We start from the raw sequence: 57100 nt of genomic DNA, 5'->3' as shown, positions 1-57100 counted from the left end.
CGGCGTGGTGCTGGTCTCGCTGGTTGCCATCGCCATCGGTTATGTGATCGCCTCGGCCGTTTTGACGTTTCGCGACCTGGGCTTCAAGGCCGAGATCGACTTCTTCTACATCGCGCAGAACTACCGGGCCATTGGCGCGGTTCGTCCAGACGATTTCCGGCTGATCAATATGATCATGGGCGCGGCTGGGGTGGTGGGCCTCATGATGAGCCTTGCGATATCGGGCTCCGCGCTCACCCGCTTCGGGTACACCCATTGGCAGACCCGCCGTGAGATGAAAAAGAATGGCTTCTTTGGTAAGCCGGGTACGGGCTTTGTGATCGGTAAGCTCGGAAAGCCGGGCTCTCGCGCGCCATTCCTCTGTTCCAAGACCTTTCCCCATGCCCTGATCGTGGCCCCGACTGGACGCGGCAAGACGACCGGCTTTGTCATTCCGAACCTACTGACGTGGCAAGGATCGGCCGTCGTACTCGATGTGAAGGGCGAATGCTTCGAGGCCTCCGCGCGCCACAGGGCGGCGCAGGGCGACACGGTCTATCGTTTTGCGCCGACCGATTGGGAGGACAAGCGCACGCATCGCTACAACCCGCTCCTTCGGATCTATGAACTCAAAGACCCCGCACGCCAGCAGATGGAGTTGCAGCTCCTGGCCACGCTTTTCCTGCAAAACGACAACGACCGGGTGCAGGGGCTCCTGAAAGGAGGCATTGATCTCTTCGTTGCCGCCGGACTACTGGCTTTCCAGCGCCGTCGGCCAACCCTCGGCGAGATTTACCGTATCGCCGCCTCGGGCGGGAACAAGCAGAAGGAATATCTGGCGCGCTCCCATGAGGTGAACAACGCGTCCGCAAGGCTGATCTTCACGCGGCTGGCCTCCACCAACAATGACACGCTGACCTCCTATGTTTCGCTCCTGATGACCTCGGGTCTCGATCAGTGGCAGAACCCGGCGATCGATGACGCGACGGCAGTGTCGGATTTCGACTTCCGGACAATCCGCAAGAAGCCCTTCAGCGTCTATCTCGTCGTCCAACCGCTCATGGTGAAACCCCTGGCGCCACTGATCCGGCTCTTCTTCTCAGACCTTCTCTCGGCGTTGCAGGACAAAGACCCCGGCCCCGATGAACCCTGGCCGGTCATGATCATGCTTGATGAATTCAACCGCCTTGGGAAGATGCCGATCGTGGCCGAGAGTATCGAGGTGCTGCGGCACTATCGCGGGCATCTCGCTGTGGTCACCCAGACCATCCCCGCCATCGATGAGATCTACGGGGAAAACACGCGGCGGGCATTGCAGGGCAACGCGGGCATCAAGCTCTACCTAACGCCATCTGATGAGAAGACCGTCGAAGAGTTGAGCAAGGCGGTTGGAAAAACCACCAAAACCGTGGTCACACGCTCCCGCGCGGTTGGGAAGAACCCCTTCGAGGGGCGGAGCCAGTCCGAGCGGACGGAAGAGGTCTCGCTTTTGCCAGAGGACGAGGCGCGGCGGCTGCCTCTTGATGAGATCGTCGTTGTCGTCGATGCGCAGATGCCAGTGCGCGCCAAGCGGGTGGTCTACTACGAGGATCCGTTCTTCAAAGGTATCCACGCGGCGCAGGAGGGGGAGTTACCGTTTCCTATAAGTCCAGTTCCTCCGATGGGTACGCTGCCCCTCAGCGTTCAGGCAATGCCAACGGCGCCGCGCGGGTCAGGTCTAACAGAGCGTGATTTTGAGGCCAGGATGGGGATAAAGGAGCCTGGTGGGAACGTCACCATCGACCCACGACCGGCCGGTGAGGTCGGGCGGGTCCGTGCTGCAGTCCTCGCTGAGGATCAACGCCAGTTCGAGATGGATTTTGAAGGCCAGCCGGAGCTTGAGGTTGAAGCCGCGAACGAGGAAGAGGTTGGTCAGGTTCAGGATGCGCTAAGCGATCTGGAACGTTTGGAGGGGGAGATGTCGGCTGGGGCGACTACGAGCGATGGAATGGCAATGAGCAGGTGAACTGCCGTTCGACTAGGGCGCTGTGAATGGCCGGTGTCGAGCCTATATCTAACGGATGCTGTGCTGCTAACGAACTTCGGTTATTCCGTTGATGAAATGATCTGGACGCCCGGCGTTTGTAGCCCTTTGGTTGAACTGGTGAATATCTCAAATCCAGTGGCTGTCACGCCAATCGAATGCTCGAACTGAGCGGACAATGATTTGTCGCGTGTCACTGCCGTCCAGTCATCTGCCAGCACTTTCACATCGCCGCGCCCCAGATTGATCATGGGCTCAACTGTAAAGATCATGCCCTTGCGCAACTCCAACCCCTCATTCGCTTTGCCAAAGTTCAGAATATTGGGGGAGTCGTGAAAAACTTGCCCAATCCCATGGCCGCAGAAATCTTTTACAACCGAACAGCGTTGTGATTGGGCGTAGGACTCGATGGCATGGCCGATGTCGCCCAGTCGCGCGCCTGGGCGCACGACCTCAATCCCGCGCATCATCGCTTGATGAGCGATTTGGATCAGGCGCTCTGCCGCCCGCTTTGGTTTGCCCGCAGTATACATCCGGCTGGAATCGCCATACCAGCCATCACAAATCAGCGTCACATCCACGTTGACAATGTCGCCATCCCTAAGCCTCTTCTCGTTGGGAAAACCGTGGCACACAACATGATTTACCGACGTGCAACAGGCATATTCATACCCCTTGTAGCCAAGGGTTGCAGGCTTTGCATCGTGCGCTGACGCGAAATCCAGCACAAATGTGTTGATCTCAGACAGTGGCAGGCCGGGACGGACCAAATCGGCCACACCATCCAGACAAGCGGCAGTCAGCGCACCGGCGCGCCGCATCCCCTCGAAGGCATCCGGGCCATAAAGCTTGATGCGTTCTGTCCTGCGCGCGTCTTTCGCGGCAGGTGCCACAGGCACATTTACATAGCTGTTCATCCGGCATCCCACCTCTATACTCGACTTAGACAGTGGTTAAACGAATCGTATACATTTCGTATATTGATAGCTTGGAGGCGCTTCAATGGGTATCGTAAAGATTGGAGACGAACTGCACGAAGACATCCGCAAGGCGAGCACGGCTATGTGCCGATCGATCAATGGGCAGGCTGAATTCTGGATAAAGATCGGGATGCTGGCCGAAACAAACGCCGATCTCAGTTTCAACCAAATTATCGCACAACAGCTCAAGGCCGCTGACGTAAAGGTGCCAGAAGTGGACGCGGCATAAGCAGCCTTTTTGTCTGACGTCAGCGCCAATGGGACAGTTTAGGGTGATTTGATAAGAGAGGGTTTCTGGCACATCGTAACCACCAAGGAGTGGAGATGAGACAGAAACCCGGAACCAAGCGGAGCCACGGCGAGAAAGTTGTTAAGGACATTCGCCGTGCTACCCGCAAGCAGTATTCAGCGGAAGAGAAGATCAGGATTGTGCTGGACGGCCTGAAGGGCGAGGACAGCATTGCCGAGCTGTGCCGCCGCGAGGGCATTGCGCAGAGTCTGTATTACAGCTGGTCCAAGGAATTCCTTGAGGCTGGGAAGAAGCGCCTGGCGGGCGATACAGCGCGGGCGGCGACCTCGACCGAGGTCAAAGATTTGCGCCGTGAGGCGCGCGATCTGAAGGAAGTTGTGGCCGAGCAGGCGCTGGAGCTGCGTCTTCTCAAAAAAAGCATGATCGCGGATGGGGACGACGACGAATGAGATATCCCGCATCTGAGAAACTGGAGATCATTCGCCTCGTCGAAGGGTCGCATCTCCCAACGAAACGAACCCTGGACAAGCTGGGTATCCCCAGGACCACCTTCTACCGCTGGTATGAGCGATATCAGACTGGCGGTCCTGAGGCGCTTGAGGACCGCAGCCCCAAGCCGTCACGGGTCTGGAACCGCATTCCCGAGCCGGTGCGCGAGAAGATCAAGGACCTGGCCCTGAAGGAATGCGATCTGTCGCCCCGCGAATTGGCCGTGCAGTTCACTGATACGGAAAAGTATTTTGTATCAGAGGCTTCGGTCTATCGCATCCTTAAGTCCTACGACCTGATCACCAGCCCGGCCTATGTGGTGGTGTCCGCAGCCGACGAGTTCCGGGACAAGACGACCCGGCCAAACCAACTCTGGCAGACCGATTTTACTTATCTCAAGGTCATCGGCTGGGGGTGGTTCTATCTCAGCACGATCCTGGACGATTACAGTCGCTACATCATTGCCTGGAAGCTTTGCACGACGATGAAAACAGGCGACGTGACCGACACGCTGGACCTGGCACTGCAAGCTTCGGGTTGTGATCAGGCGACGGTTCTGCACAAGCCAAGACTGCTGAGTGATAACGGGTCGAGCTACATCTCCGGCGAACTGGCCGATTGGCTGGAGGATCAGCAGATGGATCATGTCCGAGGCGCCCCGTATCACCCACAAACTCAGGGGAAGATTGAGCGCTGGCACCAGACCCTGAAGAACCGCATCTTGCTGGAAAACTACTTCCTCCCGGGCGATCTCAGGCGACAGATCGATGCCTTTGTCGATCATTACAACCACCGGCGCTACCACGAGAGCCTGCAAAACCTCACCCCGGCCGATGTCTACTTCGGCCGCGGCCAGGCCATTCTGAAACAACGCGAAAGGATCAAACGAAAGACCATCGAAACGCGACGCTTGCTTCATGGCAAATCCGCCGCATAATCAAAACAACCAGATGAGCCAGACCCTCTCTTAGATCAGGCAGCCATCTGTCCCAAAATCCCTGACGACGGACACGAGGGTATCCTCGACCATATCCATTTTTCTCCTCCCTTGCTTCCGCGCTTTTCGCGCTATCTCATTATCTTTGCGACAAGATTTCCAACCGCGGGCACTATTAGTCAACGCATTCAGTTGGGCAGACACTTGCTTTTCACATATGTGAAATTCTTGAACTCCGTGTTATCGCTTGCGATCAAGTCTCCACTGTCCTGGTACGTCTACCTCTGCATCGAGGTCAAAACCGTCTCTAGTAGCGCCCGGAAATTACATAGATGTCTAATATTAAGATCGCCTACATCCATAAGCAAATCCCTATTGATTTCACTGCACCTGAATAGGTGTTTACAATTGGATGCAATTTCCGATTCTGGGTCGTGCTCCCCCGGTGAAGAACGCGTCTGTCTTGTTCGACACCCGCCCTCCGCACTGCGAAGCAAGTGGGACGTATTCCCGCGTGCCACGCTGCTCGATATTGACAAAAAAGGTTAGATGTCTAATATCAATGGGCATTATTGCATATTGGCTCACGCGTACGGCGCCGACCGGGGTGTGGTGGAGAGGTCGGGGATGGCGAAAGGTCTGGTCAAGTCCGCGGAGCGAGTATTCCTCATTTTGGAGTTCTTCTCGGAGACGCGGCGGCCGTGTCGATTGAGCGAAATCGCGACTAACCTTGGCCTACCCGTTTCGAGCGTCAGCATGTTACTTCAGTGCATGGTAGAAAAGGGGTACATGGACTTTGACAGCAAGACCTATGGTTACATGCCAAGCGGCCGGATTGGGCATCTGACCTCTTGGATCGGTGCGGGCGACTATGAGCAGCATCTGGTGCTAGACGAGATGTGGCGGCTTCGGGAAGCCACGCAGGAATCCGTCGTTTTAGCCACACCGATCGGCATTTATCTTGAATACGTGGAAACAGTGCAAGGCTCGGAAAGCATCCGGATGAAACGTGGCACGCGGCGCTTGTTGGTGCAGACCGGCACTGGTTGGTTATTCCTGTCGCGCATAGGCGAAGACGAAGCTCTGTCGATCTACTGGCAGACCGTGGCTGCCGAGTTGCTGGATCGCAGTAAGTTCAGTGAAACCCAGTTTCTCCAGAAACTCGCCAGCCATCGCGACACGGACCTGTCGTTCGTACATGCGCGAGAACTGGTATCTCCGACTGCACATTGGGGAGCTGCCATGCTTTCGATGCTCATTCCGATTCCGCCAGGACACCGAAAACTCGCAATTGGTGCACACGGGCTCTCCGAAAGGCTGACGGAAAAACAAGATCAAATCTCGGCCGAACTAACCCGGATTTCGCAAACCCTCACGGACCACGTCCAACAGCTACACTGACTAAGGGGACTACCGCGCCGCGACTTTGGTCTGTCCGCCCCCAATAAGAGGGCGGACCGTTTGATCATTGTTAGAGTTCATATGGGATCTGAACAGGACCCTTGGTCTTGTTGATCTTGCCCGAGTCTGCCTCGTAGAAATTCTGAAGGAAGTCACCGACGCGGTGATCGCGGAAGATGATTCCGACGACCGGCTCTTCGCCGGTATGCTCGACGTGAATTTCGTAAGGGCGAACGAAATCGATGTAACCCGGCTCGACGTCATGTTCCCCCAGTACCTTCAGATCCGCCTGTTCTTCGCTGCTGCCGTCATCCGCGCGCTCATAGCGGATAACCTTCTCTTTCCCTCTGAGCACGCCGTACATCGTCCAGACGTGGCCGTGATCGTGAACGGGGGTGCTTTCCCCAGGTTTTTTTAGAAGCGAATTCAGAACGAAACCATAATCAGGATCTTCGTAGAACAGGAGGTTCTCAATATACCCGCGTTCTGGTTCGTTTCGGAATGGCCAAGTCTTGGAAACCTCGCGCAATTCCTCATCCTGAAGCAGTTTTTCGAGATGAGGCTGAATTTCCTTGAAACGCTCTTCTGGCGTGTCGACGCGGGAATAGATATCGCGAACTTCGCGAATGAAATCTTCTGCAGCTGGCAACATGGATGTGCTCCTCCTATTGGATCAGGGCCGGTGGCGGAAGGGGTTCCGATATCGCTACCCGCCCAAGGCAAGACTATTTTTGAGCCCTGATCCAAACAACATGCATCACGCGGGCCGTTGCAGTTTACACATATATGAAAAGCTTGAAGGCCACCGGGTCATCTGTGAACCTGGACAGGCCATCATTGCATCACAAAGGGATTCTTGGTTTCTGCCTCGTAGGAGAGCCAGACCGATTTGGTTTCCAGGTATTGCTCAATCGCCTCGATCCCGTTCTCGCGTCCGAAACCGGATTTCTTGACCCCGCCGAAGGGCATCATCACGCTAGCCGCCCGGTAGGTATTGACCCAGACCGTTCCCGCGCGAAGCCGTCGTGGCGCCACCGTCGCGCGCTTGATGCTGGAGGTCCAGACGCCGGCGGCCAAACCATATTCGGTATCGTTGGCAATGGCATAGGCCTCCTCGTCTTCCGAGAACGGGATAACCGAGACTACGGGACCGAAGACCTCCTCCTGCGCGATGCGCATGTCGTTGCGAACATCTGCGAAGACTGTGGGTTCGATGAACCACCCGTTGCCGCACTCGGGTCGGACTGCTGGGCCACCGCCGAGAGCACAGCGAGCGCCCTCCTCCTTGGCGATGTCGATGTAGGACAGGATGCGGTCAAACTGGGGTTGCGTCGTGACCGGACCGACTTGTGTCGTCAGCTCCATCGGATCTCCCATCTGCGCGGTTCTGGCTGAAGTGACGAACCGTTCCAGGTAGGCGTCATAGATGCCTTCATGTACCAACAGCCGCGACCCGGCGATGCAGGTCTGTCCGGTAGCGGCAAAGATCCCGGCGATCCCGCCCGAGACAGCAGCCGCAAGATCGGCGTCGGGGAACACGATCTGAGCGGATTTCCCGCCAAGTTCCAAGGTTAGCCGTTTGAAGTCGGCCGACGCATTTTCCATGATCTTTCGTCCGGCGCCCTCGCCCCCGGTGAAGGCGACCTTGGCTACTTTTGGGTGGCTGGTCAACGGATCGCCAACCTCCTTGCCGAAGCCGGTAACCACGTTGAAGACCCCCTCTGGGAAGCCTGCCTCACGCACGAGTGCCGCGAATTGCAGGGCGGAGGCCGAAGTGTATTCCGACGGTTTCAGCACAAAAGTACAGCCCGCCGCCAGCGCCGGGGCCAATTTCCACATCATCAGCATGAGTGGGGAGTTCCAAGGAACGATAGCGGCAACGACCCCCACAGGTTCCCGTAGTGTGTAGGTGAACATGTCCGGCCGGTCGATCGGCACGACTGAACCGGTGACCTTGTCTGCGAGGCCAGCATAAAAGTACAACCATTGTGGCAGAAAACTGACCTGACCGCGGACCTCCGCCAACAACTTGCCGTTGTCGCGCACTTCCACTGTCGCCAACTTGTCCGCATCTCGCTGGATTAGCTCCGCCAGTTTGCGCATCAACGCGCCGCGCTGCGTCGGCGGCATCTGCCCCCAGGGCCCGGAATAGAGCGCATCATGCGCCGCATCCACGGCGGCGTCGACATCCCGCGCATCGCACTTCGGGATCTTGGCCCAAGGCTCCCCGGAATAGGGGTTATAGCTTTCAAAGGTTTCCTTCGTGGCGCTGTCGCGCCACTCGTTGCCGATAAATATCTGATACTTTTCCAGGTCGTTTTCCATGTAGAGCTTCTCCCTCTTGTCGGTTTTTACATCGGGGGACCGGAAGCTGGTGCGCTCGAGACACTCGGTCGCCGGTCCATGTCCTCGGGGCCGCCGCCCTAGAGCTTCGACGGCAGATACGTCGTCAGGCCCGGCGCCACAGCAAGAATGATCATCCCAAGTATGAACAGGGCAACGAACGGCCAAGCTGCAGCGAACACGGTGGAAAGCGATCCCTCGCTCCATGCGCTTTTCAGGGCGAATAGTGTGTAGCCGAACGGCGGGGTTATCCCTCCAACCGTGATGTTCACTAGGAACAGAAGCCAGAACCAGATCGGGTCGTAGCCGAAGCTATCTATGATCGGTAGGTAGATCGGAATGACAATCAACATCAAAGCGATTTGGTCAATGAACATGCACAGGATGAATGGAAGAACCATCAGGAGCACCAGCATAAGCCAAGGGGAGACATCCAGTCCCACGATCCACGCGGTGAGTGCCGAGGCGCCACCGGAAAAGGCCAAAAGTTGACTGAACAACTTCGAACTGGCCATGATGATCAGGATCATCGCCGAAATCTTCACCGACCCGCCTAGGGACTCGAGAACCATCTTCACTGAAAGATTGCGATAGATCGCGGCTGTCATAAGCGCGCCCAGAACGCCCATCGCGCCGGCCTCCGTCGGAGTGGCAACTCCGGCGAGTATCAACCCCATGACGGAGACGATGATGATAGTGAACGGCAAGAGACGCGCAACTGCGATCAGGGCGTCCTTGAACTCGACCCGGCGCGTCGCCTCGTCATTTTGCGGAGCCAGAGACGGATTGCGCCATATACGCAGGAAAACATAGGTCGTGAACAGCCCCGCGAATATCAGTCCAGGGATGATCCCCGCGATCAGCAACCCGGCGATGGATACCCCGGCGAGCGTGCCGATGATGATGACGAGTACGCTAGGCGGGATTAGCGGAGCGAGGCTGGCGCCGGCCAGGATCGTGCCGACCGACAGCCGCGCGTCATAGCCGCGCGCGATCATTCCTGGCAGAAGCGAGCGACCCAACATAGCCGCCACTCCCATTGCCGCGCCGGAGAGCGTGCTGAAGACAGTCGCAAGGACGATGGAGAGTACATACTGGCGTCCGGGCACCCGTCCAATCAACGTGTCTATCGACTGAAACAACACATCGACCGCGCGGCTTCGGAACAGGAGTTCCCCCATTAGGATGAATAGCGGGATCGTCACTAGGGTGGAGTTCGTGGCGGTCTCGTAGAAACTGCCGGAAAACATCCCGAAGCCAGCAGGTCCCAAAACCAGCAGCGTGGCGCCCATGTTCACCGTCAGGAAGGCGACAAAGACAGGCATACCAGCGGCCATGAACAGGAGCAGAAGCCCGACTCCGGCAAGTACGGCGGGAATACCCTCGATCATATCGTTGCCTGCGTCTCTTGATGGGATTTGCCGCTGAAGGCGAGCCTTAGAAAGGCGAGGCCGGCATTCAACATTCCGAACACGAGGAAGGCGAACAAGATCCATTTGGGAAACCGCACGCTGGTGAGTGTGGCCGTACCCCGGTCCATCAACCGCAGCGTTTCGTCCAGGAAGATGTAGCTGGCCCAGAGGCAGACGGCGGCACCTAACACAAACCCTAGGCGCCGCATGAAATCGGAGGCGCGCCGTCCGAGCACGTTGAGCAGGATCGGAACGGACACGTTACCGTCAATCCGCGTTACGTGCGGCAGGACTAGAAAGATCGAGATAAGTAGCAGGAACGACACGAAGTCGCTGGCCCACTTGGTCGGCGCGCCCATCAGATAGCGCGAGAAGACCTCATAGGAAAAAATCATCACGATCAGGCCCAGGGCCCCAGCCCCTAGCCAGTAGCTCAAAGTGACCAACGCATCGTGAGCCCACAAGAGCGCTCGGCCCAGGCGGCGCAAAACCACTCTCATCCCTGTCTCCGTACCCGATTGGAACTCTGTGGGGCCGCCCCGAGACCGGGGCGACTACCGGGGAGGATCATCATTCGCCGATCCCGGCGGTTTCGGCGATCTCGCGCATCTGCGCGATCTCGTCGGGATTCACGGTCGCAGCCAGATCCATGACCCCGTTATACCAGGCGCTCTTGAGGTTGGCGACGACATCATCCTCGAACCGGGTCTCTTGCATCCCCTCGGCGACGAGGGTCTCTTCCTCGGTGCCCGCGAGGCCGTCGAAGGTCGCCGAGGCTTCAACCTCGTAGGCACGTGCGGCGGTTTCGATCTCGGTGCGGGTCTGTTCATCCAGCGCGTTCCACGCGTCGAGGTTCATCAAGAGCATATGCCCGACCTGACCGAAGGTCGGCCGCACGAAGTAGCTCGACACCTCGAACCAGCGGTAGTTGACCGCGCCCACTGCCGGCCAGGCCGCGCCGTCGACCACGCCACGTTCGAGAGCCGGATAGATATCCCCGCCCGGTAACACCACCGGGGAACCGCCAAGCGCTTCGATCACCGGATGATAGAGAGGGGTGCCCCGGATGCGCCGGCCGGTAAGCCCGTCGCCGGTCAGGGGCTCCTTCAGGATCATGTGGAAACCGTTGGTATCGTAGAAGATCGCGATGAGCTTCAACCCGGCTTTCTGGTATTCCTGATCGACGAAGTCCCACATGCCCGACTCGTGGATCGTACCAATGTCGCCGCTTAGAGAATCGAGCGCCATGCCGAGCGCGATATCATTGTAGTGATATCCGCCATTGGTATAGAGCATGTCGAACAGGCCCTGGGTCACCGGGTTCAGCTGTTCGAACGGCGGGATCGTCTCGGGCCCGAACCGCGACAGGCCGAGCTCGGCGGTCGTCTCCGCCTCCAGGTATTCCATGAACGGGTCCAGCACCTCGCCGACGGCGGCGTAGCTCTGGTCCCAGCTCGCCAGGATCTTGGTATCCGCCACCGCAGCGGTCGCCAGCGGCATTAGTGCTATGGATGCGGCAAGACTACGCAATAGTTTGTTCATTCTCTTTCCTCCTCTGTTTTCCGGCCGCCTCCCGGCACCCTGCCCGGGCATCGCGGAAGCAACGACCAATCCGGCTTAAAACTTACGGGACTGCAGCGCGCGGCCCCCATCTCAAAACACGATTACTCCCTTTCCCCCGACCTGCTTGTCGAGCAGGTCGTAGGCTTTTCCGGCGTCCTCCAGCGCCCACCGGTCTGAGAAGATTGAACCGACGTCGATCCCGCGATCCACGGAAAAGACGCCGCAATCCTCCATCAGGTTAGTGGAGAAGGTGAACGATCCCGCCATGTTGATCTGGCGAAAGATCACGTCTGACGCGAGGTTGATTTCTGTCGGCTGTCCCAGTCCAACGAAGACCGCGGTGCCCCAAAGCCGTAGGCATTTGACTGCGTCGTTGATCGCTTGTGGTGCGCCCGATGTTTCCAGCGTGTAGTGCGCGCCCCGACCGTGTGTCAGTTCTCGGATTGCCTCCACAGCGTCGGTTTCAACCGGGTTGATTGTTTCGACGGCGCCGAAGCGGCGGGCCATTTCGAGCCGCTCGGGGCTGATATCGAGAGCGATCACCCTCGCCCCCATTGCCGCGGCGAATTGTGTGCCTGATAACCCGACAGGGCCCTGTCCGAAGATCGCGATCGTATGGCTGCCGTTGGGCTGGATCTTGCGCAGTGCGGCGTAGGAGGTGCCGGACCCACAGGCAATCGCCGCACCCGCTTCGAACGACAGCTCTTCGGGCAGCGTGACCAGCGTATGGGCCGCGCATTTCATGTATTTCGCGTGCGCGCCATGGGCTGTCCAGCCGTAAATGTCAGGCACCTTGTTTTCGCAGATTTGGGGCCACCCGGTGCGGCACTGATCGCAGATGTGGCAGCCGGAGTAGTGATGGATCATCACCCGTTGCCCGATCCGCGCAATGTTCCGATCAATCCCCGGCCCGATCGCTACGACGACCCCGCAGGGCTCGTGTCCGGCGATTATGGGTCCGCCGTCGCGCATCGTCTCGTAAGGTTTGCCCTTGGCCAATTTGCGAAACGCCCGGTCGTCGCTCGGTGCGCGGTAGGCGTGCAGATCACTGCCGCAAAGACCCGATGCCTTGACCTCGATGACCACTTCGCCCGGCCCTGGCGTCGGATCGTCGAACTCCATGATCTCGACCCGCTTGTCTCCGGGAAATGTCACACCCCGCATATCGCGCTCCCTTTGCACTAAAATTCACCTGCCCTGCCGAATTACCGGACACGTCGTTTTCCGCTTCTCGTTTCCTTGTTCGAACTAGCTAACGTTCAAAGAGCGAACGGGATCGATCTCTTCGAGCCAGGCCAGGAGGGCACGCAATTGGGCGTCCCGCGTCTCGACTACCGCTTCGGGGCTGTTGTTGAACTTGTACCAACCCTGCCCCGTCATCGCGCCGAGGTTGTTCTGTTCGACCAGATCCTCAAGCACCTTCCGGCCCTTGTAATTCTCGTCTCCGGTCTGCTCGTAGATCGAATTAGTGACGGCGAGCGCGGTCTTCTTCGAGACGATTAGATCTTCAGTCAGGAGTGGACCCCATAGCGCGAGCCGCGGCCCGAGACTTAGCCGGACGGCATCGTCGATATCGTCGCGCGTTGCCAGGCCTTCGTCCATCAGACGATAGATCTCGGTCAGCATGGCGAACTGGATCCGGTTCACAAGAAAGCCCGGACGTTCGAGGATCGCGACACCGACATGTTCGATGTTCTGCACCAGCATGCGGCTCCATGCCACCAACTCCGCTGGCGTATCGGCCGCATGGATCAACTCGATTACGGGAACGATATGACCCGGAGTAACATAGTGAATGCCCATCATCCGCTCTTTGCGTGTCATTTGAGCGGCGATGTCGGAGATCAGGAAGGACGAGGTGTTGGTCGCCAGCACCACGTTTTCCGGACAGATCCTGTCGAGTTCCGCGAACAGGGCCTGTTTGACTTCCAGGGATTCCTGCACTGCTTCATGCACGAGGAAGGCCCCTTCGACCGCGCTCGCAAGATCCGGCTCAAGTGTCACTCCGGCTAGCATGGCCTCCGATTCATCCGAATCCTCGATCAGTCCTGCCGCGATCGGGCGGGCCCGCTCCACGTAAGTGTCAAGCATGGTCTGATTGCTGTCGCAGATCACCGCATCATAGCCGTGATGCGCATAGAGTGTCGCGATGACACATCCCATGAATCCGGCCCCGACGATGCAAATCCTACCGGACCCGGGCGGCTCCGTACCGAACGCAAATTCCTTCAAACTTTCCTCCTCCCTTCAAATGGTATGAACCTTCGACTCTTCTGGACGACAGGCTTCTAGCCGACTGTTTCACTCGAGCCGCTGCGATAGCCGCGCAAGGATCAGGAATGTTCCGATTGTGCGATGCCGAGCGGTCTCGCGTCCAATACGCAAACGTCGACAATATATATGGCTACGGTTATGATTTAATGCCGGGCACTCAATCAATAGAGTTGATTCCTGAACTTGCCCGACTGATTTATTGTGGTTTTGGTATGCTTCCGAGCCATCAAACCGGATGCCTGACACAGGAGAACAGGAATTGCGCAAAGATCGGCCAGAAGAACCGAACGACACGCTGTCGAAAGACTTGCTTCGGTCGCGCAACCTCACGCTGCACAAGCTGCACGTCTTTTGCACGATCGCCAAATTCAACAGTGTAACCCGCGCGGCGGAATATTTGAATATCGCGCAACCCGCAGTAACCGCCCACCTGCGCAGTCTTGAGAAGAGCCTTGGTGTCAAGTTGGTGCGCAAGGCCGGGCGCAACATCGAACTGACACAAGCCGGGCGTCGCACTCTTGCCTGGGCGAAGGAAACTATTCAGCGCAGCTCAGATATGTTTCTTGACCTCGCAGACATCAAGAAAGGCTTGATTGGCCGAACGCGGATCGCCTCGTCGATGGTGGCCGGGACTTACAAGTTGTCTGAAACTATAATCGCGTTCAAAAAGGAATATCCATCGGCCAGGATTTCGGTGTCGATGGCCAGCCCCTACCTTGCCACGGAATCAGTACTGCTTGGGGATTGCGACTTCGGGATCACTTTGGTTGATCACAATCGCGACACCTCACGGTTGGAGATCGAATTGCTCTGGCGCGAGCCGCTTTATCTGGTGGCCGCGATAGAGAGCCGACTGGTCGGCGATGTCGCTTATATCGATGAGCTAGGGACATTGCCGTTGATCACCCCGCCGAAAGGGCAAATGGCGCGAGAGCTCATCGACGAGGTGCTGCGCGCCGCAGGGGTCGTGCGAACCAACAGCGTACTAGCCTTCGGGCATCCCGAGCCGATCCTAAATGCGATCCGCGCCGATGTCGGGGCCGGTTTCGTCTTCAAGAGCGCATTGCCGAGGGACCCAGAGGCGTCGGGGCTTCGCCTTGTGCATACACCAGACCTGGAAATTGCAATGCCACTGTTCCTAGTCTACGACAAGAAGACGGTGTTTTCCGCACCGCAAATTCAGCTCATGGACCGCATCCGACAATCCTTCGCCGAGCCTGCATGATCATGTACAGAAGGCCCCGCGCGGGGGGCGACACTGCGAGCCACGCAAAGGACACCCTCCGAAGGGCACGACGATGCGGTCAGTGGGACATGAACACCGGCACTTGGCTGCTCCTGATGACTTCGTGAGTAACGCCCCCGAACAGGTCTTGCGAAAACTTGCTGTGTTCGTAAGCCCCCATCACGATCAATTTTGCCCCCAACTCGGCAGCGGTCCGTTGAATAACGTCGGCTATGCCGTTCTTGCCTTTGGGGCGCTCGACCTGTTCCACGTCAACACCATGGCGTCGGAGGTGGGTGACAATGTCAGTTCCTTCGGGCATTTTCGGCAGGCTGGCGCCAACGCTCAAGATCGTGACCTTGCGCGGTCTCTCCTCCAAGATCGTCATTGCGTCGTTGAGCGCACGAGCTGCCGAGCGCTTTCCGTCCCAGGCGACGAGAGCATGTGAACCAAGTTTGTCGGTGGAGTATCCATTGGGTACAACAAGGACTGGGCGGCCGCTTTGCAATGCCATGAGATCGGGGTTCACAGCGCGAAATTCATCGGTAGGAAGGTTCGAGTGGTAGCCTGTCACCACAAAATCAAAATTACGTGCGATTTCGGGCAAACTTAACTTTCCGATCTCGCTTGGCATAACAAAACGCGACCGTTCGGCCACTCCAGCCGCAGAAGCTTGCTCCTCAAAAAAGGCGCGAGCAGCTTCGATTTTCTCATTCCGCACATTTCCGAGCTTGTCGAGAAGGTCCTCGGTCAGGCCGAGAACGTGTTCGAAGTAGGAAGAAGTGCTGCCATATACCGCCGTCAGCCATGCATCGTGCTTGGCCGCAATTTTTGTCGCATGACCTACGCCACTCGGGAATCCAGTACTCCCGGAATGCGTAATAAGAATATTCTTGATGCTCATCTTCGCCTCACTGATCGAACACTAAGGCATGCTATCATTTGACTACTTAGATGTCTATGTTTTTTGCTGCACTTCAAAAGATAGCCGGGTCGCGATAACCGCAAGACAAACTGCGCGCCGTTCAAGCATGAAAAAGGCCACCCGGATGTTCTCCGGGCAGCCTCGCAGCGATCCGTATACGCGTGTCCTGTTGGAAACGGACGACGAGAACGGCGTCAACCTTTGGCGTTTGCCTCCAGTTTCCACTCGGACATAACTGGGTCAAGATTGAACAGTTTCTGCGCGTTTCCACCCAGAATGCTCCGCTTGGCCTTCTCGTCCAAGAACGGAAGATCATAGATCGTGCTCGGAAGATCCATATCCCAATGCGGATAGTCGGACGAATAGAGCAACTGCGATTCTGCGTTTATCATCTTGAAGGTGACCTCCAAAGCTTCGCGGTTGTCCACCAGCTCCATCGGCTGCGTAGAGTAGTACATCTCGCGCATGTAATCGCTGGGTTTTTTCTTCAAGAGCGGAGCATCGGACGTACGCATCATGTACTCGTTGTCCAGCCGTTGCATCAGGAAGGGAACCCAAGCCAGACCGCTTTCGATCCACATGGTTTTCAACTTTGGGAAACGTTCGGGCATGCCGTTCATAACCCAGTTGGTCATGTGAATGATGTTACAGAAGCTGAAACCAAGCGCGTGAACTGAGATAAACTTGTTCAGCTGCGCCAACGAGGTGTCGGCCCAGTGATAAGCCGCGTGGAAGCCAAGAGGCATTCCGTGCTCTTCCAGTTTGGCATAAATACGCATGTTTGCGCTGTCATGCACTGGGCGCTTCAGATAGCCAGTCGAAAGGAACCCAACGACGCCTTTCTTTTCGGCGAACTCGTCAATCATCTTCTCGGCTTCGTGCGGCTCGTTCATGGGCAGATAGACCATGGATACGAGGCGATTGTCTTCTTCAAGAATGCGCTCGCTCAGCCAACGGTTATAGGCGCGTGCCATTGCCACCTCGACCTCGACTTGGGGGTGCGTCGCCAACAGCAGCATTGGGGTTGGGAAAAGGCACGCCATATCCGTACCCATCGCGTCCATCCAGCGCCGGGCCAAAGTGATGTCACGGTGTGGCTCTTCGGGGACAATTTCCTTGTTCCGACCCGCATAGCGCGTCACGCGCCCAGCCATGTCCTGCGAACCGATCGCCTGCGGAATCAGGCCGGCGCGGCCAACGTTACCGGCTGACAAGCCAAGATGGCGCATCACCGGGTCGTCCATGTATTGCAGGATTTCCGGCAAGGCCTCAGTCTCATAGTGGTGGCTGTCCACATCGCAAATGAAGAAGTCTTTGTAATTGCGATCTTCCGCTTGCTTACGTGCGTTCTTCAGCAGCTTGCTGGTGTTAAATTCCTGGATCGCCGGATCGTTATCCGAGCTGTAGTTCATCGTGTTGCCCGTTAAAGACATTTTATCTCTCTCCCCTCGTGTTACGGATTCAGCGTCTGCCACATGCCCAACTCGAACACCGCCATATCGGCAGCATCGAGAATGCCGGTCGCGGCTATGGCGACAGCTGTCGCCGAGACATCGTTGTCTCGTGGGAATGCGGGCAAGCCGTCATTGGTTTCGCGAAGTTTCGCATATGCGGTCACAACATGTGAAAACAGCGCCTGAAGCTGCTCGGCGCGCAGGCCACTGCTTTCGGGGTTGCGAAGTGCATTCAGGACAGCATCGAGCGATGCCTCCAGAGCAGGAGCTTCAGCGGTTATCTGGTCAAACTTCGACATAGACCTCTCCTCCTCTTTCCACCACGTTGTAACGTTTCATTTTGTACTTCGGATCGCCGACGGCTTCGCCCGTCGCAATCTTGAATTCCCAGCCATGCCACGGGCAAACGAAATGCAGTTCGTCTTCGTTGAAGGTCTGCCGGAGCGTGCGCTGCTGGTCGTCGAGTTCAACGCAGACCTGCGGCATCTTTAGGCCTTCGCATACCGGGCCACCTTGGTGCGGACACACGTTCTTATATGCAACGATGTCTCCTTTGTGCCGAATGACCCCGATCTCGACCCCGTCGACCTCGCAAATTTTTGCCGTCTTGTCGCTCAAGTCCGACACCGCGCATAGCAATCTTTCTGGCATCTTAGCTCCTCCGTCTGTTGCCCAGTCTTGCTTCAAGTTAGTAAGATTGCCTTACTATAAGAACGGCTTTAGAATTGTCAAGAAATAAGACATCTAAATTAGAGGGCGCAAATCGTGCCGCAATCACCTTCTAGGAAACGTGGTCTTGGGGCGTCGCTCCGCCTGGCGCATCATCTTTATGGTAAGCTGCTGCAGGAGCAGTTGCGCGAAACCGGGCTCAGCATGGCGCAGTACATTCATCTTCGGTGCCTGAGAGAGGAAGGCAAACTAAAACAATCCGAGCTTTCCGGGTTGCTGGGCATCGAAAAGGCGTCGTCCACACGCGTCCTGGACGAGCTCGAAAAGCGAGATCTTATCACGCGTAACCGCAGCCAGTCCGACCGGCGCGTGGTTCATGTCGACCTGACTGACGCAGGGCTTCGAACGATAGATGGCGCAATGAAATCTGCGCGTCTCGCGGCAGATCACGCCTCGGCGGGATTTGAACCCGACGAGTTGGGTCACCTTTTCGCTGCGATGGACAAGCTGCTGGACAATCTCGCAAGCGCGTGTTGCCAGTCCCACTAACCAAACCTTGGCGCAAGGGCGAGAAGTGTCACACCGGTCGCGGCTAGTGCAGACGACAGGTAGAATCTGGGACCCGGGCGCCGTTCGGTTTTGAAGATATGGCCTGCGAGCCAGGCGGCAAAGAACATCTCGATTGAAGACATGATCGCGACGACGGTCACATCAGTGAACATAAGCGAAAAGAACAGCGCGACTTGTCCGACCGTCATCGAACTGCCAGCCAGAAGTTGCCACCCGCTCGGCCGCTGAATTCGCCAGGCAAACGCGTCGCGCGATTTGAACCGGAACACCCAGGAGACCGCAAACCACATTAGACCCGTCATCGCACCGATGAAAACTCCGGCCAGAGGGTCCGGCAAAGTCTGCATCGCGAGCTTTCGGGAGACGAACGAGCCGCCATACCCGGCGGCGGACGCTACGGCCATCGCCCGGCCCTTGTTCTTCTCTCGAGGGTCAGGATCTCCGACCGCCAAGTCAGAAGCCGATTTGACCGAAGCGCGTGACATCATGATTACCACGCCGCTGGTAACCAGGAAGAAGGCGATGACCACAGGTGTCGTGATGACCTCACCGAGCAGAAAGAACGCCAACAGCGCCGCAAACACTGGTATCAGGCGTCGGATGAAACCGGTCTCGATGGCTCCGGCAAGCTCTACCGAGCGGAACAGCGTAAGACGGCCGACAACGTTGCCAAGCACCCCGGCTGCAACGAAATAGGCCACACCAATGAGTACACCGCGGTTAAGTTCCGGCATCGTTGGGCCCAGGAGCAGCCAAAGCGCCCCAGAGACAACGGCGGTCATCAGGACAGAGATAAGAACGTCGTTGCCGCGGCCCTGAACCGATTGGGAGCTCTTTGCAATGGAAACCGAACTGAAAGCGTAGCAGAACGCTCCGAACACGGCCAAGAGGCCGCCGAACCCCGCGGTCATCGCGCGTGTCGGCGCGGATTGTTCCTGCTACTTGTCATGGGCCAGCAACTGATCCAGGAAGTGGCCTGAAGACATAACCTCGCGCATTGGCAGCGTCTCCTGCTGCTCCATCAGCTCGGTAGAATAGGTCAAGCCCTGACCATCCCAGAACCACCAATAGATGATCTCGCCCTGTTTGTCGCGAATCGGCATCCGGAAAATCGGGAAACTTCTTTCAGAATGCGGAATGTCCGACCTTCCGGCAAGCGCGTGCTTCAACCCTAACCGATTCAATACCCCCGTTAGGGGGACCATGGCCATCGGTGCGGGTTTTTCGGCCAATACAGTCACATTGTCGGGCCGGTGCTCGCAAGGCCCCGGGAGGAACTTGACCACAGGGGGATAGCTCGGATGGGTATGGGTGAGCTGCACGTAAGCCAGCCCCTTCGTTGTTTCGACCTCGACGATATCTCCGGGTGCGTACTCTTCCATTGCGGCGCTCCTCTTAAAGGCTGTAGGCTTCTAGGGTCGAGGGATGGAACAGTTCTTCGATCTCCACTCGGCGTGGGGACAGACCCTGACTCGCGTGGTAATCCAAAAACTTGTTCAGGACATGGGCGTTGCCGCCGACGCCATAGCTCCAGGGGTCGTCACCCATTAGCGCATGCACGCGGTTGAGATTATCCTCGACGAAGGGCATCGTTACTTTCGTTGCCGAGGTGTCAGAAAGTGCTTCTTCTGCCAGCAGCTTCGATTGCGTGAACGCCTTGAGCAGGGCGGCGGGTAGGAATGGGTATTCTTCTGCGAGGCTGCGGCGCAACCCAAGAACATGCATGATCGGAAAGATCCGGGTCTTTTCGAAATAGGCTTCGGCCGTAGCGATGCTGTCTGCAAAGAGCCGACCTACGTGCGGATGCCGCTCGGCGAAACAACGCGGCCAACGCGGGCCGATGAAGCCGTCGATCTCACCGGCCTCGAGCATGCCATTCAACGTGCTGCCCACCGGCGCCTCTTCCATGCGGATATCGTCGGGCAACTGGACCTTGATCTTTTCGGGCCGGCCCGGCGTATCCATACCGCCGCGCACCCAGATGATATCGGAGGGTTTGACGCCGTATTCCTCTTCGAGAATGCCGCGCACCCAGACATTGGCAGACAGCTGGTATTCGGCAATGCCAATGCGCTTGCCCTTCAGATCCTGCGGCGTGTCGATCCCTTTGTCGGTTCGAATGTAGACTGAAGTGTGACGGAACGCCCGGCTCAGAAAGACCGGGATCGCGACATAGTGCGGATTTCCGCGGGCGACCGAGATCGAATACGAGGACAACGAAATTTCGCTGATATCGAACGCTTCGTGGCGGAACGCCCGGAAGAACATTTCTTCTGGGGACAGTAGCATGGGAACGGGATCGACACCGTCTATCTGCACTCTTCCATCCACAATGGCACGCGTCCGGTCATAGTTTCCCATGGCAAGGGATAGTTTGAGACTGCTCATCCTGTTTGTTCCTCCTCACTTGTTTTGCATTGTTGCCGCAAATCGACAGGTTGGCCGGTCGAGGCGGACTGCAGGATCGCATGGCAAACCTCCAGGCTTGCCAGACCCCATGCGCCTGTCTGGACGGGGGCCCTGTTCTGGCGGACAGCGGCCACCAGCGCATCGTTTACGGTTCTACGTGGCGCGGGCCCGAATTTTGCTTCGATGAAGCTGCGCTCGGTGTCACCGAATACTTCGACGCCGTCCGGAGTCAGCTTTAGATCGGCACGGTCGCAAAGCGCGATAACTGGGCCAAAATGCTCGTTGTGCTCTGCGTCGACAGTCTTACCGCTGCCGAATGTGCGCGTCGTCTTGAGGCGTGCCTCGTCATCGGGATCGAGGTCCATCAGTGCCCGCCTTGCATCGCCATAGGCGCCGGCGCGTTTTAGCTGCCCCAGCTCTCCGACGTCGTTCATCCAAATGTCGCTATCGAAATGGGCGTAGCCCGAATAGGTGAGATTGGCGACGCATCCACCCTCAAAGTTCATCAGCGCTGTAAAAGCACCTTCTGTTGGACGCTTTGGATCCCATGCCCCGGTCATGGCATAAATCTTCTCTCCCATGCCGCCTGCAAGCCGTCGGACCACGTCGATCTGGTGGATGGCCTGGCTGAACAGCACACCTCCTCCTTCTTCGGTGCGCAGCTCCTCCGGGCGTCGGGGACGATACAGGAAGTCGGTGTAGTTAAGGGCTTGGATCATTCTCAACTGGCCGAACTTGCCGCTCGCGATCAACTGTGCGGCCAAGTCGACCGGCGGATCGAAACTGTGGCTGGGCCCAACGATCAGGTGAACCCCCGCCGCGTTCGCCGCGGCGACCATGGTCTCGGCGTCTTCCATCGAGATCGCGAGCGGCTTTTCCACGAGAATGTGCTTTCCAGCGCGCGCCGCGGCCAGAACGTGATCTACATGCATTTGGTGCGGGGTGGCGATGTATATCGCTTCTACAGATGGGTCGGCGCATAGATCCTCGACAGTCGCATAGGCGACACCGCCATATTGCTCTTCGAATGCGGCCCGGCTTTCCGCTCGCGGCGCGGCCGCGGCCGTGAGCTTGACGCGTGCGTCGGCATCAAAGGTGGGGACCATCAGCATGAAAGCCCGCCCCAATCCCGCAACTCCGAGGCGGACGGGATCAGAGGTCAAGAACCAGCCTCCCCGATAGCGCGCGCGATACACAAATCATTATATGGTCGCTCTTTTCCTCTTCCATAAGCACCATGTCGCGATGGTCAGCTTCCCCTTCGAGGAGGCGGGTCTTGCAGGTGCCGCATGTGCCACTTTCACAGGAACTGGATGTTGCGAATCCGGCGTCACGCAATGCTTCCAAGATCGAACGATCTTCGGGCACCGTGACGGTTTCGCCACTTTTTTTCAGCTCCACTTCGAAAGAGACATCGTCTTGGCGCACCACATCGACGGGCTTGAAATCCTCGAAGTGAATTCGCCCCTCCGGCCAGTGCCCGGAAACGGCCTTGATTTCATCCATCAACGGTTTCGGTCCACAACAGAATACATGAGTGGCACGAGGTGTGACCAGATCGTCCCAGAAATCGTAGACCGCATCCGGAGCGCCGCCGTCATGGTGCACAATTATCCGGCCATCGAAATCTCTCATCAGTTCATCCAGATAGGCCGATTCCTCCGGACTGCGGCTGACGTAGATGATTCTGAGCATCTTGCCCTTCTTGTCGAGATACCGCGCCATCGACAGAATCGGCGTGATCCCGATACCGCCGGCGATGAGCAGGTATTTCTGAACATCGGTTAGCGGGAAATCGTTTTCCGGGAACTCGACTGTCAACTCGGAGCCGACGGTCGCCTGTTCGTGCATCGACGCGGAGCCCCCGCGCGAATTCGGCTCTTTCTTGATCGCGACAACAAATTCCTTTGGATCGCTGCCATCGTTGATCAGTGAATAGCGGCGCATTGCGCCGGACGGAGTTTCCAAGGTGATGTGAGCACCAGGATCGAAACTAGGGAGTACATCGTCTCCAACCGGCACCAGGGTGAATTCGGTGATGCTCGGGGTCAAGTCACGCCGTTTCTCGACGCGCATCTTGATATTCTCCATGAGGTCCTCCCATTTGGTCGTGATTGTGAAATTGTTTAGATAGCTAAGTTGTGTGTGTCAACCGACCATGTGCTGCGCAGTCATCCTGAACGTTGGGCGAGCCATCGAGAACGTGCAGGTTCTACTGGTGGAGGAACCTGTTATGACCGTCGGGTTTCGACGTTGACACCTGAGACAGCGGACACGGATCGTGCGCCCACAAAGGTCATGGTTCTCGTCATCTCATCTTCAAGGATCGAAAGCGCCCGTGACACGCCCGCCTCGCCTTGCGCCGCCAACCCATAGAGTGGCGCGCGGCCCAGCAGAACGCCCTTCGCACCCAAGGTGAGAGCTTTCACGATATCACTGCCGCGACGAATGCCGCCGTCCAGCAGAACCGGGAACTTCCGATCCAGAGCCGCGATGATGTCGGCGAGAACATCGATCGTGGCAGGAGCGCCATCAAGCTGCCGACCACCGTGGTTCGAGACGATAACTCCATCCACGCCGGCGCGTTGCGCGTCAATAGCATCTTCTGGGCACATGATCCCCTTGATCAGCAGCGGGCCTTTCCATTTCTCCCGAATGCGGCGAACATCATCCCACGAAAATTCCGGGTTCCGCTGAGATCGTGTAAACTCGGCCAGCTCGCTGTCGCTAGCGCTGTTTCCGACAAAGTCCAAGAGGTTCTCAAGTCTGGGACGGTGCGGCCCGAGCCAAACGGAGCTCAGCCAAGCAGGATGAAGAAGCCCATCGAGAACAGTCCGCGGGCCAATGCGGATTTCGTGGGCGAAGCCATGCCGCAGATCACGTTCGCGCTTGCCGCCCACGAGTGAATCGACAGTCAGCACCAGAGCCGAGTAACCTGATGCCTGCGCCCGGTCGATCAGCGCTTCGGCGAACGCGCCTTGCCCCCAAGGGTAGAGCTGGAACCAGAGGGGACCCTTGCTCTTCCCTGCGATCTCCTCCAACGTCGTGTTCGAGGCGGTCGAAACCGTGAACCCGACCCCGGATCGTTCGGCCGCAGCGGCGAGGTGCAGATCTCCCTGGGGCCAGTAGAGGCCGTTCAGTCCTGTCGGCCCTATAAAAAACGGCTTGGAGTATGTTTCCCCGAACAGCTCCAAGGTGAGATCGACGCTCCCCCCTTTGAGGATTCGCGGCGTGAGAACGATATCCGTGAAGGAACTGCGGTTCCGCCGCAGCGTCACCTCTGCTTCCGCGCCCCCATCCAAATAGTCGAACACCACCCGTGGCAGGCGGCGCCGTGCCTGCTCCCGCAAGTCTTCAATATTGATTGCTGTCGTCATCACGCCTGTCGCCCGTCGAGCAGAATCCGTCGAGGCAAGCTTTGAAAGTCCGACGGCACCACGAAAAAAGAGCCGCCCAAAACCCCTTGAGGCTCTGGACGGTTCAGGGAGGAAACATGTAGGCGGGTTATTCCGCCGCTTCCGTCTTGCTCGACGTGTCCACAAGTGTTCGCCAATCGACGTCTTTAGGATACACGCCCTCATGAGAGGCGATTACCCTTTGCGGAATCTTCGAGTCAGTGCCGATCGCCTGACCACCTTCGGCGACTTTCTTTGCTGCATCGGCCATCAGCCGACGGAATTCGACAATCGCCAGGTCGGAAGCCCCAAGAATATCTGTGTGGCGCTGCACGCGGCTGCCCATCGAAACCCACATCACAATATCTTCGTTCGGAATGCCGTCCACGCCTGTAAAGTGGCCTTCCTTCATCCTTTCGCGGTCCTGTTTGAAGTCGTTCTCTAAGGTCCGGAGAGAGCGCCATTTGTGGTCGACATCCACACCCGGTACGGCATGGGCAAATTTGCGCCACTCTTCGGTAGAGGGAACGTTAGGTCCGTCGAAGGCTATGAAGTGAAATGCTGTCTCATCGTCATTGATCGGCACGATGACGCTTGCGACTCGGTAGTTGTTGTTGGGCGGAATCAGCGAGTAATAGGGCGCGACAAATTCGGTGATCCGAAGATAGTTGTGCGTCTGAGCGTTTTTGATTGGCTTTCGGATCGCCGCGTAGTGGAAACCGTAGCTCGTGGTTTCAGTCTGCATACGTGGGGATTTGTCGGTCGACGGGCGGTACCATGATTTGTCGTCCGCCGCGGCGCCCTCGACCCGTGCCGGAACCATATTCGACGAATGGAGCGACGACGAGTGCGCGCTGTCGATCTGACCCTCGTGGATCTGCGCCCAGTTTGCAGGAACGCGAATTTTCAGGATCGAAACTGGGGTGTCCTCGGTCGGGGCAAAGGCCGGCGGTTGGAACTCAGGCATGTCATCTTTCTCGCCGAGCCAAGCCCAGACGAAGCCGCCCCACTCCCGCACGGGGTAGGAACGATGTTTGACCTTGTCCATCAATGGACTGCCTTCCGGCTCCGAAGACATGGCGACGACATTGCCTTCGACGTCCATCTTCCAGCCGTGATAAAGGCAGCGCAGCCCACATTCCTCGTTTCGGCCATAGACCAGAGAGGCCTTTCTGTGCGGGCAAAGCTCATCCAGCATCCCCAGACGACCCTTGGTATCCCGGAACGCGACATAGCTCTCGCCGAGAACTTCGACTCGAAGCGGTTTGCCGTCCGACTCTTCAACCTCTTCGATCAGGCATACGGGCGTCCAGTGTTGACGCATAAGTTGCGCCATCGGGGCATCCCCCGTTACGCGTGTAAGCAGTTCATTCTCTTCGGGTGTAAGCATCTGGGCTCCTCCAAGGGCATCCGACTCTTTTAGTGGATGAGTGGTACTCTACCTCTCAAGTATTCTTAGCTCTCTAAGTTTTATCTGTCAACGTAACCTGCAAATTTTTTTGCCCGCGTAGTAGGAACTGACCTCACTTGTTGTCCGAAATAGCGGGTTCTGAACTAGACCAAGCTGACGAGATCGCCTAACCGAGATACTTTCGCGCAATTGTGCTTCTGTACCTCCCCGACAGCGGCTTGCCGGGCCCGTCACTGAGGTGTCATGGCAGCCAGCCTGCGCATGAGTCGCGGCAAGCGCACTATCTCGCTTCACCGTGTGAGCCATGGACGCAATCTCTTGCCCAGAAACGGCGCAACGTAGACACCGTTCACTCCGGTGAGCACCAGCGCAACAAGAAACAATGACACCGGACCTGGAAGGTTTTGCGTGAGCGGTTGCAGCGCGTAGTAGATAAGGATCAGCAGAGGATAGACACCCAGCATGCTGGCGACCCAGGCTTTCCAATAGCGCGGCGCGGCTGGCGGTTTCGGGTCAGTACCGTTGGCTGGCACCTGTTGTCCTACAGTCACCGAAGCGAAGCTCAGCCTCTCTTCGAGATCATGGGCCAAGGCGGCCATTCCGTCTCGGAGCGAAACGGATGCTTCTTCCCCACGCAAGGTCACCGAAAAGATGATCTGGTCATTGACAGTCTGATTCTGTAGCGACATGCGCGCGTCAAATCGGTTCCAATCTAGGTGATCAGGAGCGGCATCGTTGATCGCCTTCGCGACGACCGCGGCCTGTACAAGGGGTGCTCTGATGGTAACCGACAGCACGGAGATCGCGTCGGTGCCGATACTAAGCTGTTTTGGCCCAAGTTCTTCCGGTCCCCGTGTTTCATTCATTTCCTGAACCTCGACGTACTTTGCGCCGGTTGCGAAGTGATCAGTTCCCACCTACGGAAGTAGCCGCCTGTTTTCCGCGTCATAGGCCGAGTCATAGGCCGACCGGCCCGGACCAACCTTAGAAATTGGCCCAGGCCACATGCCGCCTCTGGGTTGAATCCCTCGATGACCAGACTGCACTTCAATTGGGGCAACCTGCTGAGGCGCGACAGCTAGGCTCTGTCGACGTGGGCGCTTTCTGTCGTGAAAGCGATCTGCCGGATTAGCATTGCGACAATCACCAAAATACAGATCGCGGATACCGCCAAATATGGACTTACGGCGCCAATCGCAGCGATGGGAAGTACGCCCCTTTCGATTGCAGTGAGTTGTGTCTTGACCAAGCCTTCCAGAGAGGCTGCGACCGCGAGGGCTCCGGCAAAAGCACCCACGACGGCCAAGGTGTTTGCCAGGGGGCCAAGTTCTAGGAGAATACCTGGGTTCCACACGAAGGCGAAGGGCAGCAGGAAGCCGACGATGGCTAGCCGGACTGCAGAGAACGCGATCTTGAAGGGGTCTTCGTCTGCAATCGCTGAGGCCGCGATTGCAGCCACAGCAATCGGTGGCGTCAGTGCCGAGAGAATCGCGTAGTAGAGCAGAAACATCTGGCTGGGCAACGTCGGGAAACCAAGTTTCGCCAGCGCCGGACCTACTAGCACGGCCGCCAGGATATACGCACTGGGCGTTGGCATCCCGAGACCGAGAACAATCGTGACGAGCGCGGCGATAACGAGAGTCAGCAGTGGTTGCATGTTGCTGACAGTCAAAATGACGTTCGCGGATTTCATTCCAAGGCCGGTCATCGACAGGCCGCCGATCACAAGACCAGCTGCGGCACAAGCGCCTGCGACCGGCAGGATTTGGAGCGTAGTTGCCCCCAGCCCTTCCACCAACTGCCACAGTGACAGCCGTGTGTCCTTCAGGATCATCGCGGCCAGGATGGTTACCAGAACGCCGACACCGGCTGTGAAGGTCGGGGAATACCCCAAGATAAGGGCGACGATGATGCCGATGATCGGTAGCAGGAAAACCCATCCGGTCTTAAACGTTTCCTTTGCTGAAGGAATTTCGTCTGCGGACGGTCGCAGGTTGTGCTTGACTGACCGGAAGTGAACCTGAGCGAAGACACCAGTGTAGTAAAGAAGTGCCGGCACCAGAGCGGCAAGCACAATGGCGTTATAAGAGATGCCGGAATACTCGGCCATGATGAAGGCAGCCGATCCCATGATCGGAGGCATCGCGCTACCACCTGTCGACGCCGCAACTTCTACCGCCCCTGCGAACCGCGCCCGGTATCCGAGACGCTTCATGACCGGTATCGTGATCGACCCAGTCGCAACAACGTCGGATGTCGGGCTCCCGGACATCGTGCCGTAGAGGCCCGACGAAATGATCGCGATTTTGGCCGGGCCGCCGCGCGCATTGCCGGTCACAAGCGCTGCAAGGTTGAAAAAGAAGTCCCCACCGCCCGCTTTTGCTAGGAAAGTTCCGAACATTACGAACAGAAAGACATAGCTCGCAACAACCTGCAGCGGCACACCAAAGAGCCCATCGGTGGTGAAAACTAGAATATCCAAGAGATAGCTAAACTCGCTGACGCGATGCCCGAACGGCGGCGGCAGAAGGTAGCCAAACAGGTTATAAATCAGGAAGAGGACGACAACGCCGGTCAGGCCCAGGCCGGTGGTCCGGCGCGTCGCTTCGATGGTCAGAAACAACAAGGCTGAGCCAAAGAAGAACTGATCGGTGGTGAATTCGTCGAGAAGACTGATCCGGTCCGCAATCGCTCCCGAGGTCACGTAGAAGTACACCCCTGTGGCCAGGCTCAGCGCAGAGAGAAACCAATCATAGATCGGAATGCTATCCGGCGCGCGCGAGGTCGCGCCGATCGCAAGGAAGAGAATCGTGAAAATGCCCGATACAAACAGAATGCCCTGAATGAGCGGATCGGAGATGATGAAGAGGTTTGAGTGGATTACCCAAATCGCGAATGCCGCCGCCAGCACCATGACAATGGTCCTCATCGGCGAGCCTAAAGTTCTACGACGACCGGTTTCTGTAAGTGAAGGAAAATTCATGTAGCCCCCGTATCAGGCATAGATGAGAACGGGCCGCGAGGTACAGGCCGCACGATGACGTGACGTGACATCTCACTCAGTCATCGGGGCGCATTGCACCGCGCAGTCGATGAGGAGGCCGGCGCGTGCCGCGGCAGCGCACCGGCCGGATCGTTAGGGTCGACCTTATTCGAGCAAGCCCAGTTCCCTGTAGGCACGCTCCGCACCAGGATGGAACGGCAACGTCGTTTGCGACGTCAGCAATTCCGGTGTGAGCGCCTGCATCGCATTATGCACGCCGCGGATCTCGTCGATATTGGTCGCGATACTCTTGGCGAGCATGTAGCCAGTTTCTTCTGGCAGTACGTCGGAAGTGATCACCATCGCACCCAGTGCGAGCGTGACGACATCTTCGGTCTGGTTTTTGTAGCTGTTGGCTGGAATTGTGTAGGTGCCGGTTCCGAAACGCTCGTTGGTCGCAGCGATGATGTCTTCGGGAACGCTGAGCAGCACCACGTCATTGCCCTCATCGACCTTGCGGAACGACGAATGCCCGACGAAGATGCCGTTGATAACCATATCGGTGCGGCCGTCGGTAATCAGATCCGCTTGCTGTGCCGAACCACCGCGAACAAGCACGCCGCCATTTGCCTCAATCGTGGCTTCGTCATAGCCCGCCTCTTCAAGCATGAAAGTCGTGATGTTGGCGACAATGTTCCCGGCGTTGTTATTCGCGACACGGATCGCTGCGCCAGACGTCGCAAGGTCGTCAATGCTATCAATGCCATATTCTTCGGCGAGGGATCTCTTGATGAAGAAATGCATTGGCGCCCAGTTGTACATATAGCCGACAGCCTGAAGGTTCTCGATCGGTGCGTCGAACGGATCGTCTCCCGCGAGGGCCAATTTTATCTCGGCATCATGCGCTAGTCCTAGGTCGGTCCGTTCACGGCCAAGAAGGCCGATGTTCGCAAAGCCACCGCCGGTGGCCTGATAGGTCACCACGCCGTTCGGGTCATCCGCCTTGACGGCCCGGTCGATACCAGCGCCCAGAAGCGACCAAAGCCCCGAGGGATTGCCGCCTGAAAGGGTCACATTGATGCTGTCTGCGGAAGCAGCGCTCGAAAGTACCGCGACCCCGAGCGATGCGGCAACGGCTTTGATTGGAAATTTCATGTCTTCCTCCCTGTTTTCAGTAGACATCTAATATTAGATATCTATCTTTAATGCTACTAGTCTATCCACTCACACCCGTCAACCCTGATTGAAGTCGAGACTATTGTTCAGCGAAAGCCACTCAGGTCATAGTTCCTGACGCGGAACACCCTAAAGCTGAATATTCGGCGTGGGTGCTTTGCAATGACACATCGTCAACCGGTGGAACCCCGGGACGGCAGGGCTCATATCCCGTCCCGAGCCGAAAAATCTATCCACAACCGCCACCTAAAGGCCCGCGCCTGACACTCGGCACGTGTGGCTTGCGATTTAGTTTGCTGTGTTGCCCTTGGTCGGAGGTACACGGACCCCTCTCGCGGCCGCATCGTGTTCGTCATTCTCGAGGTTCCGGATCATCACGGAAAGGGCGTTTCGCAAGTCGTCCTGAGCTTTCACGGAAAGGCCTGCCATTGCCGCATCGTTCACTTCAAGCGCCAGCGGTTCGAGAACGTCCCGCAGCGCCCATCCCCTTTTCGTCAGAAAAGCGTGCTGGCGCCGCTTGTTGCCATCGACGTTGCGTCTTTCGATGTACCCCAGCTCTTCCATCTTAATGAGCGCAGTGTGGGCGGTGGGTTCGGTGAGATGCGCCCGGTCGCTCAGTTCGCGTTGCGACAACCCGTCTTCCTGCCAGAGGATACGCAGGAAGATCCACTGACCGAATGTGACATTTTCCGTTTGCAGGCGAAGTTGAAGCGCCCGGTTGAATCCACGGGCTGCCAGTCGTACCAGCCGGGCCATGCGCTCGTCGGGGTGGACAGGTACATGGCTTGATTGCTTATCTTTCTTTGCGTCGCTCATCGCCTGCATCTACACATAGTTTTTGTCCAAACAGCGCGCCCGCTCAGACCTGATAGCTATCAAAACTCCAGTGGCTTTGCTACACACCTTTTACCGCGAAAAAACACTCGCGTGGTGCGCGAGATATAGGTGCCGAACCGTGGTGTAAAGTCAAGACATGGAGCCTGAAGTGCCTATCATTGGGCCTGAGTTTGCGCCTTCATCCGGCGTATTTTCGCCCCAGTGTCGGGATTGTGTGTGGGGTGCCTTCCGTTTTTCGGCCCTCATGCGTCGAGACCCGTTTGGCTCGCCTGTGCCGCACAACACCGGGGGGCCGTTGTGTAACACCGCCATGCGAACACTAGTCGACTTGGCCGTTCAATCGGTGCAAGGAGCACAGGCTCTCCAGTTTGACGGTGCACGCTGCTCGCACGGTGGGTCAGGTCAGCTCAGATCGCCCAGCTTTTGCCGCCAGCGTTCCACCACATCGGGGTTTCTGACATATTTCGGCAGATCACCTTTCATGATGCGCGTGGCGTTCTCGACCAGCACGTCGGGCATGACCGTGTAGAGATCGACTGTGTGACCGAGAATGTGTGGGGTCAGGATCACCCGGTCGAGGTTGCGCAAGGGATGGTCCTCCGGAAGGGGTTCGGTTTCCGTCACATCGAGACCGGCACCGGCAAGGTGCCCCTCCCCCATCACCCGAACGAGCGCAGCCTCGTCAATCAGCCCGCCCCGAGAGGTGTTGATGAGGATCGCATTTGTCTTCATCGCGCGCAGTTCTGCCTCAGCAATCATGCTCCGAGTCTGCGGGTTGAGCGGCACATGCAGGCTGATCACATCAGACGCGGCAAGCAACTCATCACGGTCCACCAGCCTTACGCCGTCCGGAGCGCTCTGTGGCGTGAGGAACGGATCGTTTACCAAAATCTGCCCTGGGTCGAACGCCTGGAGCCTTTCGATTACCCCGGCCCCGATGCGACCCGATCCGATCAACCCAATAGTGCGCCCCCGCAGCATCCGCGCATACATCTGCTGCGGACGGCTCGCGTTTTCGCGCAGTATACGCTCGGATTCGTGCAGCCGGTAGAGCAGCACGAGCATCAGCATCACCGTCGCCTCTGACATCGCCAGGAAGTTTTCTGGCGTGGCACCGTTAGCGACGATCAAACCGCGAGCGGCACAGGCCTCGAGATCGACCGCATCGACGCCAATGGTCGGAAAGACTAACGCACGCAGGCGCGGCGAAGCATCGAGATCCTTCGCACTCAGCCGCGACCGGGAGCTTGCGACGATTATGTCCACATCCTCGATCAACGCCTGCCGCTGGTCCGCCGACAGGCGCAACGGCACGCCGGGGGTGATCTCTGGTCCGCGCACGACAGTCCAACCGAGGGCAAGCAGTTTCTCCGCGGCGATATCGAGCACGTCTTCCAGCACCGGGTCCTGTGCTATGTAGATCTTCGGCGCCAAGGTCAGTCGCTCCGCGTCAGGCCGGCGACCATATTGGAGTTGTATCCCGGCTGCACCCGCGCATCGATCACCACGCTTTTGCCCGCGCGGACCAATTCGATACCTTCCCTGACCGCCTCCACCAGCTCACCAGCGGTGAAGACCGGACCGATGCCCTCGCAGCCTTGCGCGCGCGCCACGCCGGCGATGTCGATGTCGGGATCGCCGATGCGCTGGCCGATCCACTTGTTCTCCACCGGGCGGCCGCGCGCTACGGCGACCCGTTCCTGGTGGACCTCGTCATTATAAAACGAACGGTTGTTCGAGACGATAGCAAGGAACGGTGTGCCGTAATGTGCCGCTGTCCAGAAGGCAGATGCCGCCATCATGAAGTCACCATCGCCGAGGACTGCGACCGGCAGCCGGTCGCTGTCCTTCAGTGCCAGCGCAGCACCAATCAGCATTCCCGGACCCGACCCGATCCCGGCACCGCCGTCCGAGCCCAGGAAGTCGAGCGGGTGGCGGAAGTGCCAGGCCTCGCCTGCCCAGCCCAGTGGCAGGCGCACGATACTGGCACAAACACCGTCGAGCCCTTCTCCGAGCGCGCCTGCCAGCGTCATGATATCGAGCGCCGCATCTGCCTCCGGCATTCCCAGCGCCGGTTTGACCGGCAGGGTCTCTGGCAGATCGCCCGCACCCACGCCCAGTGCATCGGCAATGGCGTGCATCGCTACATCCGGTGAGCAGGCCAGGTGAAGGTCTAGTGCAGGCAGTCCTTGGTGTTCCATGCCCCAGCCATTGTGCAACTGGTAGTCGAGCGAGGCTTGGATAACCTTCGCCTTAACCTCGCCCGCCAGCTTGATCGTGCCCGCGACATCCAGCCAGTCGAGGCTTAGGATCACGTCAGCCTCGCGCAACACCTCGCCCGCCGCATCGTCGATGAAAAAGGCTGGCTTGCCGCGGTGCTGCACATGGTCGGTCGGGAAAGAGGCCCCGATCCGGATATCGGTGAGGACCTTTGCCCCAAGCGCTTCGACAAGGGCGACGCGTCGCGCCCAATCCGCCGGATCGCGCGACACGCGCCCCGCCAGCACCACAGGGGCCTTGGCGTTCTTCAACAGATCTGCGGCACGCGCTACGCCCTCGGCTGAGGGGGCCGCCGGCAAAGGTGGCTGGTAACGTGCAAAATTAGGCAGCGTCGGGGCCTTCTCGTGTTGCTTTTCCTGGATAGACACGTCGAAGTTTACATAGGTCGGACCTTTCGGCTCGCTCCGCGCAATCACATCCGCCCGCAACATTGATTCCAATGCCGCCTCCATCGAGCCAGGTTGGTCGTCCCATTTGACATAGTTGCGGATCATCGAGGCCTGGTCGCGGCAGGTATGCAGCCAGTCGATCCAGGGCCTGCGCAGCGCCGCATCCACCGGGCCTGTGGCCCCGTAGATCAGAACCGGTACCCGGTCACACCATGCATTGAAGATCGCCATGGTGCCGTGCATCAGCCCCACATTGCTGTGCAGAATCACCGCTAACGGCTCGCCCGTGACCTTGGCATAGCCATGTGCAATCGCCACCGCATGTTCTTCATGAAGGCAGAGCAGCATCTGCGGATCCTCGTTGCCGAGGTGATTAACCAAACTGTCATGCAGACCCCGAAAGCTCGACCCAGGGTTGAGGGCTACATATTTGACCCCTAGACCGCGCAGCATATCGGCAAAGATATCGCTGCCCCAGACCCCGTTGCCGGCAGACCCAACCGGGCGCTCTATCTGTGATGGTCTCTCTTCCGTCATGTGTTCTTCCATATCCATATTAATCTCGTTCAGCCTGCGCTCCGCAGGCATGCTCCCTTCAACCCGAAGACCGGTCTTCGCTAGCCCACACTGGGGCGTAGGCGCGGCGTAGGCGCCACGGGTTTCTATCAGTGACCGTCTCCACTGGCGCACTGTCAATTTCCGGCGGCGTCCGGCCAAACGCGGTCTTACTGACCATTCAGGTTGATGTGGACGTTCTTCTCGTGCGTGAACGAAATGAGTTCCCCGATCCCTTCTTCGCGCCCAATGCCGGATTGCTTGACACCGCCGAACGGCGCTCCGAGGAAATGCCGACCGACTTCGTTTACCCAGACGAACCCAGCCTCGACCCGCGAAGCTGTGCGATGGGCGGTCACAAGGTCGCGCGTCCAGATTGCACAAGTCAAACCCAGTTCGAGGGAGTTGACCTCTTTCAGCATGGCGTTTTCGTCCGACCATTTGCGTACGGCGAGTACGGGACCGAATATCTCTTCACGGGCAATTCGCATCTGTGGTTCGACATCGGCAAAGATTGTCGGCGCGATGAAGCTTCCCTGTCCCAGTGCACCTTCGGTCACCGCATGGCCGCCGGTTACGGCGCGCGCGCCTTCGCTCTTGGCGGATTCGATGAAGTCCATGATCCGGTCGAACTGTGTCCGGCTGACGATCGCCCCCATCGTGGTCTCCGGCTCCGTCGGAATGCCTGGCTTGTACCGTTCGACAGCCGCCTTGAGATGTGAGATGACCGCATCGTGGATGTCTGCATGCAAGAAGGCGCGGCTCGTCGATCCGCAGGATTGCCCGCACCAGCCGAAATTCATGCCGCCGACGATCGCATCGGCGATCTTCTTAGGATCGCTGTCCGGATAGGCGATCAGCGCGTTCTTACCGCCGAGTTCCAACAGCACTGGTTTGACGGTATCGCTCGCGCTGCGCATCACCGCCCGGCCCGCAGGTACCGAGCCGATCAGTGTGACTTTGGCGACGTCGGGATGTTCGGCCAGCCCAGCTCCTGCCTCGACGCCGCCCGGCAGAACATTGAAAGTACCCTTCGGCAGCAGGCCATCGATAAGCTCCGCCAGCCGCAGCGAAGACAGCGGAGCCTGAACCGGCGGCTTGATGATGACGGCATTGCCTGCGGCCAGAGGCGCTGCCATCTTGCCGCCGCAGAACATGAACGGGTGATTAAAGGCAAGAATCCGTGCAACAACGCCCATCGGCTGACGTAAGGTCATGTTGATGCGCTCTGGTCCCATAGGGATCGTATCGCCTTTCATCTCGGTCACGAGACCAGCGAAAAACTCCATCTGCGCTGCCGCGATCGCGGCGTCGCCGCGCATTTCGGTATAGGGGTTGCCACAGTTTGCAGCGTCCATCATCGCCAGTTCATCGCCATGCTTTCGCAAGAGATTTGCGATTTCCTTCAGGATACGTGCACGTTCCAGCGGCACAACATCCCGCCATACCTCGAACCCTTCTTTCGCTGCCGCAACCGCCGCATCCACATCGGCGCGACTTGCCGTCGCAACCGACCCGATCCGTTCACCGGTTCCTGGGTTGAAAGTGTCTTCGTACTTTCCCTCTAGTGGCGGCACCCATGCGCCGCCGTAGTAGAGATGGGCTGGTTCTTGAAGAGAGAGCTTCGCGTCTAGTTTCAGATTTTCCATCTAAGGTATCCTCCCGGCTTGAGGCCCTGATAACTTAGACTTCTAAATAATGTCAATCAGAGAACCCGCCCGAGGGCCGATTGGACGCCAAGCAAGTGCGGCAAGTATGTTTCAATCGTCTGCATCGGTGTCCGGCCGGCAGACGACAAACCGATATTGAGAGCGGCGACGGTCAAACCCTTGCGATCATTCAGCGGAACAGCGATTGACCGTAAACCCGTTTCCACTTCCTGGTCCACAAACGCATATCCGTCCTCTCTTGCAGCATCGATCCGGCACAGGGTCTGAACTGGGTCGAGTATGGAGAACTTGGTCCGCGGGGTAAGGTCCGAGCGTCTGACAAGCAGGTCAGCCTCTTCCCTAGGCAACGCAGCCAACAGAACCCTTCCCATCGAGGTGCAATGAGCGGGGAGGCGTGACCCAGGCATGAGCCCGATGGACATCACACGTTTCTGCGCCGCGCGAGCGATGTACACGATCTCGGTCTCATCGAGCAGTGCTACCGAACAGCTTTGACCAATTTGCTCTGAGAGTTGGTCAAGCCAAGGTTGGACAATCTGCGAGAGTGGCAGGGAGGCAAGTGCGGCCACTCCAAGGCGTAGGATGCGCGGGGTAAGAGTAAAAAACTTACCGTCATAGTCGGCGTAACCTTCGCGGTGGAGCGTCAACAGTACGCGTCGCGTGGCCGCGCGATCCAAGCCGCTGGCGGCAGCAGCTTCGGATATCGACAGACGCGGGGATGTGGGTCCGAAGGCTTCGATCACTTTCAGCCCCTTGGCAAGCGAGGCGATGTAGTCGGTGGGCTTGTTCAACATGCGAACGCTGATATTCACAATTTGAACAAATATCAATATATGAACATTTTGCTCGCTACGGCGGTAATCTAGGGATATTTCGAAGGGTATCTAAGGAGGATCCTGATGAACAAAACATCGCCCAGCCTCGCTGACGCGGTTTCGGATATCCCCGATGGCGTACAGCTTATGATCGGTGGCTTTGGAGGCTCCGGAGCCCCGATCGAACTGATCCACGCTTTGATCGATCGCTTTCGCGCCACCGGCAGCCCCAAGAATCTTACAGTTATCAACAATAACGCGGGAAACGGCGCGATCGGAATCGCCGCGATGATCAAAGCGGGGATGGTCAGGAAGATGATCTGCTCTTTCCCGCGCAGCTCCAACGCCGAGGCATTCAACGAAAAATACCTGGCGGGCGAAATTGAGCTCGAGTTGATCCCGCAGGGTACGTTGGCCGAACGCATTCGCGCGCGCGGAGCAGGCATTCCGGCTTTTTATACGCCTACGTCTTTTGGTACCGAGCTTGCCGAAGGCAAGCCGACAGAGACGTTCGACGGCAAGATGTACGTGCAAGAGTTGTGGTTGAAGGCCGACTTCGCCCTGATCAAAGGTCATGATGGTGACGAGACCGGTAACCTTACTTATCGTTTGGCTGGCCGGAACTTCAATCCGTTGATGGCGATGGCAGCCGATCGCACGATTGCGCAGGTCTCCAACCTCCGCGCACCCGGCTCAATCGATCCTGAGGCGGTAGTCACCCCCGGAATCTTCGTCGACAAGATTGTCGAGGTTCCCACGCCTCAACAAGAAGAAGTACTCGTGCGTAGGGGGGTGGTCTACTGATGTCCGGTTTCAACTTAATGGAAGACAAGCTGACGAACGCGCAGATCGCTTGGCGTGCCGCTCAGGATATCGAAGATGGTTCCTATGTGAACCTCGGTATCGGATTTCCCGAAATGATCGCCAAGTTCCAACCTGATGGCCGCGATGTAACCTATCATACCGAGAACGGCGTGCTGGGATTCGGAAAAGCCCCCTCAGAGGGCGAGGAAGACTGGGACCTAATCAACGCAGGCAAAAAGGCGATTACATTGAAGCCCGGTGCATCCTTTTTCCATCATGCCGACAGCTTTTCGATGGTGCGCGGCGGGCACCTCGATCTGGCCGTTCTTGGCGCGTATCAGGTCGCCCAGAACGGCGATCTGGCGAACTGGCGCGTAGGCACCAAAGGCGTGCCTGCCGTTGGGGGTGCAATGGACCTTGTGCATGGGGCAAAACGTGTCGCGGTTGTGACTGACCACGTAACCAAGGATGGCGGCCCGAAACTGGTCGAGGCCTGTACTTTCCCGCTGACAGGTGTCGCGTGCGTTACCCGCATCTACACCTCTCTGGCCGTAATTGACGTCGAGGACGGCAAATTCGTGCTTCGTGAAAAACTGCCGGGCATCACCCTGGACGCCTTGCAGGCGGTGACTGGCGCGACGTTGCACATTGATGGCGAAGTTGCCGAACTCAATGTTCCCGAGGGAATCTCATGACTGACGTATACATATGCGACTACATCCGCACACCAATCGGCCGCTTTGGAGGTGCGCTTTCCTCCGTCCGCGCTGACGACCTTGCTGCGATTCCGCTTCGGGCCATTGCCGCGCGCAATCCGGGTCTCGACCTTGCCGCGATCGACGAGGTGATCTTCGGCTGCGCCAATCAGGCTGGCGAAGACAACCGCAATGTCGCCCGCATGGCGCTGCTTCTCGCAGGCTATCCCGAGACGGTGCCGGGTACGACGATGAACCGACTTTGCGGCTCGGGTATGGATGCGGTCATCACTGCAGCTCGGGCGATCAAATCCGGCGAGGCCGAGTTGATTGTCGCCGGAGGGGTGGAGAGCATGTCGCGCGCGCCATTCGTGATGCCCAAGGCCACCTCCGCCTTCTCGCGGGCCAATGAGGTCCACGACACCACTATCGGCTGGCGTTTCGTTAACAAGCTGATGAAGGAACATTATGGCGTCGACAGCATGCCCGAGACGGCAGAGAATGTGGCCGAAGATTTTGGCATCTCGCGCCCCGATCAGGATGCCTTCGCCTTGCGCTCGCAGCAGAAAGCGGCCAAAGCCCAAGTCAATGGCCGTTTGGCCCAGGAGATCGTGCCGGTTACGATCCCGCAGCGCAAAGGTGATCCTCTGGTCATCGACATCGACGAGCATCCGCGTTCCACGACTACATACGAAGGCCTGAAAAAGCTTCGGCCCTTCGTGAAAGCCGATGGTACTGTGACAGCGGGCAACGCCTCTGGCGTGAATGACGGGTCTGCCGCTTTGGTCCTTTCGACGAAAGAAGCTGCCGAGAAGCATGGGCTTAAGCCGATCGCCAGAGTGCTCGGCGGGGCGACCGCCGGCGTGGCGCCGCGCATCATGGGCTTCGGCCCGGCTCCGGCCTCGAGAAAGCTTCTGGCGCGTCTTGGCCTGCGCCAAGAGGAGTTCGCAGTGATTGAGGTTAACGAAGCTTTCGCCTCGCAGGGCCTCGCCACGTTGCGTAATCTTGGGATTGCTGATGATGACGTGCGTGTGAACCCAAATGGCGGGGCAATCGCGTTGGGTCATCCGCTGGGCATGTCGGGTGCGCGAATTACTGGCACCGCGATGCTCGACCTCAAGCCTGGTGAGAAATCGCTCTCTACTATGTGTATCGGTGTAGGACAGGGTATTGCTATTGCGCTAGAAGCCGTCTGACTGGATCAACGACAGGTGAAATCCTCTTCAACCCGCCGGTGCAGCAGCCGCGCCAGTAGATCGGCATGGCTGTCTTCGTCGAACGTGAACTTGCGCGTCAGGCCAACCGCCCCGGCCATGTATTCCGATCTTAAATCGAGCGCAGCAAGGCTGCCACGCGCAATTTCCCGCGCCACGACGCCGCGCGAGATGAACCAGAGCATTTCAGAACCTTCGAGAAGCGTCTGCGCCGCTGGCAGGGCCACCGTCTCGAACACCGGTGTGAGATCCGATAACCCCATCGCGGCAAGGTACTGATCCACGCTCTGACGGATGATCGCACCGGGGTTGGGCAGGATGAGGGGATAGCGTAGCAGCGCGTCGGTCACCGGCAGATCCAGCGCTGGATGTCCGGCGCGCGCCACCAGCAAGATCGGCTCATCATAGAGATACTCGAAAGACAGGCCTGCCATGTCGGCTGCCCGTGGCATGCGCCCGACCATAAGGTCAATCTTGCCGCCGCGTAGTCGTTCGAGCAGGTAGTGGTTCGGGCCAGTGATAATACCGATCCGCGCATCCGGGCGCGCCTGCGAGAATGCAAGAGCGGCCGAGGGGAAGAACCCACCGGCCACGGTCGGCAGCAACCCGACTTTCACCAGCCCCGCCGTCGCCTGCCCCGACAGGTCGCGCACCCCTGCCTCGAGGCTTTGCAGCGCGGCGCGGGCATGAGCAAGAAAATTCTCACCTGCTGGGGTTAAGACGGCCCGCCGCCCCGTACGCTCGAAGAGATGCGCGCCAAGTAGCCCCTCCAGTTCCGAGATCGTTTTTGACAGTGCTGGCTGCGACACGTTCCGTTGCCGCGCCGCAGCAGAGATTGTTCCGGCTTGAGCAACGGTTAGGAAAGCTTCGAGATGGCGCAGTTTCAGGCCATTGGGTATATTCATTTGGTTATAGTTTTTGGACAAGATCATATTTTTGTAAAGGAAAAAGTTATGCCAAAATATCGGCAGGAGGATACTATGCAGGCATTGAAACGCGATTGGGGCACCACGCATCTGCGCGCCACTGGCGGCGAAGGTGTCGCGCTTGTCTTCATCAATTCGCTCGGCACAGATCTGCGGATGTGGGACGATGTCGTCGCGCTTCTGCCGGCGGGCTGGTCTAACTTGCGCATGGACAAGCGCGGTCACGGGCTGAGCAGTACCGCGCCGCAGGGATATGGCATTCCAGAGCTGGCCGAGGACGTGCTGGCAGCGATGGACCATATCGGTCTCGCTCGGGCTGTGATCGTCGGTTGTTCCATCGGCGGGCTGATCGCGCAGCACATCGCGCTCATGGCGCCAGATAGGGTGATCGGCTTGGTGCTTTCGAATACCGCCCCAATGCTGGGAAATGCGGATAGCTGGCTGAGTCGGATAGAGGGTGTACGTGCTAATGGCATGGCTGCAATGGCAGACGGCATCTTACAGCGGTGGTTCGGCCCCGAAATGCTTGCGTCTCTTGAAACCGATCTGTGGAGGGCGCTGCTCACCCGGACAGATACGGAAGGCTATATCGCCACTTGTGCGGCGATCGCTGGCACCGACATCACCGGCCGCCTTGGCGAAATCACCCAGCCCGCGCTGGTGATCGGCGGCTATCACGATCAGGCGACGCCGCCGGACGTGGTCGAAAAGCTCGCCGCCGCCCTGCCCCGCTCCGATTTTGTCATGTTCGACCGCTCCGGCCATCTGCCTGCGGTAGAGCAGCCAAAGGTATTTGCCCACACCCTGATGAATTTCGTGGAAAGGATCATCCCATGACAGAGACGTTCGACAAAGGCATGCAAGTGCGCCGCGAGGTGCTGGGAGACGCTCATGTGGACCGGGCAGAGGCAGGCAAGACCGAATTCGACTTGCCGTTTCAGTCGTTGATCACCGAAAGCGCATGGGGAACTGTTTGGGCGTCGGAGCGGATCACCCGACGCGAACGCTCGATGTTGACCCTCGCACTGCTGGCCGCGACAGGAAATTTCGAGGAAATTCCAATGCATATCCGGGCTACCGCTAATACCGGTGCCTCTAAAGCAGATGTCGCCGAGGCGCTGCAACACGTCGCGATCTATGCTGGCGTGCCGAAAGCCAACCACGCGCTGAAGCTGGCCAAGCAGACTTATGCGGAAATGGAGGAAAGTATCTAATGACTGATCAGGGACCACTGATTCCGCGCAACCGCGCGATCCACCCCGAGCCTTATGACCCTGGCTACAAAACGAGCGTCGCGCGCTCGCCCTTCTTGCCGTTGCTCTCGATGGAGAGCACCCCATCGGAAGAGACTGGCCCGAGATTCGGCCACACGAAGCTCGGCGCGCTCGACAACAACCTGATCTTGAACTGGACAAAGGGTGCTGCTCCCGCCGTGGGCGAACGAATCCTGGTGCATGGCCGCTTGCTGGACGAGATGAGCCGCCCGATACCGAACGCGCTGATAGAGATCTGGCAGGCTAATGCGGGTGGGCGCTACCGGCACAAGAAAGACACCTATTTCGCACCGCTCGATCCGAATTTCGGCGGCTGCGGTCGGACCATCACGGATGAAAACGGCTATTACGAATTCTTGACCGTACGTCCTGGGGCTTACCCCTGGCCGAACCGCGCCAATGACTGGCGTCCGATGCACATCCACTTTTCGATATTTGGCCACAGTTTCGCCCAAAGGTTGATCTCGCAGATGTATTTCGAAGGCGATCCGCTCATCAATCACTGCCCGATCGCCGCGACGATCAAGGATCGCAGCCAGCTCGACCGGTTGGTCGCGCCACTCGATTTCTCGAAATCGCGCCCACTCGATTTTCTCGCCTATAAATTTGACATTGTTCTGCGCGGCCGCCGTCAGACCATGTTTGAAAACAAGATGGAGGGCATGTGAAATGGTTCAGAAACTTGAAACACTGATCGAAAGCGCTTCGCAAACGGCGGGCCCTTATGTCCATATCGGCCTGATGCCTACCTATGCGGGAAACGCAGGTTACTATGACGAAGAGATTGGCACCACGCCCTTTCTGGATGAAAGCAAAGCCAAGGGTGAGATCGTTGAGATCGTTGGCTCCGTATTTGACGGCACCGGCTGGGCAATGCGCGATGCGTTGATTGAGAGCTGGCAATGCGATGCCGGGGGCGTGTTCCCGGGGGATAAAGGCGCCGATCCCGCCTTTACAGGCCATTGCCGCTTTGCAGCCGACGCCGAAAGCGGCGAGTTTACCCTGCGCACAGTCAAACCTGGCTCCTACAAGGGGCGCGGTGGTGTTGAGAGCGCGCCTCATATTTCCCTTTGGGTCGTGGCACGTGGGATCAATATAGGTCTCAATACCCGGATCTATTTCGAAGACGAGGACAACGCCAATGACCCGTTGCTGAACCGAATCGAACAGCGTCCACGGGTGAATACCTTGATCGCCAAGAAAACCGGTGACGGCAAATACCGCTTCGACATACGCCTGCAGGGCGAGGGCGAGACGGTCTTCCTCGACATCTGACCAGATCGGGAAATGAGGTATCGAATAGGTTGGTCATCCCGCCCCTTTCGGCGCACCATAAGGAGCTCGATATGAGCGCTTCAGTGTTTGAGAGTCTGTGGCTATCCGGTCTGTTCGGCGATGACGCAATGGCAGCGATCCTCGCCCCGGAACGGCAGCTTCAGCACATGCTCGCCTTCGAGGCGGCATGGTCGCGGGCCTGTGGTCGGGCAGGACTGATTGACGCAACCCTGGCCGAGACAGCTGCACAAGCCATCGAAGTTGCCAATCCCGATCTAACCGATCTTACCAAGGGTACTGCGCAGGATGGTCTGCCGGTGCCGAGTCTGGTCAAACAGCTGAAGGCTATCGCACCTGGAGAAGCCGTCCACATGGGCGCTACTTCTCAAGATGTGGTCGACACCACGACAGTCCTGGTTCTGCGAGAGGCTTCATTTCTCATCACCAACAGATTGATTAAATTGGAGAAACTCCTCAAGGAGCTAGAAGAGCGGTTCGGGGATGAACCGTTAATGGGGCGCACAAGAATGCAGGCCGCCACGCTGATCACCGTACGTGATCGGGTTCTACCCTGGCGCCTGCCTTTGGCCGAGCATCGGGTGCGGCTGGATCAAATCCGTCCCCGTATCGAGCGGGTACAGATTGGCGGGGCCTCCGGCGACCGCAAAGCTCTCCGAAACAAGGCGGATGAAGTTGTTGCCGATGTCGCCAACCAGCTCGATCTTGCGCCGACTAATAAGGCCTGGCACACGATGCGTGACGGGATTGTGGAATATGCCTCTCTGCTTTCAATGATTTCTGGCACTCTCGGCAAGATTGGCCAGGACATCGCCCTAATGGCGCAGCAAGGCATCAGTGCGATCGCGATTTCAGGCGGTGGTACTTCGTCCGCCATGCCACACAAAAACAATCCGATCTCCGCCGAGCTCTTGGTGACGTTAGCACGATTCAATGCGGTGCAGGTCTCGGCTATGCATCATGCTTTGATACATGAACAGGAACGGTCGGGTACAGCCTGGGCTTTGGAGTGGATGGTCCTTCCTCAAATGCTGATGGCAACCGCGAGAGCGTTGGATGCCTGCTGCGCACTCAGTCGGTCAATAACAACAATTGGTGAAGCAGAACCGAAAAAGTAAGATACCAGATGGGCCTGTTCCCTCGCATGCCACACGTATTGTTTGTTCCGATGGAGATTGGGCAGCCCGGTTCACGCCGTCCGGTCCATGCGAAGCTGGTTGCCGACCAAGTATCAGCCGCTCTCAAAGTCCCAACAGTTTCGGTAGGTCAGCCATATCGGTTAACCGTCGTGCGTCGAAGAGGTTCTCTGGTTCCAACGTCGTCTTCGGGTCGTAAGCAAAACAGGTCATCGCAGCATTGGAAGCCGCTTCGAATCCGCTTGCGCTGTCTTCGATTACCACGCAGTGTTCTGGCGCAGCGCGATTCATTTCAGCCGCATGCAAAAACACATCGGGCGCGGGTTTACTTGCGCCGACATCATAAGCCGAATACATCTTTCCTTCGAACCAAGGAAGCAGACCCGACCGCTCCAGAGTGACATGCATCTTTGCCAGAAGCCCATTGGAGGCTACGCAGAGCGGAATGCCAGCCGACGAAATCATCGCCACCGCCTCACGGGCGCCCGGAATTGGCGCAACCTCTGTCCTGAGGGCGTCGAGAACGCTGTCGTAGAAGTCCTGCGGCCATTTCGCTGGAAGGCGGAATCCTCTTTCGCTCACGTAACGTTCGACATCATGTCTGCTCTTGCCGACGAACAGACTGTGGCATTCGACGAGTGACAAACGTGCGCCACTTGAAAGCAAATATTCGTGCAAGACGCGATTGAAGGTGGGCTCGGAGTCGACAAGCACACCGTCACAGTCAAAGATCACGAGTTTCGGAGTGCGTGGCGAAATTGGCAATTCCAGTTCCCGTCCTCTTTGTTTGGTATTAATCATCCAAAGCTGCTTGGAGGACTTAAAGCCATGCAACGTTCCTGCATCCGGAGCAACCCAACTCCTAAAGTTCGGCCAAGCGCCGTCGCGAAACGACTGAATGGTGAACATGCCATATCTGCCCAGTCCAGTCATCCAAATTGTGCAGAGTTTTCAAGCGTCACATTTTTTGGAGCGGCTTCTGGAAACAGCTGGCCTCGAAAACGGTTGCTCTTACTCTCAAGCACCCGACTCGCACATGCTAACCCATGCAGCATTCGCCGAGCACCCGGTTGGTGTCAGCGCAGCGGATGCCGGTTCGTGAGCGCGCGGTGCAGCATCGCAAACCTCGTGGTCGAACGTGCGACCCGTGCCGAGAGTTTCTGCCGCCAGTATTTTCCCGAGGGGCGCAAGCAGGGCAATTTTTGGCAGGTTGGCGACACCTCTTGCGCTAAGGGGCAAAGTCTCGCCATCCGCCTGCAAGCTGAAGGTGGGCGCAAAGCTGGCTCCTAGGTCGACTATGCGACGGGGTAATACGGCGACTTGATCGACCTGCTGCAGGAACGACATGGCTCGGTTACGCCGAACGAGACGCTGAGGGAAGCCCAGGCACTTCTCGGTGAAGCCCCCTGCCCTACCGTGCCACGAGAGCCGCGAAAAGCTGAGCACCCGGATGGAGCTCCGGCAAACGCATCTCGCGGGCGCGAAAATTTTTCGCCGCTGGCCAGCCGGTGCTCGGGACCCTGGCTGCCACCTATCTGCAGAGGCGTGGCATCACACGTCTTGGCCCGGCCCTGCTCTATCACCCGCGGGTCTTCCTGTGGCAGGGTGAGCACGATACCGATCCGCCGCAAAGGGCCCCTGCCCTGCTGGCCAAGATCACCGACAACCGGGGTCAGATTACCGGATGTGCGCGGTTCTATCTAGATCCGTCCATCGGCCGTTTGGCCGAAATCGAGAGCCCGAAGCGGATCCTCGGACAACCTGCACGGCTATGCCGCCCGCTTCTGGTCCGACACGGGCCGCTCCGATCTCATCGTCGGCGAAGAGCTCGAGAACACTCTCTCGGTCGGCACAGCCCTCCCCGAATTCGATCTCGCCTCCTGTCTTACTGCCAACCATCTCGGCCTTTTCGTTCCGACGCCGAGGATCAGGCGCATCTGGATCGCGCGGGACAATGACGACGCAGGACGCAATGCATCAATGAGATTGCGTAACCAAATAGAATTGCTCGGAATTGACTGTGGCGATCTCGTGCCAGCCAGGGGCGATTTCAACGACGATCTGCGGGCATTTGGAAGAGATGCACTGCCCCGGTACCTGCTAAAGGCCATGAAAGCACAAGGTCAGGAGATCGAGGACGGGTGACCCCTAACCTCCCCTGGGATGCCTGACAGGGCAAATGTTCCGCGGGTTCGATCTGATCCCGGTTGGAAAAGGTAGCGATGGACCGGCGGGTCGGGACTGAGCGCCACTCGTCCGGGCAGCAATGCGCACCGCACCAGAAATTTCCCCTGCCCCTTTGGGGCATTACTCGCGGGAACATGTGTGGACACCCATCGGTCAAGCATTTTTCGAAATCCGACTTCCAGTTCAGTGCGCTCATGTGTCCGGCCTATTCGTCGCGGCGGAATCCGCTGGCCCTGATGAAGTCCGCAGATCATGGTCCCTATCAATCTTACGCATATGACAATGCGGTCTCGCGTACGGGTTTTCCTGATCTCCGGCTGGCACCGGTTTTCATCATTCGAAGTACACGCTCTCCCGGTCTCTGTGTTTCTCGCCTTGCTTAAACGGTGAGCACCGCCTTCTCAGATTTATTCTCGGCCTTCCCGGTCATGACTGACCAGACGGTCCTCGCAATCTTGTTGGCCAGAGCTACGGTCACCAGCTGCGGTGGCTGGCCAGTATTGATCAGGCGTTTCACCCAGCCATAGAGCGGCGTTTCCCGCCCTGAAGTCACCCGCCTGATGACAGAGCTCGCACCGAGCTCCAGCAGCGTTCTCAGCGTCCTGTCCCCGTCTTTCGAGATCTTCCCGTTGCGTTCTTTCCCACCTGAACCAGGACGATCCGTCCCAGCAGGCGGTCATCCCCTAGTGCCCCAAAGACGCTGAGTAAGCTATCAGCCAGACCGCTCCGGCGGTCTGACTTTTCCTCGTTTCGAGGTTTTTGCACGCGTGCAAAAACAACTCGGCGGCTCAGGTTGCTGTCCGTATTTTCAATCGGAGTAGCCCATATTGTGCGCCGGAAATCCTGTAGGCGTACAATATCTGTACATTTCCTCAAAAACCGTGCTATTTACAACTCGGAGCGATTCCTTGAGAGAGTCGAAATGAGAGCGGTGTAATGGGCGGCAGTATAGAACAGTTCCTTCAAGAGCTCGAGCGGGGCCTTGGCCGGACCATGGTCTCGGTCAACAAGGAGTTGACTATGCGTGAGCGCATCAAGCGCTCTTGGTCGATGCGCCAATGTGCTCGCTTCCTGAACATTAGCCATCAGCATCTGACGAAGTTCGCTAAGGACAATGAGGATTTTCCTGCCGGCAAACATGTAGGGCGCGAACGTGTTTTCACCCTGACGGAGCTGATGCACATCCGGGCTTTGATGGCTGCCTCAGCAAAGCGGCCTGAGCATTTTCTTGCTTGGCGCAAACTCGACGATCCTTTGCCCGTCATTTCATTTGCAAGTCAGAAAGGTGGAACTGCGAAGTCGCTTAGTGCTGCGCACTTCGCTCAGTACCTGAGTCTGCACTACGGCATGCGAGTCGGCGTCATGGACGCTGACCCCCAGAGCACGATCACGCTCTATTTTGTTGGCGGCGAAGAAATGCCAACTTTGCCAGATGACGAAACTCCGACGATGGTTGACTTCGCGGGGCTGTTTCAGACCGACGAATCCATCCCCTACACTGACTATGATGCGGAGACGCTTGACGGGTTTTTCAAGAAAACCTCTTGGCCGGGCGTGCGGCTAGTACCTGCGCATGGCGAAACTTCAGAAGGTGAAATTCAGATCGCTAGGTTGTTGCGAGCGGGCACCCCGGAAAAGCGGTTCTACAGGTTCCTAAGAGACTCCATAGATCGTTGGAATGAGGGGCATCCACCGGTCACCCGTCCGAATGAACTTGTGAGCAACGGTAGGGTCGACCAAGCGAAGCTTGAAAGTGCCCTCAACGAGACCTTGGACTGCATCATTATCGACTATCAGCCTGCGCTGACACTGTTCCAGCTGAATAATGTGATGGCGTCTACTTCGTTGATTATCCCGCAGACGATGAAAGGGTTCGACATTGCGACCTTGTCCACCTTTGTGACTGGTCTCCTCACCATGCTGCGCCACATTTTCGCGACGGATCGGATCGATATGGGCGGTGCGGCACATATGCTGTTGCCCACGATCGTGCAGAGAACAAATGAGCAAGATCTCACACAGGTCGGCAACCTGCTCGAAAACTGCCCAGATGAGGTGCTGCCGGTATTCTATCTTCGCTCTGATGCTATTTCGAACGCATCGGACGTTTATCAATCCGTCTACGAGTACGACCCAGATACGCCAGGCAAGCGAAAAGGCATCAACAGGTTCATCGAGAATGCTGACGCAGTGAATGACGCCATCGTCTCACGCCTCTGGCCCGGTCTTGAGCGTGGCTATGCCGAGGATTGGATGCAGAACTTCTACAATTTCGAGGAGGAAGCCGAATGAAGCGAACACTGAGCAGCTCGGTCCTCAAGAAAAAGCCCACGCGCCCAGATGAAGATGTGTCTGCGGCTCCTGAATCTGTTGCACGCGAACAGGTTCACGAAGACGAAGCGAAACTGGTTGGTGGGGTTAAGCCAAGACTGGGCGGCTCTGGCAGTGCTTGGAAGGCCGGAGCGCTTTCAGACGCCAGCCAGATGCTTCACGTTGAGCGCGCACAGATCGTGGAGCGCATTCTCGCGGGTCGACATGAGTTGCAGATTGATCCGTCTCAGATCGTGGACGTGATTGGATCGGACCGGCGTGAAGATTGGCGCGACCAAGAGGCATTCGAGAAGCTCAAAGAGAGTATCGAGAAGAATGGTCAAGATACGCCCATTCATATTCGGCCAGCGGATCCTGATTGGCGACCGGATGAACGTGAGCCCGAGAACATAGAAGGCGTGACGTTCCAGTTGATCGTGGGTCGGCGACGCCATGCGATCCTTGAAGCTTTGGGATTGCCTGTCCGCGCCATTCTGGTTCCACAATCCCTTCGGGGTTCCCGTGAAGAGCAGTTCGAGATGCTATTCATGCGCTTCCGGGAGAATGAGGAACGTGAAAACCTCAGCGCTTTCGAGCGACTGGTTTCGATAGGCGAGATGTTTGAGCGGCTACAAGATGCCAAACCGGACGAGAAGATAACTGCAACCGAGTTCGCCAAGCGTGTGGGTGTTCATAACAGCGCGGTATCACGTGGTCGCGCTGTCTATGCCGCTAGAACTGAGATTTTGCACGCGTGCAAAGATGTCTACGATCTCAGCCACCGTGACCTCGAAAAGGTTCTTGGTGACCTGACTGAGAAGCAGTCCAAGCCTGCAAAAAAGAAATCGCAGAGCCCCAAGAAACTCACTGTACAGCGAAAGATCGGTTCGCGGAAATTGAGTATTACAGGGCAGGGCGGGAAGCTCTCGGTCGCCGCCACGGGGCTAACATTGGACGAGGACATTCTCAGAGGTTTGAGTGATGTCATCGCTGAGTATTTGGAGAAACACGGATCGAAGTAAGAGGCAGGAGCCGCGGAGACGGTGGTCTTCGATCCAAACGAGGTAAGAAACAGGAGCGGATATGCTTTGAGATAACGGCAAAAGAAAAGCCCCCAAGCTGAGGGCCTGAGAGCTTATCAAGACTAGTTTGGTCGCTATCAAGATAGTTCTCTGGCGAATCACTGTCAACAGCAACGCTCCTGAGCGAACGGGATTCTTTTGCCCTCCATCAAGCAGAGGAGGCGAGAACTATCCATGAAACATACAGGTTGGCGCAAGCCGACACCGGGTCTTGGCATTGCAGAGCAACTTGCCCAAGCCGGTGAACAGGTAGCTGTACCCAAAACGCGGGCCTTCGTGGCCGTGAAGCGGGTCGGTGCATATATTGGCCTCAAGGCCGGAGACATGATGCTCCTCGACACGCTCGGGGCCTTTACCCAGGCCCAGGACTGGGAGGAGGGGCAGCGCCCGATCGTCTGGGCGTCGAACGCCTATCTGATGGAACAGACGGGCTTCTCGCTCTCCGCACTCAAGCGCCATGCACGGCGCCTGGCCGAGATCGGCGTGATCTCCTTCCAGGACAGCCCAAACGGCAAGCGGTGGGGCCGCAGGGACGCCGAGGGGCGCATCGTCGAGGCCTACGGCTTCGATCTGTCGCCGCTGTCGGCGCGTGTCGAGGAATTCGAGGAGCTTCATGCCGAGTTGCAGGCTGAACGCGAGCTCTGCCAGCGCCTGAAGCGCCAGATCACGGTTGCACGCCGTATGATCCGCGCTCGGATCGAAGCGGCCGTCAGCAGCGCGCTGCGAGGACCCTGGACGCAATTCACGGGTCTCCTCGAGGAGCTTCTGGACCGGCTTCCTCGCCGCCATGAAGCTTCAGAACAGCTTGAGCGGCTGCTAACCTGGTTCAAGGAGCTCCAGGAGCGCGTTGAAGCTGCCTATCTCAAGGCAACAGAGGTCGTTCAACCTGTGGAAAACACGCCGGAAACCAAGGAGCAAGTTACTAAGACCACTCAAGAAATGAACCCCAGGGAGGTCATTTCTGACCCCCATATACTAATTACAAACCAACTTGATCCTGTAATTCGTAATTCCTCTGAAAAAGAGGAAGCCGTGGCCGTGGTGCCCAATGCTCGACCCGAAGATCAGGTTGATAGGGAGCTGGAAGAATGGGTAGCCGAGGTGCGCAAGAAGCGCGCAGCGCTGGATCTGCCCACTGTGATGCAGGCCTGTCCCGAATTCGCGTCGTGGGCGCGCAATTTGGGCGGGTTCCTGAAGGATTGGGGCGATCTGCACCGGGTTGCTGGTCAACTCAGGCCGATGATCGGCATTTCTGAACATGCCTGGAACGTGGCACAGGACCGGCTGGGCAAACAGGTGGCGACAGCGGCGCTCGCGCTCGTCTTCGAGAAGCATTGTGCCGGCGAAGTTTCCTCGCCGGGCGGCTATCTGCGCGGCATGGTCGAGAAGGCCGGGGCAGGGGAGCTGCATCTCGAGCGGAGCTTCTATGGCAGGCTCAGCGGTCAGGCGGCGTGATGGAGCAGGGGGTCAGAGACCTGCGGCTTTGCTCAGGTTCACGCGGAACCGGTCACGACGGCGCTGGTAGCGGCGGGTCATCTCGGCCGAGGCGTGACCGAGTTGCTTCTGGACGTAGCGCTCGTCAACTTCGGCCGAACTGGCGAGGCCGGCGCGCAGCGAATGACCGGAGAACAGCGCCAGTCGGTCTTTTTCGGGCAGCTCGGATCGGATACCCGCGTCCAGCACCGTACGCTTGATCAGGCGCGCGACGTGCTTGTCGTTCAGTCTGGTTTCGGTCGCGCGTTTGCCATCCCGTGAGGTGCCGACGAAGACCGGGCCGAAATTGATCTTCGCGAAGTGCAGCCATTGCTCGAGCGCATGCACGGGGCAGGTCTGATCCTTGGAGCCCCGGCCGATCTCGACTTCACGCCAACCGGTCTTGGCGTTGAGGGTCAGGAGGGCGCCTTTCTCGAAGATCTCGATCCAGCCGCCGGAATCCGGCGTATCGTCTTTGTGCACGTCGAGGCTGACGATTTCCGAGCGGCGTAAACCACCGGCGTAGCCCATGAGCAGGATCGCCCGATCCCGGAGCCCGCGCAGGTCGAAAGGAAGGGTGGCCACCATCGCGAGGATGTCCTCCGCCAGGATCGCCTCCTTCTGCACCGGGGGACGCGCATGCTTGCGCTTGATCCCGGCCAGCACGGTGGCGATGTGGCGGTTTTTGCGATCAAGGTTGAAGCCGCGTTGCGCGTAGTTCCAGGCGAGGCCCGACAGGCGGCGGTCGATGGTCGAGACGGATAGGGCAGGGGAGGGGCCCGACCCTGATGCCAGATTGGCAAGGTAGAGCCCGATCATCTCCGGCGACGGGGGCAGGGGCTCGGTGCCTTTCATCCGGCACCACCGAGCGAAATGCGCCCAGTCTTTTGCATAGGCCTTCAGCGTGTTCTCGGAGGCCGCGGCGCGGGCATAGTCTCGGGCCGTGTCCACCAGCCGATCGAGACTGCCGGAACCGGCGACAAAGGACGGCAGGCTCAAGGCCCCGCCGTCAGGGAGATCTCTCTCGTTGTCCTCGTTGGACGAAGGCCCGATTGGCGCTTCGGAGCTCGATTTCTCGGTGTTTTCTGACATGCCGCTGAGCATATCATTTTGTGTCCGATAATGCAAACTTATTGGACATATCAAAGAGCTGTAAGGTGGGGCGGTTTGAGTGGTATTTACTGGAATTAAGCGCCGTGGCGAGTTAGTGTCTCGGCATGACCTATCAGCCCGCAACTGTCTCTGACGACGTGAACACTCTACCCAAGCTGCCGGGCTGGGTCACCTCTGGACGTGCCGAAACCCTTGAAACTGTGGCATTTCGGTCTGGAGCAGCGCTCACGGTATTAAATCAACTGGTCAGCGATCCGTCCCAAGGCGTGCCTCTTAAACTGCTGGCCAACCAGCTTGCACTACGAGCGGCCACGGCGACGTCTAAACTCGAAGGCCGTCTTGCCCGAGAGGCTGATATCCGCGACGCTTACCACTTGGCACCGCCCGGAGAGGCACGCGGCCCCGATGGTGATATCTTGGCGTTTTGGCGAGATGCGGCGCGTCTCAAATTGACGGGGCGGGACTGGCACGACGGTGTGCAAAGCTTGGTTGGCGCGGCGTTTGCCGATGATGTCTTGAGGGTGATAGGGGTTGGTGCCGATTGCGCAAAATCCCATGGACCGTTGGCGGGATGTATTGCCGTGATGCGCGCGGTTCTGGAAATGGATGATCGGGCGGAGCAGATCGCCTGTCTGCTCTCGGATATTGTCCTTGCGCGGGCATTGAACTGGATGTCACTGCTGCCTGTCACGGCACAAGACCTTACGAAAAAGATGTTGCGCGACCTGATTGAAGAAGGGCAGGGGGCGGATCTGAAAGTTCAGGCGCGCCTGTTGATGTCTATCGAAGATACGATCCGCTTGGCGCGCGATCTGGCAGCGCGGGCGACTTTGCTGCAGGCCGCGGCTCCGAAGCTGCGCGCCAAAGGATCTGATGCGGCCGTCGCGTTGTTCCTTACTGAAGATGCGATTGGGCCTTCAATGATGCTGTCACCAACAATCCAGGGCAGCACCATTCCGATGACCGATCGCGCTGCGCGCCGGTTTTGTGATCGGCTCGTCGAACTGGGCGTCGCGCGTGAGCTCACTGGACGGGCTACGTTCCGGCTGTATGGGATTGTGCGATGACCCGCACCGCCATAACCTCCGAAGCCAAACAAAAGCACACAAGACCGAAGGAGGCCGGACGCGAAGGCGTCTTTGACCGTGAGCTTGAAGATCTGCCGCAAGAGCTGCGCTGGCGCGAATGGATGGGGCGGATCGAGGCGGTTCTGTTTGCCAGTGGCACGCCGGTTGGCCATGACGACTTGGCACGCGTGGTGGGGCAGGGGGCCTCGGTTGAGATGCTGATTGAGGATATTAAGACGGAGTTGATTGGTCGGCCTTATGAACTGGCGCAGGTTGCTGGAGGATGGATGTTCCGGACCAAGACGCAGTTTGCAGATGTGATCAAGGCGGCGGCAGACCTTGGCGACCAGTCGATGGCCTTCACTGAGATGGAGATGGGCGTGCTCTGCGCGATCGCCTATCATCAGCCGATTGATCGGGCAGGGCTGAAGGACATCTTTGGCAAAGACGTGAGCCGCGATCTGCTCGCGCGGCTCCGCTTCAAGGAGCTGATTGCCAGTGGACCAAGGGCTCCACGCGCGGGCGCGCCACATACATTTGTCACGACTGAGACGTTTCTGGTGACGTTCGATTTGGAGACACTGCGGGACTTACCAGAGTTGGATTTGGCTGTTGCAGACAATGGTGAGCAGTAAGTTTAATTTGATCCAGGGCCAGATAGATCAAGGTAAACTTAGTCAATGGAAAACGCTGAAACCTTTGGGCATAATCCGGCCATTGATGCAGCCGCAATTCTGGCTCATTTGTAAGAGCTATTCCGTCAGGTTTTTATGGTCATTTGTATCTGTGTGGGCTAAGATTTTCCCATAAACGAGGAGAAAATCAGGTGGCACGCGGCGAACTCATGAAAAAACTTCTGGCCAGTTATGGCCAAGAGGATGCGTTTCGTGCAGTCGCCGAACAGATCATCGGTGAGGAAGAAAAGAAGAAAAACAACGTCCTGGCACGGACCTTGAGAAAGACGCTCGAGAATCTTGGGCACAGCGTTCCGGCCAAAGGGCTTGCCCCTCTCATCCCCTTTCCCGATGAAGCCAGTGAGTTTATTCAGCGCATTGAGCCAAACCGGACTGCGCAAGACATCTTAATGTCGACAGAGAACGTACGGCTTTTTACTGGGCTTTTGCGTGAATTCCGGAAATCCGACCAGATCAAACAGCATGGTTTACCTGTGCGCTCAAAGCTTCTGTTTTGTGGACCGCCTGGCTGCGGCAAGACACTTTGTGCTGAGGTCTTCGCACATGAGCTGGGGTTACCTCTCTTTGTTGTGCAACTTGATCGTCTGATGTCATCCTATCTTGGCGAGACTGCCACAAACATTCGCAAGATTTTTGAGTTTGCCCGCCGTCAACCCTGCGTCCTGTTTCTCGACGAATTTGATGCGATTGCGCGGTCACGCGACGACGGTGGGGAACACAGCGAGTTGCGCCGCGTTGTGAATAGTCTTCTTCTCTTCATTGATCAGATACAACCAAGCGGTTTCTTGTTGGCTGCGACCAACCTTGATCAATCTCTCGACCCGGCTGTCTGGCGTCGGTTTGATGAGGTCGTTTGGTTTGACGCACCTGATGAGAGAATGACAAGGAAGTTTCTGACCAACGCTTTCAAAAACGTCAAAGCTGACTTCGTTCCGGCAGAACAGGCCTCTACGGTCAAAGGCTATTCCTACGCTGAACTCGATAAGATTTGCACCCAATCCATTAAGCTCTCAATTTTGGGACGCGCTAAGACTGTGTCTCTTCGTCATTTCAACATTGCCGTTGATGATGCCAAACGTCGCGCAAAGCGTACTGAACGGCTCGGCACCTAAATCTCGGTAAGTACCCTTGCCCCAGTATGATCATTTGCCGCTTGTTCGGTTGCCAGAAAATCTTGATCGACGCAAAACCGGTCGCCCTCCGCCCAAGCCGGGCAGAACGCAAGGACATGGGACAGGGGTAAGCGCTGAGGTCGACGACGCGATCCAGACGCAGCGCTTGCAAAGACCGGTAGAATTCGTAGATCCGTCCCTGATCCTCAAGGTTGAGATGAATGGGATGTCGATGGAGGACGACTGGGAAGGTGTTGGGCTTCGCTTGCTCTCAAGCGACGATGATAACACCTTGGTGCTGTTTTCCTCAACCGAGGAACTGACAGAATTCCGCAGAAAGCTTGCAGCTTACGCGGGCCCAAAACCCGCTGGTCAAAAAGACCGCAGTTTTGCGGGGTTTATTGACCGGATCGAAAGCGTATCCACGCTTGAGCCAAGGGATCGGCTTGGCATCCGCCTGCTCGAGCGCGGCTTCACCGGCGCTACAGATTTTCAGGACAACGAAATCTATCTTGTGGACATTGAGCTTTGGGACTTTGCAGGTGCACCGGCTCGTCGCCGCAAGGCCGAAGAAATCGGGGCCTTTGTTGAGGCCCGCAACGGAGAGGTTTTCGACACCTACGTGGGGCCGTCCCTGACCATCATGCGGGTCCAAGCGCCAGGACAAGCCCTGCGACCGGTATTGTCTGTGCCTGAGGTCGCACTAATCGACCACCCCCCCGAGCCAGATCTTGAGGCGCAGCCTGTCGTTGAAATGGCGCTTGAAGACCTTCCCGCTGCTGAACCAGTGTCACCCGATGCGCCAATCGTTGCTGTGCTTGACAGCGGTATCAATGCGCATCCACTGCTGGAAGATGTCCTCATTGCATCTGAAACTTTCGATACAGGCCTTTCAGCAGCAGATATCTGGGGTCACGGGACCAAAGTCGGTGGGGCGGCAGTCTTTGGCGATCTGAGAGACCAAATAGCAAGCGGGCAGCTTCGGAAGTCAGTGCGGTTGGTTTCCGCAAAAATTATCACAGACGACGGGCAGTTCTATGACCGGCGAACACTGCCAAATCTAATGCGGACGGTCTTCCGGGGTCTCAACGAACGGTATGGTTGCAGGATCTTTGTCTTGTCGCTTGGGGACAAGAAATCTTGGTTTGAGCGCGGACGGGTCGGACCTTGGGCTATGACACTGGACGAACTTGCACGTGAGCTTGATGTTCTGGTGTTTGTGTCAGCAGGTAACCGGTCTCCCCGTGGTGGCAATGTAGTTGAGCAAGGTGTCACTCAGTACCCTCAGTACCTTCTCGAAGAAGCCAACCGCATTTTCGAGCCTTCAGGAGCCGCAAACGTAGTGACTGTCGGTTCGCTTTCTCATGGGAGCGGACTTGCTGCACAGCACAGGGATGATGCACATGTGCGTGCGATCACGGCGGGCCCAAATGAGCCGTCCCCCTTTACCCGGGCCGGTCCCGGAGCTGGGGGCATTACGAAGCCCGATTTTTCTGATTTAGGCGGTACGATGCTGTTTAGCGCGGTCACACGGTCGCTCCAATCGGCTCCCATTGTGCCGGAAGCTGGTATTACCACGCTCAACCATGACTTCGTTCGGCAGCTCTTTACGTCCGCAAGTGGGACCTCGATTGCGACCCCTCTTCTTGCACGCAAGGCGGCCTTGTTGCTGCAGCGTTTCCCGGAAGCGTCAGCCAATCTCGTTCGCGCGCTCTTAGCAGGTGCCGCTTCCTTTCCAGATGAAATGACTACGCGGCTTCAGGCGATGGACGCCTTGGAAACGGCTTCTGTCGTAGGTAACGGCTTGGTCGATCCTGTCAAAGCGGTCTATTCGGATGATCATCGCGTTATCTACTTTGCCGAAGATCAACTCGATATCGATAAGTTCGCAATCTACCGCATTCCTATTCCTGTGGAATTTCAGACCGGTGGCAAGCGGACCATCCGCATCTCTTTGGCCTATGATCCCCCGGTGCGCAGAACACGCGCTGACTATCTGGGCACAAAGATGGATTTTCGACTCATCCGCGGTTGCCCTGTTGATCACATCTCAAATTTCTTCCGCAGCCATGCCGGACAGGAAAGTACGCATCCTGACATGCCGCCAAGATACGATTGTGATCTGAAGCCTAGCAAGACGCAACGTGGTGGCAACACGCTGCAAACTGGCTCAATCACCTTCACCAAAGACACCTTGGACTATGGCAATGAATATCACCTTGTCGTCAGGTTGAACCGCCCCGGGTTTACCGGAGAGTAAAACTCTCAAAGGATGAACCCTATGGACCAGAAGAAGCACACCCCG

At 57.7% G+C, this 57100-nt stretch carries 52 protein-coding genes and 2 pseudogenes (1 of these 54 cut by a window edge); 23 read left to right on the top strand and 31 right to left on the bottom strand.

The genetic code is table 11. The features are described from left to right. On the top strand, positions 1 to 1984 hold the 3' portion of the coding sequence (locus tag D8Z78_RS21440) for a type IV secretory system conjugative DNA transfer family protein (protein ID WP_121632720.1). The gene continues 23 nt to the left of window position 1, outside the view; 1984 of the gene's 2007 nt are visible here — the last part of the coding sequence; its start codon lies beyond the left edge, outside the window; the stop codon is at positions 1982 to 1984. Positions 1985 to 2064: 80 nt separating this feature from the next. Here the strand turns inward: D8Z78_RS21440 and map are convergent, their stop codons facing one another. Continuing rightward, entirely contained in the window at positions 2065 to 2919 is an 855-nt protein-coding gene (gene map / locus D8Z78_RS21435; protein WP_121632699.1) for a type I methionyl aminopeptidase, read from the bottom strand. 85 nt (positions 2920 to 3004) lie between these two features. Here map and D8Z78_RS21430 point away from each other — a divergent pair, with 85 nt between their 5' ends. The 3 genes from D8Z78_RS21430 to D8Z78_RS21420 all read left to right on the top strand — a co-directional run bounded on the left by D8Z78_RS21430 (position 3005) and on the right by D8Z78_RS21420 (position 6059). Then, positions 3005 to 3211: a ParD-like family protein gene (locus D8Z78_RS21430; RefSeq protein ID WP_121632698.1), complete on the top strand. Its 207-nt coding sequence runs from the start codon at positions 3005 to 3007 to the stop codon at positions 3209 to 3211. Between the two features lie 95 nt (positions 3212 to 3306). Then, positions 3307 to 4658 (top strand): IS3 family transposase gene (locus D8Z78_RS21425; protein ID WP_121632696.1). Its coding sequence is split into 2 segments (ribosomal slippage): positions 3307 to 3643 and positions 3643 to 4658, totalling 1353 coding nucleotides; the frame shifts between segments, so codons are not numbered across the junction. Positions 4659 to 5207: 549 nt separating this feature from the next. Continuing rightward, complete coding sequence (locus D8Z78_RS21420; protein ID WP_121632694.1) at positions 5208 to 6059, top strand: IclR family transcriptional regulator; 852 nt, start codon at positions 5208 to 5210, stop codon at positions 6057 to 6059. 70 nt (positions 6060 to 6129) lie between these two features. Here the strand turns inward: D8Z78_RS21420 and D8Z78_RS21415 are convergent, their stop codons facing one another. The 7 genes from D8Z78_RS21415 to D8Z78_RS21385 form a co-directional block, all read right to left on the bottom strand. Further along, complete coding sequence (locus D8Z78_RS21415) at positions 6130 to 6711, bottom strand: cysteine dioxygenase family protein (protein ID WP_121632693.1); 582 nt, start codon at positions 6709 to 6711, stop codon at positions 6130 to 6132. A 182-nt stretch (positions 6712 to 6893) separates the two neighbouring features. Next, the gene (locus D8Z78_RS21410; RefSeq protein WP_205964893.1) at positions 6894 to 8384 is read right to left on the bottom strand and encodes an aldehyde dehydrogenase; all 1491 of its coding nucleotides are present in this window, start codon (positions 8382 to 8384) and stop codon (positions 6894 to 6896) included. Between the two features lie 98 nt (positions 8385 to 8482). Continuing rightward, a complete protein-coding gene (locus D8Z78_RS21405; protein ID WP_121632691.1) occupies positions 8483 to 9793 on the bottom strand; it encodes a TRAP transporter large permease in 1311 nt (436 codons plus the stop codon). After that, positions 9790 to 10314: a TRAP transporter small permease gene (locus tag D8Z78_RS21400; protein ID WP_100161603.1), complete on the bottom strand. Its 525-nt coding sequence runs from the start codon at positions 10312 to 10314 to the stop codon at positions 9790 to 9792. Before D8Z78_RS21400 ends, D8Z78_RS21405 begins: the two co-directional genes overlap by 4 nt. Before the next feature lie 70 nt (positions 10315 to 10384). After that, positions 10385 to 11356 (bottom strand): TRAP transporter substrate-binding protein DctP, encoded by a 972-nt coding sequence (gene dctP / locus D8Z78_RS21395; protein ID WP_164933053.1) that lies wholly within the window; start codon positions 11354 to 11356, stop codon positions 10385 to 10387. Positions 11357 to 11467: 111 nt separating this feature from the next. Further along, positions 11468 to 12499 carry a zinc-dependent alcohol dehydrogenase family protein gene (locus D8Z78_RS21390; RefSeq protein ID WP_206169721.1) on the bottom strand — a complete coding sequence of 344 codons (1032 nt, stop codon included), beginning with the start codon at positions 12497 to 12499 and terminating at the stop codon, positions 11468 to 11470. A gap of 126 nt (positions 12500 to 12625) precedes the next feature. Next, positions 12626 to 13609, bottom strand: a complete 984-nt coding sequence (locus D8Z78_RS21385) for a 3-hydroxyacyl-CoA dehydrogenase family protein (protein ID WP_197922732.1) — start codon at positions 13607 to 13609, stop codon at positions 12626 to 12628. Between the two features lie 277 nt (positions 13610 to 13886). On the opposite strand from D8Z78_RS21385, the gene D8Z78_RS21380 reads away from it, so the two are divergent. Beyond that, positions 13887 to 14876: a LysR family transcriptional regulator gene (locus tag D8Z78_RS21380; RefSeq protein ID WP_232237198.1), complete on the top strand. Its 990-nt coding sequence runs from the start codon at positions 13887 to 13889 to the stop codon at positions 14874 to 14876. A gap of 79 nt (positions 14877 to 14955) precedes the next feature. Here D8Z78_RS21380 and D8Z78_RS25120 read toward each other — a convergent pair whose 3' ends face one another. The 4 genes from D8Z78_RS25120 to D8Z78_RS21360 all read right to left on the bottom strand — a co-directional run bounded on the left by D8Z78_RS25120 (position 14956) and on the right by D8Z78_RS21360 (position 17906). After that, complete coding sequence (locus tag D8Z78_RS25120) at positions 14956 to 15780, bottom strand: universal stress protein (RefSeq protein WP_210180106.1); 825 nt, start codon at positions 15778 to 15780, stop codon at positions 14956 to 14958. A gap of 215 nt (positions 15781 to 15995) precedes the next feature. Continuing rightward, a complete protein-coding gene (locus tag D8Z78_RS21370; RefSeq protein WP_229743358.1) occupies positions 15996 to 17213 on the bottom strand; it encodes an amidohydrolase family protein in 1218 nt (405 codons plus the stop codon). 41 nt (positions 17214 to 17254) lie between these two features. Continuing rightward, the gene (locus tag D8Z78_RS21365; protein WP_065818597.1) at positions 17255 to 17554 is read right to left on the bottom strand and encodes a hypothetical protein; all 300 of its coding nucleotides are present in this window, start codon (positions 17552 to 17554) and stop codon (positions 17255 to 17257) included. Continuing rightward, positions 17541 to 17906 carry a Rieske (2Fe-2S) protein gene (locus tag D8Z78_RS21360; RefSeq protein ID WP_065818598.1) on the bottom strand — a complete coding sequence of 122 codons (366 nt, stop codon included), beginning with the start codon at positions 17904 to 17906 and terminating at the stop codon, positions 17541 to 17543. The genes D8Z78_RS21365 and D8Z78_RS21360 overlap by 14 nt, the downstream gene beginning before the upstream one ends. Positions 17907 to 18020: 114 nt before the next feature. On the opposite strand from D8Z78_RS21360, the gene D8Z78_RS21355 reads away from it, so the two are divergent. Continuing rightward, entirely contained in the window at positions 18021 to 18473 is a 453-nt protein-coding gene (locus D8Z78_RS21355) for a MarR family winged helix-turn-helix transcriptional regulator (protein ID WP_210180108.1), read from the top strand. Here D8Z78_RS21355 and D8Z78_RS21350 read toward each other — a convergent pair. The 15 genes from D8Z78_RS21350 to D8Z78_RS21280 all read right to left on the bottom strand — a co-directional run bounded on the left by D8Z78_RS21350 (position 18470) and on the right by D8Z78_RS21280 (position 36393). Then, positions 18470 to 19405 (bottom strand): EamA family transporter, encoded by a 936-nt coding sequence (locus D8Z78_RS21350; protein WP_065818599.1) that lies wholly within the window; start codon positions 19403 to 19405, stop codon positions 18470 to 18472. The genes D8Z78_RS21355 and D8Z78_RS21350 overlap by 4 nt on opposite strands. 27 nt (positions 19406 to 19432) lie before the next feature. Then, positions 19433 to 19876 (bottom strand): hypothetical protein, encoded by a 444-nt coding sequence (locus D8Z78_RS21345; protein ID WP_065818600.1) that lies wholly within the window; start codon positions 19874 to 19876, stop codon positions 19433 to 19435. Positions 19877 to 19889: 13 nt separating this feature from the next. After that, positions 19890 to 20882, bottom strand: a complete 993-nt coding sequence (locus D8Z78_RS21340) for an ABC transporter substrate-binding protein (RefSeq protein ID WP_171900128.1) — start codon at positions 20880 to 20882, stop codon at positions 19890 to 19892. Beyond that, positions 20879 to 22099 carry a Gfo/Idh/MocA family protein gene (locus D8Z78_RS21335; RefSeq protein WP_255446371.1) on the bottom strand — a complete coding sequence of 407 codons (1221 nt, stop codon included), beginning with the start codon at positions 22097 to 22099 and terminating at the stop codon, positions 20879 to 20881. Before D8Z78_RS21335 ends, D8Z78_RS21340 begins: the two co-directional genes overlap by 4 nt. Further along, positions 22056 to 22994 (bottom strand): PDR/VanB family oxidoreductase, encoded by a 939-nt coding sequence (locus tag D8Z78_RS21330; protein ID WP_008335720.1) that lies wholly within the window; start codon positions 22992 to 22994, stop codon positions 22056 to 22058. The genes D8Z78_RS21335 and D8Z78_RS21330 overlap by 44 nt, the downstream gene beginning before the upstream one ends. Positions 22995 to 23134: 140 nt before the next feature. Beyond that, entirely contained in the window at positions 23135 to 24280 is a 1146-nt protein-coding gene (locus D8Z78_RS21325) for an alpha-hydroxy acid oxidase (RefSeq protein ID WP_008335721.1), read from the bottom strand. A 127-nt stretch (positions 24281 to 24407) separates the two neighbouring features. Continuing rightward, entirely contained in the window at positions 24408 to 25688 is a 1281-nt protein-coding gene (locus D8Z78_RS21320; RefSeq protein WP_040885915.1) for a Rieske 2Fe-2S domain-containing protein, read from the bottom strand. Between the two features lie 311 nt (positions 25689 to 25999). After that, positions 26000 to 26626: a putative antibiotic biosynthesis monooxygenase gene (locus D8Z78_RS21315; RefSeq protein ID WP_100161600.1), complete on the bottom strand. Its 627-nt coding sequence runs from the start codon at positions 26624 to 26626 to the stop codon at positions 26000 to 26002. Between the two features lie 161 nt (positions 26627 to 26787). Further along, complete coding sequence (locus D8Z78_RS21310) at positions 26788 to 28692, bottom strand: TRAP transporter permease (RefSeq protein WP_240672216.1); 1905 nt, start codon at positions 28690 to 28692, stop codon at positions 26788 to 26790. A gap of 165 nt (positions 28693 to 28857) precedes the next feature. Then, positions 28858 to 29847 carry a TAXI family TRAP transporter solute-binding subunit gene (locus tag D8Z78_RS21305; RefSeq protein ID WP_121632688.1) on the bottom strand — a complete coding sequence of 330 codons (990 nt, stop codon included), beginning with the start codon at positions 29845 to 29847 and terminating at the stop codon, positions 28858 to 28860. A 309-nt stretch (positions 29848 to 30156) separates the two neighbouring features. Continuing rightward, positions 30157 to 30684 carry a MarR family winged helix-turn-helix transcriptional regulator gene (locus tag D8Z78_RS21300; protein WP_210180110.1) on the bottom strand — a complete coding sequence of 176 codons (528 nt, stop codon included), beginning with the start codon at positions 30682 to 30684 and terminating at the stop codon, positions 30157 to 30159. 423 nt (positions 30685 to 31107) lie between these two features. Then, on the bottom strand, positions 31108 to 32139 hold the full coding sequence (locus D8Z78_RS21295) for a 2-hydroxyacid dehydrogenase (protein WP_065818601.1): 1032 nt from the start codon (positions 32137 to 32139) through the stop codon (positions 31108 to 31110). A gap of 2 nt (positions 32140 to 32141) precedes the next feature. Then, positions 32142 to 33929, bottom strand: a complete 1788-nt coding sequence (locus tag D8Z78_RS21290) for a thiamine pyrophosphate-binding protein (protein ID WP_240672215.1) — start codon at positions 33927 to 33929, stop codon at positions 32142 to 32144. A 170-nt stretch (positions 33930 to 34099) separates the two neighbouring features. Continuing rightward, positions 34100 to 35578, bottom strand: coding sequence for an aldehyde dehydrogenase family protein (locus tag D8Z78_RS21285; protein ID WP_065818602.1), 1479 nt, complete (start codon positions 35576 to 35578; stop codon positions 34100 to 34102). 56 nt (positions 35579 to 35634) lie between these two features. Next, entirely contained in the window at positions 35635 to 36393 is a 759-nt protein-coding gene (locus D8Z78_RS21280) for an IclR family transcriptional regulator domain-containing protein (protein ID WP_065818617.1), read from the bottom strand. Positions 36394 to 36498: 105 nt separating this feature from the next. Between D8Z78_RS21280 and D8Z78_RS21275 the strand changes: the two genes are divergently transcribed. The 3 genes from D8Z78_RS21275 to pcaF are packed head-to-tail and all read left to right on the top strand — an operon-like array spanning position 36499 to position 39109. Next, positions 36499 to 37218, top strand: a complete 720-nt coding sequence (locus tag D8Z78_RS21275) for a 3-oxoacid CoA-transferase subunit A (RefSeq protein ID WP_065818603.1) — start codon at positions 36499 to 36501, stop codon at positions 37216 to 37218. Between the two features lie 17 nt (positions 37219 to 37235). After that, positions 37236 to 37913: a CoA transferase subunit B gene (locus D8Z78_RS21270; protein ID WP_088941595.1), complete on the top strand. Its 678-nt coding sequence runs from the start codon at positions 37236 to 37238 to the stop codon at positions 37911 to 37913. Then, the gene (gene pcaF / locus D8Z78_RS21265) at positions 37910 to 39109 is read left to right on the top strand and encodes a 3-oxoadipyl-CoA thiolase (protein WP_065818605.1); all 1200 of its coding nucleotides are present in this window, start codon (positions 37910 to 37912) and stop codon (positions 39107 to 39109) included. Before D8Z78_RS21270 ends, pcaF begins: the two co-directional genes overlap by 4 nt. Before the next feature lie 5 nt (positions 39110 to 39114). Here the strand turns inward: pcaF and D8Z78_RS21260 are convergent, their stop codons facing one another. Further along, the gene (locus D8Z78_RS21260; RefSeq protein WP_164933052.1) at positions 39115 to 40032 is read right to left on the bottom strand and encodes a LysR substrate-binding domain-containing protein; all 918 of its coding nucleotides are present in this window, start codon (positions 40030 to 40032) and stop codon (positions 39115 to 39117) included. Between D8Z78_RS21260 and pcaD the strand changes: the two genes are divergently transcribed. The 5 genes from pcaD (at position 40000) to D8Z78_RS21235 (ending at position 43738) form a co-directional block, all read left to right on the top strand. Then, complete coding sequence (pcaD, locus tag D8Z78_RS21255) at positions 40000 to 40890, top strand: 3-oxoadipate enol-lactonase (protein ID WP_210180111.1); 891 nt, start codon at positions 40000 to 40002, stop codon at positions 40888 to 40890. The genes D8Z78_RS21260 and pcaD overlap by 33 nt on opposite strands. Further along, positions 40887 to 41267, top strand: a complete 381-nt coding sequence (gene pcaC, locus D8Z78_RS21250; RefSeq protein WP_065818607.1) for a 4-carboxymuconolactone decarboxylase — start codon at positions 40887 to 40889, stop codon at positions 41265 to 41267. Before pcaD ends, pcaC begins: the two co-directional genes overlap by 4 nt. Next, on the top strand, positions 41267 to 41995 hold the full coding sequence (gene pcaH / locus D8Z78_RS21245) for a protocatechuate 3,4-dioxygenase subunit beta (RefSeq protein WP_121632684.1): 729 nt from the start codon (positions 41267 to 41269) through the stop codon (positions 41993 to 41995). The genes pcaC and pcaH overlap by 1 nt, the downstream gene beginning before the upstream one ends. A 1-nt stretch (position 41996) precedes the next feature. Next, positions 41997 to 42602 carry a protocatechuate 3,4-dioxygenase subunit alpha gene (pcaG, locus tag D8Z78_RS21240; RefSeq protein WP_065818609.1) on the top strand — a complete coding sequence of 202 codons (606 nt, stop codon included), beginning with the start codon at positions 41997 to 41999 and terminating at the stop codon, positions 42600 to 42602. A 71-nt stretch (positions 42603 to 42673) separates the two neighbouring features. Continuing rightward, positions 42674 to 43738, top strand: a complete 1065-nt coding sequence (locus D8Z78_RS21235; protein ID WP_065818619.1) for a 3-carboxy-cis,cis-muconate cycloisomerase — start codon at positions 42674 to 42676, stop codon at positions 43736 to 43738. A gap of 123 nt (positions 43739 to 43861) precedes the next feature. On the opposite strand, the gene D8Z78_RS21230 is transcribed toward D8Z78_RS21235, so the two are convergent. After that, a complete protein-coding gene (locus D8Z78_RS21230) occupies positions 43862 to 44665 on the bottom strand; it encodes an HAD family hydrolase (protein WP_164933051.1) in 804 nt (267 codons plus the stop codon). Between the two features lie 599 nt (positions 44666 to 45264). Between D8Z78_RS21230 and D8Z78_RS25380 the strand changes: the two are divergent. Then, positions 45265 to 45462: pseudogene (locus D8Z78_RS25380) on the top strand (DUF7146 domain-containing protein); the annotation flags it as partial. Next, a complete protein-coding gene (locus tag D8Z78_RS25115; RefSeq protein WP_210180112.1) occupies positions 45461 to 45901 on the top strand; it encodes a toprim domain-containing protein in 441 nt (146 codons plus the stop codon). The pseudogene D8Z78_RS25380 and the gene D8Z78_RS25115, both read left to right, overlap by 2 nt. Positions 45902 to 46322: 421 nt before the next feature. On the opposite strand, the pseudogene D8Z78_RS21220 reads toward D8Z78_RS25115, so the two are convergent. After that, positions 46323 to 46580: pseudogene (locus D8Z78_RS21220) on the bottom strand (IS110 family transposase); the annotation flags it as partial. 299 nt (positions 46581 to 46879) lie between these two features. Between D8Z78_RS21220 and D8Z78_RS21215 the strand changes: the two are divergent. From D8Z78_RS21215 to repC, 3 genes are all read left to right on the top strand, one after another. After that, the gene (locus D8Z78_RS21215) at positions 46880 to 48235 is read left to right on the top strand and encodes a nucleotide-binding protein (RefSeq protein WP_206169720.1); all 1356 of its coding nucleotides are present in this window, start codon (positions 46880 to 46882) and stop codon (positions 48233 to 48235) included. Next, on the top strand, positions 48232 to 49275 hold the full coding sequence (locus tag D8Z78_RS21210; RefSeq protein ID WP_121632679.1) for a ParB N-terminal domain-containing protein: 1044 nt from the start codon (positions 48232 to 48234) through the stop codon (positions 49273 to 49275). The genes D8Z78_RS21215 and D8Z78_RS21210 overlap by 4 nt, the downstream gene beginning before the upstream one ends. 234 nt (positions 49276 to 49509) lie before the next feature. Beyond that, positions 49510 to 50790, top strand: coding sequence for a plasmid replication protein RepC (gene repC / locus D8Z78_RS21205; protein WP_121632678.1), 1281 nt, complete (start codon positions 49510 to 49512; stop codon positions 50788 to 50790). 12 nt (positions 50791 to 50802) lie between these two features. Here repC and D8Z78_RS21200 read toward each other — a convergent pair whose 3' ends face one another. Next, the gene (locus D8Z78_RS21200) at positions 50803 to 51912 is read right to left on the bottom strand and encodes a tyrosine-type recombinase/integrase (RefSeq protein ID WP_121632676.1); all 1110 of its coding nucleotides are present in this window, start codon (positions 51910 to 51912) and stop codon (positions 50803 to 50805) included. Positions 51913 to 52025: 113 nt separating this feature from the next. Here D8Z78_RS21200 and D8Z78_RS21195 point away from each other — a divergent pair, with 113 nt between their 5' ends. The 4 genes from D8Z78_RS21195 (at position 52026) to D8Z78_RS21180 (ending at position 57055) form a co-directional block, all read left to right on the top strand. After that, entirely contained in the window at positions 52026 to 52988 is a 963-nt protein-coding gene (locus D8Z78_RS21195; RefSeq protein WP_064224186.1) for a DUF1403 family protein, read from the top strand. Positions 52989 to 53110: 122 nt separating this feature from the next. Then, positions 53111 to 53623 carry an SMC-Scp complex subunit ScpB gene (gene scpB / locus D8Z78_RS21190; RefSeq protein WP_235602403.1) on the top strand — a complete coding sequence of 171 codons (513 nt, stop codon included), beginning with the start codon at positions 53111 to 53113 and terminating at the stop codon, positions 53621 to 53623. Positions 53624 to 53814: 191 nt separating this feature from the next. Beyond that, positions 53815 to 54795: an AAA family ATPase gene (locus tag D8Z78_RS21185; protein ID WP_064224187.1), complete on the top strand. Its 981-nt coding sequence runs from the start codon at positions 53815 to 53817 to the stop codon at positions 54793 to 54795. 232 nt (positions 54796 to 55027) lie between these two features. After that, on the top strand, positions 55028 to 57055 hold the full coding sequence (locus D8Z78_RS21180) for a S8 family peptidase (protein WP_164933050.1): 2028 nt from the start codon (positions 55028 to 55030) through the stop codon (positions 57053 to 57055). Positions 57056 to 57100 lie beyond the last annotated feature (45 nt).

The organism is Tropicibacter alexandrii (assembly GCF_003667315.2).
In the GTDB taxonomy this organism is placed as follows: Bacteria; Pseudomonadota; Alphaproteobacteria; order Rhodobacterales; family Rhodobacteraceae; genus Tropicibacter; species Tropicibacter alexandrii.
Note: the sequence above shows the minus strand (reverse complement) of the source record. Positions and strands in the feature narration are given on the sequence as shown.

Excerpts from the sequence above, each read along its gene's own strand:
- D8Z78_RS21285 (WP_065818602.1), bottom strand. The coding sequence starts at position 35,578 with ATGGAAAATCTGAAACTAGACGCGAAGCTCTCTCTTCAAGAACCAGCC.
- D8Z78_RS21270 (WP_088941595.1), top strand. The coding sequence starts at position 37,236 with ATGGAAGACAAGCTGACGAACGCGCAGATCGCTTGGCGTGCCGCTCAG.
- D8Z78_RS21305 (WP_121632688.1), bottom strand. The coding sequence starts at position 29,847 with ATGAAATTTCCAATCAAAGCCGTTGCCGCATCGCTCGGGGTCGCGGTA.
- pcaG (WP_065818609.1), top strand. The coding sequence starts at position 41,997 with ATGGTTCAGAAACTTGAAACACTGATCGAAAGCGCTTCGCAAACGGCG.
- pcaF (WP_065818605.1), top strand. The coding sequence starts at position 37,910 with ATGACTGACGTATACATATGCGACTACATCCGCACACCAATCGGCCGC.
- D8Z78_RS21345 (WP_065818600.1), bottom strand. The coding sequence starts at position 19,876 with ATGGAAGAGTACGCACCCGGAGATATCGTCGAGGTCGAAACAACGAAG.
- D8Z78_RS21360 (WP_065818598.1), bottom strand. The coding sequence starts at position 17,906 with ATGCCAGAAAGATTGCTATGCGCGGTGTCGGACTTGAGCGACAAGACG.
- dctP (WP_164933053.1), bottom strand. The coding sequence starts at position 11,356 with ATGAACAAACTATTGCGTAGTCTTGCCGCATCCATAGCACTAATGCCG.
- scpB (WP_235602403.1), top strand. The coding sequence starts at position 53,111 with ATGGGGCGGATCGAGGCGGTTCTGTTTGCCAGTGGCACGCCGGTTGGC.
- D8Z78_RS21340 (WP_171900128.1), bottom strand. The coding sequence starts at position 20,882 with ATGAGCAGTCTCAAACTATCCCTTGCCATGGGAAACTATGACCGGACG.
- D8Z78_RS21430 (WP_121632698.1), top strand. The coding sequence starts at position 3,005 with ATGGGTATCGTAAAGATTGGAGACGAACTGCACGAAGACATCCGCAAG.
- D8Z78_RS21415 (WP_121632693.1), bottom strand. The coding sequence starts at position 6,711 with ATGTTGCCAGCTGCAGAAGATTTCATTCGCGAAGTTCGCGATATCTAT.
- D8Z78_RS21235 (WP_065818619.1), top strand. The coding sequence starts at position 42,674 with ATGAGCGCTTCAGTGTTTGAGAGTCTGTGGCTATCCGGTCTGTTCGGC.
- D8Z78_RS25120 (WP_210180106.1), bottom strand. The coding sequence starts at position 15,780 with ATGAGCATCAAGAATATTCTTATTACGCATTCCGGGAGTACTGGATTC.
- D8Z78_RS21310 (WP_240672216.1), bottom strand. The coding sequence starts at position 28,692 with ATGAATTTTCCTTCACTTACAGAAACCGGTCGTCGTAGAACTTTAGGC.
- D8Z78_RS21200 (WP_121632676.1), bottom strand. The coding sequence starts at position 51,912 with ATGCTCAGCGGCATGTCAGAAAACACCGAGAAATCGAGCTCCGAAGCG.
- D8Z78_RS21370 (WP_229743358.1), bottom strand. The coding sequence starts at position 17,213 with ATGAACTACAGCTCGGATAACGATCCGGCGATCCAGGAATTTAACACC.
- D8Z78_RS21300 (WP_210180110.1), bottom strand. The coding sequence starts at position 30,684 with ATGAGCGACGCAAAGAAAGATAAGCAATCAAGCCATGTACCTGTCCAC.
- D8Z78_RS21330 (WP_008335720.1), bottom strand. The coding sequence starts at position 22,994 with ATGGAGAATATCAAGATGCGCGTCGAGAAACGGCGTGACTTGACCCCG.
- D8Z78_RS21230 (WP_164933051.1), bottom strand. The coding sequence starts at position 44,665 with ATGTTCACCATTCAGTCGTTTCGCGACGGCGCTTGGCCGAACTTTAGG.
- D8Z78_RS21215 (WP_206169720.1), top strand. The coding sequence starts at position 46,880 with ATGGGCGGCAGTATAGAACAGTTCCTTCAAGAGCTCGAGCGGGGCCTT.
- pcaH (WP_121632684.1), top strand. The coding sequence starts at position 41,267 with ATGACTGATCAGGGACCACTGATTCCGCGCAACCGCGCGATCCACCCC.
- D8Z78_RS21410 (WP_205964893.1), bottom strand. The coding sequence starts at position 8,384 with ATGGAAAACGACCTGGAAAAGTATCAGATATTTATCGGCAACGAGTGG.
- D8Z78_RS21260 (WP_164933052.1), bottom strand. The coding sequence starts at position 40,032 with ATGAATATACCCAATGGCCTGAAACTGCGCCATCTCGAAGCTTTCCTA.
- D8Z78_RS21365 (WP_065818597.1), bottom strand. The coding sequence starts at position 17,554 with ATGTCGAAGTTTGACCAGATAACCGCTGAAGCTCCTGCTCTGGAGGCA.
- pcaC (WP_065818607.1), top strand. The coding sequence starts at position 40,887 with ATGACAGAGACGTTCGACAAAGGCATGCAAGTGCGCCGCGAGGTGCTG.
- D8Z78_RS21405 (WP_121632691.1), bottom strand. The coding sequence starts at position 9,793 with ATGATCGAGGGTATTCCCGCCGTACTTGCCGGAGTCGGGCTTCTGCTC.
- D8Z78_RS21380 (WP_232237198.1), top strand. The coding sequence starts at position 13,887 with ATGCCTGACACAGGAGAACAGGAATTGCGCAAAGATCGGCCAGAAGAA.
- map (WP_121632699.1), bottom strand. The coding sequence starts at position 2,919 with ATGAACAGCTATGTAAATGTGCCTGTGGCACCTGCCGCGAAAGACGCG.
- D8Z78_RS21210 (WP_121632679.1), top strand. The coding sequence starts at position 48,232 with ATGAAGCGAACACTGAGCAGCTCGGTCCTCAAGAAAAAGCCCACGCGC.
- D8Z78_RS21290 (WP_240672215.1), bottom strand. The coding sequence starts at position 33,929 with ATGGATATGGAAGAACACATGACGGAAGAGAGACCATCACAGATAGAG.
- D8Z78_RS21275 (WP_065818603.1), top strand. The coding sequence starts at position 36,499 with ATGAACAAAACATCGCCCAGCCTCGCTGACGCGGTTTCGGATATCCCC.
- D8Z78_RS21195 (WP_064224186.1), top strand. The coding sequence starts at position 52,026 with ATGACCTATCAGCCCGCAACTGTCTCTGACGACGTGAACACTCTACCC.
- D8Z78_RS21320 (WP_040885915.1), bottom strand. The coding sequence starts at position 25,688 with ATGCTTACACCCGAAGAGAATGAACTGCTTACACGCGTAACGGGGGAT.
- D8Z78_RS21420 (WP_121632694.1), top strand. The coding sequence starts at position 5,208 with ATGTCTAATATCAATGGGCATTATTGCATATTGGCTCACGCGTACGGC.
- D8Z78_RS21180 (WP_164933050.1), top strand. The coding sequence starts at position 55,028 with ATGGAGGACGACTGGGAAGGTGTTGGGCTTCGCTTGCTCTCAAGCGAC.
- D8Z78_RS21325 (WP_008335721.1), bottom strand. The coding sequence starts at position 24,280 with ATGACGACAGCAATCAATATTGAAGACTTGCGGGAGCAGGCACGGCGC.
- repC (WP_121632678.1), top strand. The coding sequence starts at position 49,510 with ATGAAACATACAGGTTGGCGCAAGCCGACACCGGGTCTTGGCATTGCA.
- D8Z78_RS21350 (WP_065818599.1), bottom strand. The coding sequence starts at position 19,405 with ATGACCGCGGGGTTCGGCGGCCTCTTGGCCGTGTTCGGAGCGTTCTGC.
- D8Z78_RS21400 (WP_100161603.1), bottom strand. The coding sequence starts at position 10,314 with ATGAGAGTGGTTTTGCGCCGCCTGGGCCGAGCGCTCTTGTGGGCTCAC.
- D8Z78_RS21390 (WP_206169721.1), bottom strand. The coding sequence starts at position 12,499 with ATGGAGTTCGACGATCCGACGCCAGGGCCGGGCGAAGTGGTCATCGAG.
- pcaD (WP_210180111.1), top strand. The coding sequence starts at position 40,000 with ATGGCGCAGTTTCAGGCCATTGGGTATATTCATTTGGTTATAGTTTTT.
- D8Z78_RS21280 (WP_065818617.1), bottom strand. The coding sequence starts at position 36,393 with ATGTTGAACAAGCCCACCGACTACATCGCCTCGCTTGCCAAGGGGCTG.